Origin of the sequence: Nocardia pseudovaccinii NBRC 100343, from assembly GCF_001613225.1 — a bacterium.
Lineage (GTDB): Bacteria > Actinomycetota > Actinomycetes > Mycobacteriales > Mycobacteriaceae > Nocardia > Nocardia pseudovaccinii.
Genome location: NZ_BDBY01000358.1, coordinates 1 through 52,135, shown reverse-complemented (window position 1 = coordinate 52,135; position 52,135 = coordinate 1). Strand labels below are relative to the sequence as shown.

Sequence of the window (52,135 nt, the reverse complement as noted above, 5' to 3'; positions counted from 1 at the left end):
GAAGGCACTGTAAGAACCTCTGCATGAAAGCCCGCTTCCGCGAATGGAAGCGGGCTTTCGTCATTGCAGGTGCCGTTCGCGCGCTTCGACCGCGTCTTTGGCATCCTTCAGGCTTGCGCCCGTCAGGTCGCGATAGAGCTTGATCGCGTGGATCTTCTTGCCCTGCCGAATGAGTTCGTCGATTTCGTCATAGGGTGCCGCCAGGTCCGGGCTGGGCAGGCCGAGGTGCTTGATGATCATGTCGAGTTTGCGCTCGAGGTTATCGATCCGGCGCTCGAGCCTATTGTTGTCGAACATCTCTCGAACTTACCGATTCCGACGCACGGAGTTGCCGCTGCCGCAATGGCGTTCGCCGCGCTTGCGCGGGAATCAGCTGCTATCCGGTAGTCCGTTGCGGGGCAACCGCACCCGCGTAGCCGCAGCAGAGCAGGACCGCGATGAGCGGAACGGCCATCGCGGTGGTGAGTGGGACCAGGGCGGTCAGCCAGCCGATGATGGAGGGGCCCGCGAGCAGGCCGAGGTAACCGAGGCTGAATACGCGCGACATATCGGTAGCCGCTGTAGTCGAGCCGAGATTTCCCGCGGCGGTGAAGATTTGCGGTATTCCGCCGGAGAGGCCGAGGCCGCACATCGCCCAGCCGAGCAGTGTCAGCGGCACCCAGCCCGAGGCCATGATCAGGACCAATCCGAATGCGGCGATCAAGGTGCCGTAGCGGACGACGGCGACGCGGCCGAAGGCGCCCGCCAAGCGGTCGGCGGTGAATCGGCCCGCGGTCATGGTGCAGGAGAATGCGCCGAACGCCAGTGCGGCGGTGGCATCGTCGACATCGAGGTGGTCGCGGACCTGCAGGGCGCTCCAGTCGGCGGCGACGCCCTCGGTGAGGAGCAGGGCGAAGGCGATTGCGGCCAGCGCCCAAACCTTTCGGGAGCGGTTCGGTGCGGTTGTCGACTGGGCTGTCGCGCCATCATGCGCTGTCGCTTCGGACTCACGATCGCGGTCCGTGCTTTCCGGAATGCGGTCGTGTGGGCCACTTTCCATGGGCGCGTCCGAATTCGCTTCTCGTGCCGCCCATCCGGTGTCGACCAGCAGGCGTGGCACGAGCGCGGCGGTAATCGCCAACCCCGCCACCGCCGCGAGCGACAAGCTCAGGCGCACATCCCATCCCGCGCCCTGAGCCGCCGCACCCAGCAGCGAGCCGAGGAATCCGCCACCGGAGAACAAGGCGTGGAACGCCGACATGATCGGTCGGCCATAAGCCCGCTCGACATGCACCGCTTGGGTATTCATCGAAACGTCGAGCGCACCATTGCCGAACCCGAAGCAGGCCAACGCGATCGCCAGGCTGACCGGTCCGGTCGCCAATCCAGGGCCGAGCACCGATACCGAAACGATTGCCGCGGCGGCCGCGACCACGGTCCGGCTGCCGAATCGGTCGGCGAGCGGGCCCGCTATGCGCATGCCGACAATGCCCGCACCGGCCAGCATGAGAATGAACATGCCCAGCGTGGAATGCGCGATACCGGTCCGGTCGGTAATGGCCGGGATGTGCACCACCCACATGGCCAGTAGGAAGCCGTTCAGCGCGAACACCACGAATACCGCGGCGCGTGCTACCCGTATCTGCGGATCGATCGTCGTGGTCGCCACCGATTCGACGGTACCGCGTCGAGCGCGATCTCGCGGCCGCACGGGGAGCCGGTCCGGGACATCGTCGTCCAAGGGCCCGGCTCCGCGGATCTCGCCATTGAGATCGGGTGTCCGTGCGGCGGTCTCATTTCCTACAACCACCTACTCGCTGGAGATGTTCCAGATTCCGGTGGCCGCAGTCTCGTCGGCGTAATCCCGGAAATCTTTCGGTTCCCGGCCGAGCGCACGCTGGACGCCGTCCGCGGTCTTGGAGTTCCGGCCGTCCAGGATCGTGCCGAACAGGTAGTCGAGCAGGCTGACGACGTCGGCGGGAACCTGGTACTCGGTCAGTGCCGCAACGAAATCCGTGCGGGAGATCGGAATGAAGGCGACTTCGCGTCCGGTTGCCGCGGCGATCTCCGCGACGGCTTCGGCGAACGTCAACGACCTGGGTCCGGTCAGTTCGTAGAGTTCGCCGCTGTGCCCGTCCTCGGTCAACGCGGCGACCGCGGCATCGGCGATATCGTCGGCATGCACGAACGGTTCCGGCACATCGCCATTCGGCAGTGCCACCTCACCCGCGAGCACGTACTCCAGGAATGCGCCTTCGCTGAAGTTCTGTGCGAAGAAACTGCAGCGCACGATGGTCCAGTCGAGCCCCGAACCCTGCACGATCTGCTCACACGCCACGGCCTCCGGTTCGCCGCGACCGGAGAGCAGCACGAGTTTGCGCACACCGTTGACCTTGGCCGCGTTGGTGAATGCGCGGATGGTCTCGGGCGCACCCGGCACCGCCAGATCCGGCTGGAAGGCGATGTACACCGCGTCCACGCCGAACAGTGCTGGTGTCCACGTGCTGCGGTCGGCCCAGTCGAAGGGGACCTCGGCCGCGCGGGAACCGATCCGGATCGGATGACCGGCCTGCCGGAGCCGGGTCGCGACACGGCTGCCGGTCTTGCCCGTACCGCCGGTGACGAGGATGAGGCGCTGGTGGGAGGTGCTGTTTGTCATGTTTCCAGTACATCGGCGCGGCGCGCGACGAAACATAGTTCAGCGACTCGTGATCATGCGTCAGCGTCTACTGTTTGTTATGTGGATGCGCTCGCCAGTCTGCTCGAAGGTCCACGCGCCCGAGGTGCGTTCGTCATGTGTTCATTGCTCGACCCGCCCTGGTCGCTGCGCATTCAGGATCGGGCGCCGCTGACGGTGGTGTCGATGATCCGCGGCACGGCCTGGATCATGACCGACGCGGCGGGCAGTAAGCCACGGCAAGTGAGCGCGGGCGATATCGCGATCTTCCGCGGACCCGATCCGTATACGGTCGCCGACGATCCGGCCACCGCACCGCAGATCTTCATCGATCCGGGCAATATCACCAAGACGGCCGACGGTGAAATCCTCTGCGAGACATTGAGTCTCGGTGTGCGCCAGTGGGGCACCGATGCGGACGGCGCCACCCTGATGGTCACGGGCACCTATGAGTCCGCGGGCGCGGCGAGTCAGCGGCTGTTGCGTGCCCTGCCGCCGGTAATCATCTTGCAGCGCGGCGATTTCGACACCCGGCTGCTCGACATCCTGGTCGACGAAGCCACCAAGGACGAGCCCGCACAGGGTGTCGTCCTGGACCGGCTGCTCGATATGGTGCTGATCGCGGCCCTGCGTGCCTGGTTCGCCCGCAATGACGCGCCTGCCTGGTACCACGCCTACAGCGATCCGCTGGTCGGCAAGGCGCTGCGGCTGTTGCAGCACAATCCGGCGCACGGCTGGACGGTCGCCAGTTTGGCGGAGGCGGTCGGGGTCTCGCGCGCCGCGCTGGCCCGCCGGTTCACCGATCTGGTGGGTGAACCGCCGATGGCTTTCCTCACCGAATGGCGGCTGGCCCTGGCGGCCGACCTGCTGCAGGAATCCGATGCCACCATCGAATCCATTGCCCGCCAGGTCGGCTACGGCAGCGCGTTCGCACTGAGCACGGCTTTCAAACGCCACTTCGGTGTGAGTCCGCGCGACCACCGGCAGGGCAGCACCCCGGCTGAGCTATCGTCGGCCGGGTGACCCAGCAGTATCCAGTCCTCTGGCCGATGCCGACCCGGTGGGCCGATAACGACCACTACGGCCACGTGAACAACGTGACGTACTACTCGTACTTCGACACCGCGGTCAATGCCTGGCTCATGCATGCCACCGGCACGGATATCCGCGAACTGCCCGCCCTCGGCGTGGTCGCCCAGACCTCCTGCCAGTACCACGGCTCGCTCAGCTTTCCGGACCAACTCCAGGTAGGCCTGCGCATCTCCCGCCTCGGCCGCTCCAGCATCACCTACGACCTGGCCATCTTCCGCGAATCCGAAGATGGTCTGGAACTAGCCGCGACCGGCGCCTTCGTCCACGTCTACGTAGACAACGAAACCCGCAAACCAGTAGAAATCCCCGAAGTAATCCGCACCGCCGCAACAGCCCTGGTCACCGACTGAACCTGCCGGGCGCTCTCTACCTGGCCGAGGCACCCGAGCCCCAGCTAACCGCCACTCCATTGGTGACTTCGTTCCAGATTCCCGGCACGGCAGCGTGAGCCCCGCGCTGTCGGACCTTCCGGTGCGGAAGGTCTTGCGAGTCTTGGAAACCGAGAACTCGCCGACAATGCCGCCGGATCAGGCTCGCAGCGAGCGATCGGCGGATGCGGCCAGGCGATCCAGCAGTGGAGCCGTGCGCGGTCCGACGAACTGCTGCATCACCAATGCCATATTGGTGCGTTCCACCCCGGGAATCTTCAAGATCTGCCCGGCGATCCGGTACAGATCGTCCGCATCCCGCGCCACCACCCGCACGGTGAGATCGGTCAGGCCGGTCATGCCGCACACCTCGGTCACCTCCGGCACCCGGGCGAGTTCGGCGACCACCGAATCCAATCGGTGCTGATCGACGACGACGGCGACGAAGGCTGCCAGCGGGTAGCCCAGCGCGTGCGGTTGCACTCGACGTTCGAAGCTGGCGAGCACACCGCTCGCCTCCCAGCGCGACAACCGCGCCTGCACGGTATTGCGGGACAACCCGAGCCGGGTTGCCAGCTCGACACCGGTCGCGCGTGGGTTGGCGACCAGCTCGAGCAACAGTCGCGCGTCGGTGGCGTCCAGGGTCACGTCGGCGGGTTCTCTACTGGTCATACAACGCAGTATGACATCAGTTCGTCGGAAAGATTTGGGCATTCTGCTTACTCGCGTGTTGATCACTTGCGCACTTCGCCTACTCGTGGATGCTATGTGATATAGGGCACATCAGCCCTGCGCTCATGGTCAGGAGGCGATCCCGAATGACGAACAAATCCGACTATCCGGTTCAGTTGGTACAACCCGACGGCCGTCGCGTATTCGACCGGGAACACGCGGCCCTGATCGCCGATATCGGGCCCGCACAGCTGCGCGCGATGTACACGGACCTGGTCGTGACCCGCCGGATCGACACCGAGGCAACCGCTCTGCAACGCCAGGGCCAGCTCGGACTGTGGGCGCCGATGATCGGACAGGAGGCCGCCCAGGTCGGCTCGGCATACGCGTTGCGCCCCGACGACTACGTCTTCTGCAGCTACCGCGAGCACGCCGTCGCCTACTGCCGCGGCGTTCATCCCACCGAACTCACCCGGATGTGGCGCGGGGTCGCACACTCCTGCTGGGATCCCGAAGCGGTCAATATGACCAACCCGAATATCATCGTCGGCTCGCAGGGCCTGCACGCGACCGGTTACGCCTATGCCGCCCACCTCGACGGTGCGGAGATCGCGACCATCGCCTACTTCGGCGACGGCGCGTCGAGCCAGGGCGATCTCGCCGAGGCGTTGGGCTTCGCCGCGAGCTGGGGCGCGCCGGTCGTCTTCTTTTGTCAGAACAACCACTGGGCGATCAGTTCCCCGGTCCGCATCCAGAGCGCGACCCCGATCGCGCGGCGCGCCTACGGGTATGGAATTCCCGGCCTCCAGGTCGACGGCAATGATGTGCTCGCCGTCCTCGCGGTCACCAGACAGGCCGCCGTCCGCGCCCGCACCGGTGGCGGACCGTCGTTCATCGAGGCGCTCACCTATCGGATGGGTCCGCACACCACCGCGGACGACCCGACGCGCTACCGCTCCGCCGCCGAGACCGAGGAGTGGGCGCGCCGCGATCCGATCGCGCGACTGCGCAAGCTGCTGGAACGAGAGTCGCTATGGGACAACGCATTCGAGCGCCATGTCGATGCGAGCGCCGACGAAGTCGCGCAACAGGTCCGCACCGCGACCATCGATATGCCGGATCCGGCGCCGACACAGCTGTTCGATCACGTCTATGCCACCCCGCATCCGCTGATCACCCAAGAGCGGAACGAGTACGCGGAGTATCTGTCCGGCGATCCCGGTGACAGTGCCGCGCGACCGGAAGGAGTCCCCACATGACCACGACCTTCGCCGCAGCGCTCAATGCCGGGCTCCGGCGGGCCATGGACGACGATCCGAAAGTCGTTCTGATGGGCGAGGATATCGGCCGCCTCGGCGGGGTGTTCCGGGTAACCGACACGCTGCAAAAGGATTTCGGAAACAATCGCGTCATCGATACGCCGCTGGCCGAATCCGGAATTGTCGGAACGGCTTTCGGTATGGCGCTGCGCGGCTACCGCCCGGTCTGCGAGATTCAATTCGACGGCTTCGTCTACCCGGCCTTCGATCAGATTGTTTCGCATGTCGCCAAGATCCACTACCGGACGCAGGGAAAGGTGATCGCGCCCATCACGATTCGCATTCCGTTCGGCGGTGGAATCGGTTCGGTGGAGCATCACTCCGAGTCGCCGGAGGCGTATTTCGCCCACACCGCGGGACTGCGCGTCGTGACGCCGAGCAATCCCGCCGACGCGTATTTCATGATCCGCCAGGCGATCGCGCTCGACGATCCGGTGATCTTCTTCGAACCCAAGCGGCGCTACTGGGATAAGGCCGAGGTCGATTTCGATGCCGAGGCCATGCCGCTGGACCGGGCCCGCGTCTGCGTCAGCGGTACCGATGCCACCGTCCTCGCCTACGGCGGCACCGTCGCCTCGGCCATTACCGCCGCGAAAATCGCTGCCGAGGAAGGGCATTCGCTCGAGGTGATCGATCTGCGCAGCTTGTCGCCGATCGATTTCGACACCATCGAGGCCTCGGTGGCCAAGACCGGCAGGTTGATCGTGACGCACGAAGCGCCGGTCTTCGGCGGGCTCGGCGCCGAGATCGCCGCGCGGATCACCGAACGCTGCTTCTACTACCTGGAGGCGCCGGTGCTGCGCGTCGGTGGCTTCGACATCCCCTACCCCCCGGCTAAGCTCGAAAAGCACCACCTGCCCGATCCGGACCGCATCCTCGCCGCGGTCGATCGCTCACTCGCCGCCTGACTACCGCTCACTGAGAGGTGCCCCAGTGGAAGATCGTGCCCCCGAGGATGATCAGGGAAATATCCTGGAATTCCGGCTACCCGATCTCGGCGAGGGACTGGCCGATGCGGAGTTGGTGTCGTGGTCGGTGGGCGTCGGCGATACCGTGCAGCTGAATCAGACGATCGCCGACGTGGAGACGGCCAAGGCGGTGGTCTCGCTGCCGTCGCCGTTCTCGGGCACGGTGATCGAATTGCTCGCTCGGCCCGGTGAGACGGTTGCGGTGGGGGCGCCGCTGATCCGGGTGCGCAATGATCTGGCGGGCGCGCAGGAGGGGGCGAACGGGCGGACGTCGGTGCTGGTCGGATACGGGCCCGAAGATGAGACGGTGTCCCGGCGGCGCAAAAGGGTTGCGGAACCGATACCGCCGCAGGAGAGTTCGGCCGCTGAGCCGGTCGAGTCGGGAATGGCCAGGGCTGCGGCGACCCCCGGTGCGCGCAAACTCGCCAAGGAACTCGGTATCGACCTCTGGTACGTCGCGGGTTCGGGCCCCGACGGTGCGGTCACGGTCGAGGATGTGCGCGGGGCGGTCCCGGTATCGCAGCCGCGCGCCGCGCCGACTCGCACCGACGGCCCGGCCGCGCCGCCGACGCCATCGGTCACCGATCCGAATGCGGGCATCATTCGCCCCGCGACCCGCGAGGAACGCACGCCGATCAGCGGCATCCGCAAACGCACCGCGGCCGCCATGGTGGCGAGCGCCCGCACCATCCCGCAGGCCAGCACCTTCGTCACCATCGACTTCACCGCATCGATGGAACTGCTCGACCACCTGCGCACCACCAAATCCTTCGAGGGCCTGACGCTGACGCCGCTGGCCCTGGTCACCAAATCCGTCCTCGCCGCCCTCGCGGAATATCCCGGCATCAACGCATTCTGGGACGAGGCGAATCAGCAGATCGTCACCAAGCACTATGTGAATCTCGGTATCGCGGTCGCCACCGAACGCGGCCTGCTGGTGCCCAATCTCAAGGAAGCCCAGGCATTGAGCCTGCGCGACCTGTGCCGGGAGATCGGCTGGCTCGCCGAGACGGCGCGTTCGGGCAGCGCCACCCCGACCGACCTGCGCGGCGGCACCTTCACCATCACCAATGTCGGCGTCTTCGGTGTCGACGCCGGTGTTCCGCTGGTCAATCCGGGTGAGGCCGCGATCCTGTGCCTCGGCTCGATTCGCAAGCGGCCCTGGGTATTCCGCGACGAACTCGCCATCCGGTGGGTCACCACCATCGGCATCAGTTTCGACCACCGGATGATCGACGGTGAGCTGGCAGCGCGCTTCCTCGCGACCGTCGCGGGATTGCTCGAGGATCCGCTCACGCTATTGGGCCGGATGTAGTCACGCCCCCGGGTCGCCGTAGTGCGCGGCGATGTCTTCGGAGCCGCTCCATCGGCTGTAGGTCGGCGACTGCGGCCACCCCTCGGGCGAGTCCTGCCACTGCTCCTGCCGCCCGTACGGCAGCACGTCGATCAACGCGAAGCTGTGACTCAGCTGCTCGGTGCCACGGCCGTTGGTGTGCCAGGTGCGATAGACCGTGTCGCCGTCGCGCAGGAATACGTTGACCGCGAATCCGCCGCCGGGCGGTGCGCCGACGTCGGTGCCGAATGGACTGTTCGCCGTGGAATACCAGCCCATTTTGTTCCCGACCCGCCGCTTGTACGCGAGTGCCTCCTCGATCGGCCCCTGGGTGACGATGACGAACCGGGCATCGTAGTTGTCCAGGAACTCCAACCGGGTGAACTGCGAGGTGAACCCGGTACAACCACCGCACTGCCACTTCTCGCCCGGAAACCACATGTGGTTGTAGACGATCAGCTGTGACTTACCATCGAAGATATCCGCCAGCCGGACCGATCCCTCCTCGCCCTCGAGGGTGTATTCGGGCATTTCGACCATCGGCAGGCGCCGCCGCTGGGCGGCGATCGCATCGAGTTCTCGGGTCGCTGCCTTCTCCCGGACGCGCAGCTCATCGAGTTGGCGCTGCCAGGTGTCGGCATCGACGACGGGCGGCAGAGCATTCATGAGAGTCCTCCCTGATCGTGTTGCGTTTGCGGATATAGACGCGGCCCGGTCGCCGAACTAATCGGTCGCCGGAAAAATCTTTGAACTCGCCGAGATGGACCAGTTACTACCCCTTGGCACCATTTTCGGAACATACTGGTATATCCGCTGGTCATCGCATGAGAACCGCAGTCGGGCGTCAACGGAAAGCGGAGGGCAAAGCATGACGATTCTGCTCCAGGTACTCGAGCAGAGCTTCACGCCGACCACGCCGTGGGAACGGCGCAAATTCACCTTTGTCAATGCCGACAAGATCGTCGGCATGCGACTGGACGGACAGTCCGGCGTCTGGCTCGACCTGTCCCGGCCCGGTGAATCACAGCGCCTGGCCCGAACCCTGGACCCGCGTGACGCCGTCACGTTCCTGCTCACGACCTTCGCGAAGATCGCCGAGTGCGAGGAGCGCGGTGGTTCGTGGCTGATCGGACACGACGGCGCGCACACCGAGTCCATTGTGGCCACCAGATTCCCACCCCGGTCCAGTGAAGTCGCCAATGACGATCTGCTGGCTCGCGCCTGGCTGTAGGTCTGACCGGCTCCGAGGCGCTCCAGCCGGGTGCTACGAATGTCGGTCCATACGGGTACATCTGGCACCGTGCGTGCCGACATCCGACGATGGCTGCCTGCCCTGATCGCGGCGGCGCTGTTCGCGCTGCCCGGATGCGCCGAGGTGAGCGGTGGACCGGTCGCGCCCGCATCTGGCAGCGGGGAGGGGGAACTCAGCCCGACCCGGGTTCAACTCGGGCAGTTGTTGGCATCGGTGCGAGTCGTTGCCGCCCGGGGACATCCCGGCGGTTATGAGCGCGGCTGCAAGGAAGGTCAGCGGTGCGCATTCGGACCGTCATGGACCGATGACTACGACGGCCCCGGCGGTCACGACGGCTGCGATACCCGCAACAACGTACTGAGCGCGCAGCTGACCGTGGTGAGCTTCCGGCCGGGCACCCACGACTGCGTGGTCACCGCGGGCATACTCGACGATCCGTACACCGGCAAGCGGATCGCTTTCAGCAAGGCCGATGCGGGCGATATCCAGATCGACCACGTCTATCCGCTGGCCGCAGCCTGGGATATGGGTGCGGCGTCCTGGCCGCTCGAGCGGCGGGTGCGTTTCGCCAACGATACCGAGGTGAATCTGCTGGCCACCGCGGCGAGTGTCAACCAGGCCAAGGGTGACAGCACACCGTCCGAATGGACGCCGCGCACGAACCGTTGTTTCTATGCGGACAAATACCTGACGGTCGCGGTCCGGTACGACCTACCGGTGACCGCTGCGGACAATGCCGTGCTGAACGACATTGCCCGCTCATGCCCTTAGCGAGCTATGCCCCGGTGGCGACCGGGCGTTTCGGGTCGTTCGACCATTGCGACCACGAGCCCGGATACAGCGCCGCTTCGATGCCTGCGGCGGCGAGTGCCGCGATCTGGTGGGCGGCGGTCACACCCGATCCGCAATAGACCGCGACCGGCCCGGACCCGAATGCGGCGAAGCGATGTTGCAAAACGTCCACGCTGCGGAACCGTCCGTCGGCGTCGAGGTTCTCCGCGGTCGGTGCGCTGATCGCGCCCGGAATGTGGCCCGCCTGCGGATCGACCGGTTCCACCTCGCCGCGGTAGCGTTCGCCCGCGCGTGCGTCGAGCAGTACACCGGACCATTTGGCGGCCGCATCGGCATTGATGACCGGCAGCTGCCCCGGATTCACCTCGACGTCACCGAGTTCGGGATCGTCCTCCTCGCCGGAGGCGATCGCGCCGCCCGAACCGGTCCACGCGGGCAGACCCCCGTCGAGAATCCGCACGTCCGCGATCCCGGCCCAGCGCAGCAGCCACCAGGCCCGCGCCGCCGCCATGCCACCCGTCGCGTCGTAGACGACCACCGGATCGCCGGTCCGTAGACCCCAGCTGCGTGCGCATTTTTCGAGCTGCGCGGGATCGGGCAGCGGATGCCGCCCGCGCGCGGGTGATGGCGGTGCGGCCAGTTCGGTCTCCAGATCGACGAAGACCGCGCCGGGAATATGTCCGTCCAGATAATGCTGCGGGCCGTCCGGATCACCGAGTGCCCACCGCACATCGAGTAGACGAACCCGCTTGTCCGCCAATACTTCCCGAAGCTCATCCGCCGAGATCAGCACCGCGCTCAACAAGCTCTGTTCCGCCTCTCTGTTCTGCCTCCCCGAATATTCAGGCCATACTAGTAAGAGCCGCTATGCCTGCGTACAGGTCTTGCGTCATCTGCCACATCAGTTTTGGGTGTACCCGACGAGTTACCCATATACACGCCAAATCAGTTGGTACGTCCACGTTCGAATTGAGTGCGGTTTCGGCGATTCACCCTAGCCGGATGCCACACAATTCAGTCCAGTTTCCGGGGACTGGCTGTGACAACTGGACTGATGACCGGGGAGAATTCCAGAAATGTCCAGGCTTTCCCCGGCGCTCGCCGACACCCCGGCACCGGTCCACCGTGAGGCGCGGCTCGCGCAGCCGGTCGGGGCCGGTGTCGTCACCGCGCTGGTCGGATTCACCAGCTCGTTCGCGGTGGTGCTGAGCGGGTTGACGGCGGTCGGGGCCACCCCGGCACAGGCGGCGTCGGGACTGCTCGTGCTCTGCCTCACGCTGGCCATCGGGATGATGCTGCTCAGTTATCGGTATCGGTTGCCGATCACACTGGCTTGGTCGACGCCGGGTGCGGCACTGCTCGCTGGCACCGGTTCGGTCGCCGGTGGCTGGGCCGCGGCGGTCGGGGCGTTCGCGATAACCGGTGTGCTGATCGTGATCACCGGACTGTGGCAGCGGCTCGGCAACCTGGTGGCCGCGATTCCGGTGGAGATCGCGCAGGCCATGCTCGCCGGTGTGCTGCTGCCGCTGTGTCTCGCGCCGGTGAAGGCCGTGCAGGCCAGTCCGGCGGTGGTGGTGCCGGTGATCGTGGTCTGGCTGGTGCTGCAGCGATTCGCCAAGCGCTGGGCGGTGATCGCGGCCTTCGCGACCGCGGCGATCGGGGCGGGGATCAGTATCGCGGTGCAGCACAAGCATCTCGATCTCGCGGCGATGCGCCCCTCGCTCGAACTGACAGTGCCGCACTGGAGTTGGCAGGCGATGATCGGTATCGCCATTCCGCTCTACATCGTCACCATGGCCTCGCAGAACATTCCGGGCACCGCCGTGATGAAGTCCTTCGATTACCAAGTCCCTTGGCGCGCTTCGATGTCGGTCACCGGTATCGGCACGGTTCTGGGCGCACCGGCGGGTGGGCACGCCATCAACCTGGCCGCGATCAGTGCCGCGCTCTCGGCCGCGCCCGCCGCTCATCCGGATCCGAAGCGCCGCTGGATCGCCGCCTGCACCGCGGGTGCCTCCTATCTGATTCTCGCCCTCGGCTCGGCGGCGCTGGTCACCCTGATCGCCACCGCGCCCAAGGGCACGCTGGAAACCGTTGCGGGCCTTGCCCTGCTGGCGACTCTCGCGGCCGCCCTTGCCGGTGCCCTGAAATCCGAACAGCACCGCGAGGCGGGCGTTGTCACCTTTCTGATCGCCGCGTCCGGTGTCGGGTTCCTCGGCATCGGCGCGGCCTTCTGGGCACTGGTCGTCGGTCTTGTCGTGCGCAAGGTCCTCGCCCACCGCAAAGACTCGTGAAAAGTTGTCGGTACCTGCCGTTACGCTCCGCCGCATGAAAGCAATCGGCACCTTCTCCGTCGCCTCCTTCACCCCAACCGATGTCGTGCCGGATCCGGCCATCGCCACCGCGCTGCCGGTCGGCATCGCGCAGATCGAGAAGGAGTTCGCGGGCGAGATCACCGGTCGGTCCGCGACTCTCTTCACCGCCGCCTTCGACCAGGCGACGGGTGCGGGGACGTATGTCGCCATGGAATCGTTCGAGGGCGCGCTGCACGATCGCGCGGGCAGCTTCAACTTCGCGCATTCGGCGACCACCCTCGGCACCGACCGCACGGCCGAGTTCTTCACCATCGTGCCCACCAGTGGCACCGGTGCGCTGGCCGGTATCACCGGCACCGGCGGTCTCACCGTCGATACCGACGGTGTGCACCAGATCTGGTTCGATTACGAACTCGACTGAGGCCCCTACGAGGATGGCCGCGGCGTCTGTCGGACCCGCCTGATTGGATGGGGTGATGCTGCACGGTCTGTGGTCGCCGGGATCGGGCTTGCTGCTCTGGCAGGAGGCCCCGGTCGCGCTACCCGAACCGTTGGGCGGGGTGCTGACGGCGTCGAAGTTCCGGCATCGGGCACAGGTGCTCGTCAGCGGGTCGCAGGGGGCGACCGAGCAGGTCAGGGCGCATGCGATGGTGCCTGCGGCGGCCGCGGTCGCGCTGCGACAGCGGCTGCCGGTCGATGCGGTTTCGGGGGATCTGCGGTTTCTCGCGCACGTTGCGCACGGTGTCGAGCGGTGGGTGCGGGCCGGGCGGGTGGTGCCCGAGCTGCGCCGCGACGACGGGCAGTGGTGGGTGCGCTGGCGGTTGGTCGGCGGCGAGCGTCAGCGGGCCTGGCTGGCGGAGTTGGCGGTGGCGATGCCGCCCGCACTGCGCGTCGCGGGGAAGCCGGGGATGCTGCTCGAGGATATGGTCACCGAACTCGCCGATCCGATCGTCCGGGAGTTGATGGATCCGCCGCCGTCGGCGCATCCACTGGTGGCCGCGCTCATCGGTGATGTCGCCCTGGATGGCGGCAGCCATCAGCTGGCCGAGGTGCTGGAACGCTGGCGGGCGAGTCTGACCGGGGACGAGCCCGAGTTGGTGCTGCGCCTGCTGGAGCCCGAGGGCGATATCGCGCTCGGCGAGGCCGATACCGATGCCGATGACGTGGTGGCGCTGTGGCGACTGCAGGTCTGTCTGCGTGCCGACGGTGAAGCGCCGAATCCGGTTCCGCTGCTGGGTGATCCGGTGCTGGTCCGCACCGCGATCGAGAAGCTGGGGGAGGCGACGCGGGCCTATCCGCGCCTGCGCGACCTGCCGAACGATCCGCAGTCGATGGACCTGCTGCTGCCGACCGAGGTGGTCGCGGACCTGGTCGAACACGGTGCACATGCGCTGCAGGCGGCGGGTGTGCGGCTGCTGCTGCCGCGCGCTTGGAATATCAGCGCCCCGACCATGCGGCTGCGCGTGGAGAGCGGCGTACCTGCCGCCGAGAGCACGGTCGGCATGCGCGGACTCGTCTCCTATCGTTGGGAACTCGCCCTCGGCGATACCGTGCTGACCAAGGCCGAGATGGAACGGCTGGTCCGCTCGAAATCGGATCTGGTGCAGCTGCGCGGCGAATGGGTGCAGGCCGACCACAAGGTGCTGGCCGCTGCCGCCCGCTATGTCGCCGCCCATCTCGACGACACCGAAATCACCTTCGCCGATCTGGTCGGCGAACTCGTCACCGGCCATGTCGAAAAGGTTCCGATCACCGAGGTGAGCGCAACCGGTTGGGCCGCGGACCTTTTGGACCAGACCCGCGACCCGGTTCCGGTGAGTGCGCCGGTCGGCCTGAAGGCGCAGCTGCGGCCCTATCAGGAGCGTGGGTTGGCCTGGCTCGCCACCATGAGTCGCTACGGGGTGGGCGGAATCCTGGCCGACGACATGGGCCTGGGTAAGACCGTACAGGTCTTGGCGCTCTTGGTACATGAACGCGAGGTCGATCGCCAACTGGCACACCGGCAGACCGGTACTGCGCGGTCCGAGGACGCACAGGTCGTTTCGCTGCGCGATGTGAGACGGCGGGGTGCAGCGCGGCGCCGGGACGACCGCGATGCGCGCGTTAGCGGGCAGGAGGCGCCCGGTGGCGACGGTGCACCAGGGCCGACCCTGCTCGTATGCCCGATGTCGGTCGTCGGCAACTGGCAGCGCGAGGCGGAGCGATTCGCCCCCGATCTGCGGGTTTTAGTGCACCACGGTGTCGGCCGCGAGTCGGGCGCGGATCTGGACGAAGCCGTTGCGGACGCGGACCTGGTGATCACCACCTATTCGCTCCTGGCGAGGGACGCAGCCGAATTGGCGCGGCAGCAGTGGGATCGCTTGGTGCTCGACGAGGCGCAGCACATCAAGAACGCGGGGACCAGACAGGCGAAGGCGGCGCGGGCGGTACCTGCCCGACATCGGTTGGCGCTCACCGGAACTCCGGTGGAGAACCGCCTCGAGGAATTGCGCTCGATTCTGGACTTCACGATGCCGAAGGTGCTCGGTAGCGCACAGACTTTCCGTGCCCGGTTCGCCGTGCCGATCGAACGCGATCGGGACGAGAACGCCATCAGCCGCCTGCGCACCGTTACGCAGCCGTTCGTGCTGCGCCGGGTGAAAACCGATCCCGCCGTCATCAGCGATCTGCCGGAGAAGCTGGAGATGACGGTGCGCGCCAACCTGACCGTGGAGCAGGCGGCGCTGTACCAGGCGGTCGTCGACGACATGATGGCCAAACTGAAGGATGCGAAGGGTATGGCGCGCAAGGGCGCGGTGCTCGGCGCGCTGACCAGGCTCAAACAGGTCTGCAACCATCCCGCGCATTTCCTCGGCGACGGCTCCGGCGTGCTGCACCGCGGCAGTCACCGCTCCGGCAAGCTCGCTCTAGTGGAGGACGTCCTCGATGCGGTGCTGGCAGATGGCGAGAAGGCATTGCTGTTCACCCAGTTCCGCGAATTCGGCGAGCTCATCGCGCCCTATCTGATCGAGCGCTTCGGTACGAAGATTCCGTTCCTGCACGGTGGCGTGCCGAAGAAGCACCGCGACACCATGGTCGAGCGCTTCCAGGAACCGGATGGTCCACCGCTGATGCTGCTGTCGCTCAAGGCTGGTGGCACCGGCCTGAATCTCACGGCGGCCAACCATGTTGTGCACCTGGATCGTTGGTGGAATCCGGCCGTCGAGAACCAAGCGACCGACCGCGCCTTCCGGATCGGTCAGCAGCGCAATGTGCAGGTGCGCAAACTGATCTGCGTCGACACCATCGAGGAGAAGATCGACGAAATGATCAGCGGCAAACGCCAACTCGCCGATCTGGCCATCGGTGCGGGCGAGAACTGGATCACCGAATTGAGCACGGACGAACTGCACCGGCTCTTCGCCCTCGGCGCGGAGGCGGTCGGCGATTGAGTCCCTTCGAGGATTACAGCAAGTACGGCAAACGCCGCCCGGTGCGCGGTGGGGTCGAAGCACGCAGCCGCCGTGGCGGATTCGGACGAACCTGGTGGGGCAAGGCGCTGATCGAGGCGGTCGAGCATATGGCCGAACCCGGTCGACTCGCCCGCGGCCGCACCTACGCCCGAGCCGGGCAGGTCGTCAGCTATCGGATCGAACCCGGTGCGGTCACCGCGGAAGTCCAAGGGAGTCAGCCGCGCCCGTTCACCTCGGTATTCGCCATCCGGCCACTGCGCGACGAGGAACTCGAACTGCTCATCGAGACCATCCGGACCACACCGGGCGTACTGGCCGAAATCGCCTCCGGCGCTTTGCCGACGAGCCTCGGCGAACATCTGCTCCCGACCACTGCCGCCGATCTCGACTTCTCCTGCACCTGCCCGGATCCCGGCTGGCCGTGCAAACATGTGGCCGCGGTCTGCTATCTGCTCGCCGAACGTCTTGACGAGCGTCCTCGTGAAATCCTCACCCTGCGCGGCCTCGACCTGGATACCCTCATCGTCGGCATCGAACGTGACACGACCCCCGCAGTTTCCGACGACCCCTACGGTGACAGCATTCAACTGCCCGACCTCCCGAAGCTCGAATTCCGCCCCGCCATCGATGATCTGGACCCGACCTTGCTACGTCGCGCCCTGCGCATGATCGCCGAGGACGAACCGACGGCCGCGGCTGGGCTGCGCGACATCCGCGCGCTCTACGAAGCCCTGGATCGCTGACTTCGGTTCAGTGCTGTTCGATCGGCCCGGCTATCAGCACGGCCGCAAAACACAATGTGGCAATGCCGGACAGCACTATCACCGGCAGCGGAAAATACAGCGCGGCAATACAGCAGAGACCGCCCGCCGCCACCACGCAGCCGAGATTGAACAACGACCAGCGGGCGATCAACTGTGGCGCGGCTCGGACCGCGCTGATCACCAGCACCCCGAAAAGCAGCCCCAGCAGGCCCATTCCGACGCTGTAGCCGGTATTCAGATCGAAGACGCTGACCCGTCTGTCACCGTCGAACAAGGCTGTGGGGGTGCGTCTGGACAATTCGTCGACCACCTCTTCGCCCGCGGAGTCGGGGCCGTTGAAGATGTGCACGACGAGCAGATGAACCGCTCCGATGAGGCCGATGAGCGTGGCACCAGCCATATGCACGGGTGCGGCCCACCGGGCGGATGTCCCGGTGTGTGTGGTTGGCGCGGTCATCGCGACCTCCCGTGAATTATGGTGCGCTCCAGAACAGAACAAAATTTATGTTATAGGCTGGCGAACGTGGCGGGCAAGGCATCATGGTTGGCATCAGGGCTGGTGATCCTCGGTACGGCCGGGCCGACCGGACTCACGATCGACAAGCTGGTCGCGGCGACCGGACTCAGCACCGGGTCCTTCTACCACCACTTTCCGGGTATGCCCGGCTACAAATCCGCTTTGCTGGCCTACTTCGAGGAAATGCACACCACGCGGTACCTGCGCGAGATCGAGGCCGCCGACCTCGATCCGCGCGGTCGGCTCGACCTGCTCATCGATCTGGTGCTCGTGGATGACGAGCCCGCCGCCATCGAGGTTGCCGTGCGGGCCTGGGCGCTGGACGACCCGATCGCGGCCGCGGCCAAGGAGCGCGTCGACGGTACCCGGCTCGGTGTGTTGCGCACGCTGCTCGCGGACTGCGGATATGCCGAGGCAGATGCCGAGCAAACGGCGCAGATCCTCTATCTGCTCGTTCTAGGCGCGGGCAATATGTTGCCAGCCGTGCCACCCGCACAGTTGCGCGTCCTCTGCCGTCGGGTCCTGTCATGATCGACGATCTGGGCGCGGCCGTGCGCATCGACCGCCCGGTGCGCCGGGTGGTGTCGCTGGTTCCGTCGCTGACCGAGGCCGTCGCGGTGAGCCGCCCCGAAGTCCTTGTCGCGGCGACGGATTGGTGCACACACCCCGAAGACTTGGACGTCGAGCGGGTTCGCGGCACCAAGAATCCGAATGTGCGCCGAATCATCGAGCTCGCACCGGATCTGGTGCTGTCCAATCAGGAGGAGAATCGCCGCATCGATGTGCAGCGGCTGCGCGATGCGGGAATCCCGGTGTGGGTCACCAGAATCGAAACGCTGGACGAGGGTTTCGCCTCGCTGCGCCGACTTTTCACCGAAGCGCTGAACGGTCCGGTGCCGGATTGGCTTGTTGAGGCCGAAATATCCTGGGCAGCAACAGATCCCGGGCCGCCGCGCCGTACGGTCATTCCGATCTGGCGCAGCCCCTGGATGGTGGTCGGCCACAACACCTTCACCGGTGACCTGGCGGCGCGCCTCGGCCTCCGGCTCGTGCACGTCGACCGCACCGAGCGTTATCCGCACGTCTCCGAGGACGAGCTGACTCGTGATGTCGAACTCGTCCTGCTCCCTGACGAGCCGTACGTATTCACCAGATCCGATGGTCCCGAGGCATTCCCCGGCTTGCCTGTCGCTTTGGTCGAAGGCCGCAGCCTCACCTGGTACGGTCCATCCCTTGCCACCGCCCGCGACACCCTGACCCGCCAAATCGCCGAAGCCTTCGTCCCTTGATCGAGCGGTAGTGCCGCGTCCGATCCCCGGGCCGCGAAGTTTCGGCCCGGTTCAGGATTCGATTCGGTAGGTCCGTTGGGCGTTGGTTCGGAAGATCTGCTCGAGCTGATCGCGTCCGCCGCCGTGCTCGGTGATTGCGGTGGCGATGAGCTCGACGCTGTCGGCGATGCTTGTAATCGGCTTGTCCACCGGGAAATTGGAGCCCCACAGCAGGCGGTCCGCGCCGAAGACTTCGTAGGCATGTGCGACGAGCGGACGAATTCGATCCAGCAGCACCGGAATCGGTGTCGACGTGCCACGTGGTGGTACCGGGTGGCCGAGGATCGGCATCATCAAACCGCTGACTTTCGCGACCACATTGGGGTTTTCGGCGAGCGCGGTGAGATGGTCGCGCCAGCGGACGAATAGTTCCCGGCGCAGGCTCGGATTCGTTCCGGTGTGTTTGCCGACCGGGCCGAAAATCCCTGCGGGCGTGGCGAGATGGTCGAGCACGATCGGGACTTCCGGATAACGTTCGGCAAGCGCCGTCACATCGGGTAGCGCGTGCGAATAGACCCAGGCCTCGAAAGACAGCCCGCGCTCGGCAAGTGCCGCGAAACCGTTGAGGAATTCCTTGGTGGTGAGTGCGCTCTCGTGCTCGGTATAGGGCCGGACATCCGGATCCCGATGGTGGGCGACATGTGCGCGAATGCCGCGCACCAGCGGCGATGCGGCCATATGGGCATCGAGCAGCGCCGCGAAATCCGGTGCCGCCGGATCGGCATTCCCGATGATGGCGCCGAGCGCCGGGTGGTCGCCGCCGAATGGCAGCCCGGCCACCCACTTAGTCTCGTCCGCCCCGGCCAGCGCGCCCTTTCCGGTCCATCCGACCTCGATATGCACGATCGACTCGACCGGGACGCCGTCGGCATCCGCGCGGTAATTCGCGGGCAGATATGGATTCGCATAAGCGGTCGGATCCCCGACGAATTCCCGATCCCGGCGCGGCGCGACCCGCTTGGCCCAATCGATCGGAATGGGCAGCATCCGGAGCAACTTGGCCGTCCGGCTGAATTCGCGCGGCGTGCGGAACGGATCCCACTGATGAATATGGCTGTCGATAATCCGGATATTCGAGATATGCATGTCCGCCGTCCCAACCACGCTGAAGGCCCTGACATCGCGATTGTCACACGCGCGCGGGCGGGCGCGTTCGGGTTCAGCGGGAACCGTAGGCGGACAGGAATGTCCGCACCGCCGCATCGGCGATATCGGCCTGCTCGGCGTCGCTCACCTCGCGAGTGCCGAGCCGGGACCGGGCCTCCAACGGGGCGGTGAGCAGGGCGAGCAGCTGTTCGGCGGCCTGCGCAGGATCGTTGGTCCGCAGCCTGCCCGCAAGAGCGAGTCGCGCAAGTCGATCGGCCAGCGCCTCGGCAATGTGTCGCGAGGTGCGCTCCAGCACGGTGTCGGCCAGGTCCGGAAAGGCGGCGAGCTGCGCGTAGGTCAGCGCACGCAGCGAACGGGCGCGCTCGCCCGAGCATTCCGCGAGCAGCGCGCGCGCCGTCGCGGTGAGGGCGGCGGATAGATCGTCGCCCGGCTCGCGCAGGCGATCGATGATCGCGAGGGTTTCGGCGGCCACCGTGTCGGCGGCGGCCAGCACGGCGTGCCGGAAGAGGGTCTGCTTGTCATTGAGGTGGTTGTAGACCGTCGGTTTCGCGACGCCCGCCTCGTCCGCGATCTCCTGCACGCAGGCCTTGTCGTAGCCGCGCCGCGCGAAGACGGTGAAGGCGACGTCCAGGATCGCCTGCCGCTTATCGATGCGCCCGCGCGCCGCCGTCGTACCCGTCACCTCTGCATATTAGCGCCCGGCTGAACTTGCGGGTTCACTCTTGTGCATCTACTAGTCAGTTATCTAGATTGAACTCTATGGTTCAAAACGAGGAGGTATCCATGATCGTTCATCTGTTGCGCTTCGGCTTCCGCGAAGAGACCACCGAGGCGCAGAAGGCCGAGGTACTCGCGCTGATGAAGCGCACCGCATCGGTCGAATCGGTCTCCTTCGCGACCGTCGGCCAGAATCTCGGCGACGTGAGCGAAGGGCTGACCCATGCCTATTGCGTGGGCATCGAGGATCTGGACGCGATGGAGCGCTATATGCACGATCCGGTCCACCTCGCCGGTGATCCGCAGATCGTTCCGCACTTCCAGAAGATCGCCATCGGACCCGACGTATCGGATGAGCCGGATCCCGAACTGCGCGACAAGATCATGGCGCTGCACAACGCCAAGCTGGCGAAATACCCGGAGTGGGCGCGTCAGATGGATTCGATTCCGGAGGTGCGAATCTTCTGACGGCCCAACCTATTTCACACGTTGCGGCGGTACTGTCCGCCGACGGTGAAGAAGGTGTCGGTGATCTGTTGCAGAGTGCAGACCCGGGCGGCGTCCATCAGGACCTCGAAGATGTTGTCGTCGGTGCGGGCCACCGCGTCCAAGCGGGCGAGGGCGGCATGTGCGGCATCGCGGTGGTCGTTCTGGAACTGGCGCACGCGCTGCAGTTGTGACTGCTTCTCCGCCTCGGTGCCGCGAGCCAATTCGATGACCCGATGCGGTTCGCCGTGCGGGTTGCGGAAGGTATTGACGCCGATGATCGGCAGCGAGCCATCGTGTTTGCGGTGCTCGTAGCGCATGGATTCGTCTTGGATCTTGCCCCGCTGGTAGCCGGTCTCCATGGCCCCGAGGACCCCGCCGCGCTCGCTGATGCGATCGAATTCGGCGAGCACGGCCTCCTCGACGAGATCGGTGAGTTCATCGATGAGAAAACTGCCCTGGAGCGGGTTTTCGTTCATCGCGATGCCCCACTCGCGGTTGATGATGAGCTGAATGGCCAGGGCGCGGCGCACCGATTCCTCGGTGGGTGTGGTCACCGCCTCGTCGTAGGCATTGGTGTGCAGGCTGTTGCAGTTGTCGTAGATGGCGATGAGCGCCTGCAGGGTGGTGCGAATGTCGTTGAAACTCATCTCCTGTGCGTGCAGCGATCGGCCCGAGGTCTGCACGTGGTACTTCAACTTCTGCGAACGCTCGTTGGCGCCGTAACGATCTCGCATGGCAACGGCCCAGATGCGCCGCGCCACCCGGCCGATCACCGAATATTCCGGATCCATGCCGTTGGAGAAGAAGAACGACAGATTCGGTGCGAAGTCATCGATCTGCATGCCGCGTGCGAGATATGCCTCGACATAGGTGAATCCGTTGGCGAGGGTGAAGGCCAGCTGGCTGATCGGATTCGCACCGGCCTCGGCGATGTGATAGCCGGAAATCGAGACCGAGTAGAAGTTGCGAACACCCTTGCGCACGAACCATTCCTGGATATCGGCCATCATGCGCAGACTGAATTCGGTGGAGAAGATGCAGGTGTTCTGACCCTGATCCTCCTTGAGGATGTCGGCCTGAACGGTGCCGCGCACTGTCGTCAGGGCGCGTGCCGTGATATCGGCGGCCTCCTCGGCCGTGGGTTCGCGGCCTTCGGCGGTCGAGAACCGTTCCAGCGCTTGGTCGATGGCGGTATTGAGGAAGTAGGCCAGGATGGTCGGGGCCGGGCCATTGATGGTCATCGATACCGAGGTGGTCGGCGCGATCAGGTCGAAGCCGTCGTAGAGCGCCTTCATATCGTCGAGTGACGCGATCGAGACACCGGAGGTGCCGACCTTGCCGTAGATATCCGGGCGTTCGGCGGGATCGTGCCCGTAGAGCGTCACCGAATCGAAGGCGGTGGAAAGCCGTGTCGCCTCGGCATGTTCGCTGAGCACCTTGAAGCGCCGGTTGGTGCGGAACGGATCGCCCTCACCGGCGAACATCCGCGCCGGATCCTCGTTATCGCGTTTGAACGCGAAGACGCCCGCGGTGAACGGGAACCGTCCGGGTAAATTCTCCGAGCGCAGGAATCGCAGCAGCTCACCGTGATCAGTGAAGCGTGGCAGCGCGACGCGCGGAATGGAATTGCCGGACAGCGTCTCCCGGCGCAGGGGGGTGTGGATCTCCCGATCACGAACCCGAACCACCTGCTCCGCACCCCGATAGGAGTCGGCCAGTTCGGGCCAACCCGCCAGCAGTTCGGCATTGTCGGCATGCAGCGCGTCGCGGGCTTTTTCGGCGAGTTCGGCCACCGCGATGTCATCGGGCAGTTCGGCCGCCACCTGCTCGAGCCGCTGCAGGCGCTGTGCCGCAATGATTTGCGTGGCCGTATCGGCGTGGTAGTCGCGGACCGTATCGGCGATCTCGGCGAGGTAGCGCACCCGGGCGGGCGGGATGATCTGGGCGAACCTGGTGGAGGAGCGGGTTTCCACCTTCGGAAGTACGCCGGGCTCGAGGTGCAGACCGTGCTCGGCGAGCAATCCGGTGAGGTGCTGATAGAGCGCCGTTACTCCGTCATCGTTGAAAGTGGCTGCGCTGGTACCGAATACCGGCATCTCCTCGGGAGATTTGGCGAACTCCTCGCGATTGCGAATCAACTGGCGCGAGACATCACGCAGCGCGTCCTCCGCGCCGCGGCGCTCGAACTTATTGATCGCCACCACATCCGCGTAATCCAGCATGTCGATCTTCTCCAGCTGGGAGGCCGCGCCGAATTCCGGTGTCATCACATACATCGACACGTCGACGTGGTCGGTGACCGCGGCGTCGCCCTGGCCGATGCCGGGGGTTTCCAGGATGACCAGGTCGTAGCCCGCTGCCTTGCAGGCGGTCACGATGGCATCGATATTCTGCGGCAGCTCGTGGCCGCCGCGGGTGGCCAGTGAGCGGAAGAAGATGTGATCGCCGTCGAGGGCGTTCATCCGGATGCGGTCGCCGAGCAGCGCACCGCCGCCGCGTCGGCGGGTCGGGTCCACCGCGAGAATCGCGACGCGCAATTTGTCCTGCTGATCGGAACGCAGACGCCGCACCAATTCATCGGTGAGTGAAGACTTTCCGGAACCGCCCGTGCCGGTAATGCCGAGCACCGGCACTGTGCGTGCGGCGGCGGCCGAGGCCAGGGTCTGGCGATCGGACTCCGACAGCGTGTCCTGCTGCAGGCAGGTGATCGCGCGGGCGAGCGCGGCCCGTTCACCGGCGAGTACCGCGTCCAGCACCGGCGGCTCGGCGGCGAGATCGAAATCGCAGCTCCGGATCAGCTGATTGATCATGCCGGGCAGGCCGAGTCGCTGGCCGTCCTCGGGGGAGAAGATGGTCACCCCGGATTCGGCTAGGCGCGCGATCTCCTCGGCGACGATCACCCCGCCGCCACCGCCGAAAATCCGGACATGGCCGGCGCCGGCCTTCTTCAGTGCGTCGGCGAGATATTCGAAGTACTCGACATGTCCGCCCTGATACGAACTCACCGCGACGCCCTGCGCGTCCTCGGTGAGCACCGCGTCCACGACCTCACTGACCGCGCGATTGTGTCCGAGGTGGATGACCTCGGCGCCCTGCGCCTGCAGGATCCGTCGCATGATGTTGATCGCCGCATCGTGCCCGTCGAAGAGCGCGGCCGAGGTCACGAATCGGACGGGATGGGTGGGCGTGTGGAGCGCGGTGCTGTCGGCCACGGGGGTCCTCCGGGGGAGATCCTGTTTGGCGCCCGATACTAGGACGTCAAACTAATCTTACGGTGATGGCAGTCACAGCGCCAGGTGAACCGCGGCCGGATAGTTGGCCGAATGATTGCCGCGGGATTCCGCTCACCGTGACCGCAACCCGCGACATCCACCCCGGCTCGAGTTCCGATGGAGGCAGCTGCCGAACGGCGACCATTTCCGCTGGCAGGACCGCACTTCGAGCCAAGGACTATCCATGGGACCGAACCGCACACCGCACAAATGCGATTGGTGGTGAGTCGAAATGAACTTGCAGGCTGTCCGCCAGTGGTGCACCGCTGGTGTCGACCGGATCTCGCGGTGGTGCGAAATCAGTGCCGGGGCATGGACCGCGGTCGAAGCCCCGACGGTCACCACCGGGATGCGCGATGCGGTCGTGGCCGCAGCCGTCATCGAATTCGGTTCGCCGTTTCGGCCGAATGTGGCAGGCGGTGGCTATCGCATTTCACCTCACTCGCGCACCCTGGCACGGTATTGGAACTCGGCCTGAAGCGCTGAGTCGGCTTGCGGCAGTTAACGATTGCCGATGCACCGTCCATACTCGATACATGGGGATCCAGGATCGGTCGGGGGCGGCCTTACGGCGGCTGGTCGACGAAGGTGTATTGACCGAAGCTCAGCGCGATGCGGTTGCGAAGGCGCTGGTGGCGGAGCGGACTAAGCCGGAATCTCCCGGCAAGTTACTCGCCGAGATCGCCGCTTACATCGGCGCGGGGTTGGTGTTCGGCGCTCTCGCTCTCTTGCTCATATCGTCCTGGGGCGACCTACAGCGGACCGGGCGCGTCGTCATTTTCGGGCTGGTATCGGCTGGCCTCGCCCTCGGCGCGATCACGCTCGCCGGTGGCGTCTCCGCCTTGTTCGCGCGCTCCGCGGTCCCGGCTGGCTCTCGCGTGCGGCTTGCGACAGTGCTCTTCGCGCTCGCGTCCGGATCGGTCGCCGTGACGGTGGGTTCGGCCATCGATGGCGGCAATATCGATGACGCCTGGGTGTACGCCTGCCTTGCGGGCTTGGCGGTGGCCGTACTCGGCTACCTTGCGTTGCCGTCGGTCATCGGCCTTCTGGTTGCCGCCTGGTACAGCGTTGTCCTGGTCCCGGGCGTACTCGACGAGGTGTTCGGGGTCGAAGAAGTCTGGATCGGGCTCGGGTTGCTCGCCCTAGGCGCGATCTGGTTCGCGCTCACCAGGATCGGCGTGGTCGTCGAAACCTGGGCGGGCTATCTCATCGCGGTCCTCATCTCGGCGGCGGGCGTCGTGACCGTCTACGTCGACGCCGAGCGCGCGGGTTTCGTACTCGCCGTCATGGTGGCCGTCGTCTGCTTCGCGCTGCACGCCACACAGCGCTCGGCGGTGCTCATGATCGGCGGCGCTGCGATGATCGCGCTGGCCGTGGGCTTGGCGGTCGCCCATTGGTTCGACGGCGCGGTCGGCGCGATGGTCGCGATCCTGCTCATCGGCACAGTGGTCCTCGCTCTCGGTGCGTGGTTGCTCACCCGTCAGCCGAAGTCCTCCACCTGACCCGCAACATCTCTCCCACGGGATTTGCGCCCCGCCGAGCGCAGTCGAATGGTGGTGGTTGCCGGTGTTCCGAGCCACCATGCGACTACGCTCACCGCGCTGGTCGGGCGGCGTGTGCACCCTCAGTTCGCTGGGCGGTTGCCGTGGGATGAATCACAGTCTGTTCCCGCACCTATATTTACTTGGACATCCAACTATAGGATGACCGTAAATCGCGCGATGCGCGGCGTCCACTACGAGAACAGGACTGGCATGGTTCGCGAACTCACTCATTACATCGGCGGACAGCATGTCGCCGGGGCCTCGGGCAACTTCGCCGATGTCTTCGATCCGAATACCGGCCAAGTGCAGGCGCGGGTGCCGCTGGCGAGTAAGGCCGAGGTCGATGCCGTCATCGCGAATGCGGCCGAGGCGCAGCAGGTGTGGGCTGCGTTCAATCCGCAGAAGCGGGCCAGGGTGCTGATGAAGTTCCTGACACTCGTGCAGGACGAGATGGATTCCCTTGCGGCGCTGCTGTCTGCCGAACACGGCAAGACCATCCCCGACGCCAGGGGCGATATCCAGCGCGGTATCGAGGTCATCGAATTCGCGGCGGGTATTCCGCATCTGCTCAAGGGTGAGTACACCGAGAGCGCGGGCACCGGCATCGACGTCTACTCGATGCGGCAGCCGCTCGGTGTGGTCGCGGGGATTACCCCGTTCAACTTCCCGGCCATGATTCCGCTGTGGAAGGCCGGTCCGGCGCTGGCCTGCGGAAACGCCTTCGTGCTCAAGCCGTCCGAGCGCGACCCCTCGGTGCCGCTGCGGCTGGCCGAGCTGTTCCTCGAGGCGGGTCTGCCCGCGGGTGTGTTCAACGTGGTCAACGGCGATAAGGAAGCCGTCGACGCGATCCTGCACTCGCCGACCGTCAAGGCCGTCGGCTTCGTCGGCTCCACCCCGATCGCGCAGTACATCTACGAGACCGCGACCGCGAATGGCAAACGCGCACAGTGCTTCGGCGGCGCCAAGAACCACGCGATCGTGATGCCGGACGCCGACCTCGACGATGTCGCCGACCAGCTCATCGGCGCGGGCTACGGCTCGGCGGGCGAGCGCTGCATGGCCATCTCGGTTGCTGTCCCGGTCGGCCAGGAGACCGCGAATCGCCTGCGCGAGAAGCTGATCGAGCGGATCGCCAAGCTGAACGTCGGGCGCTCCGACGATGCCGGTGCCGATTTCGGCCCGCTGGTCACCAAGGATGCGCTCGGCCGAGTCGAGAACTACGTCCAGATCGGCGTCGATGAGGGGGCCGAGCTGGTGATCGACGGGCGGGGTCTCGCGGTCGACGGCGGCGAAGGCGGGTACTTCACCGGCGCAACGCTTTTCGACAATGTCACCCCGGAAATGCGGATCTACAAGGAAGAGATCTTCGGCCCGGTGCTCGCGATCGTGCGGGCCAAGGATTACGACGAGGCGCTGGCCCTGCCCAACGAGCACGAATACGGCAACGGCGTTGCGATCTTCACCCGCGACGGCGATACCGCACGGGATTTCGCCGCCCGCGTGCAGGTCGGCATGGTCGGCATCAATGTGCCGATTCCGGTGCCGATCGCGTACCACACCTTCGGCGGCTGGAAGCGCTCCGGATTCGGCGATCTGAACCAGCACGGTCCGGATTCGATTCGCTTCTACACCAAGACCAAGACCGTTACCCAGCGCTGGCCTTCCGGGCTGAAGGACAGCAACCACTTCGTCATTCCGACGATGGACTGAATGGCCCACGGACGGGAGGTCGACGATCGTGTTCGCACTGAATGACGACGAGCGCGCCATTACCGAAATGGCGCGCGACTTCGCCGACGAATACCTCGCCCCGAACGCCCTGGAATGGGATGAGCAGAAGCACTTTCCAGTGGATGTGCTGCGCAAGGCGGGTTCGCTCGGCATGGGTGGCATCTATATCGGCGAGGACGTCGGCGGCTCCGGACTGCGCAGGCTCGATGCCGTGCGCATCTTCGAACAACTGGCCACCGGCTGCCCCGCCATCGCGGCGTATATCTCCATCCACAACATGGTCGGGTGGATGATCGACAACTACGGCAATGCCGAGCAGCGCAACCATTGGCTGCCCCGGCTGACCTCGATGGAATGGCTCGGCAGCTACGCGCTCACCGAACCGGGCGTCGGATCGGATGCGGCGGCCTTGAGCACCAAGGCCGTTCGCGACGGTGACGACTACTTGCTCACCGGGGTAAAGCAATTCATCTCCGGCGCGGGCAGCACCGATGTGTACGTCATCATGGCGCGCACCGGCGACGCGGGTGCGCGCGGGATTTCGGCATTCATCGTTCCAGCCGATACGCCCGGAATTTCCTTCGGTGCCAACGAGAAGAAGATGGGTTGGAATGCCCAGCCCACTCGTCAGGTGATTCTGGACAATGCCAGGGTGCCCGCCGCCAATATGCTCGGCGTCGAGGGCAATGGCTTCCGCATCGCTATGAACGGACTCAACGGCGGGCGACTCAATATCGCCGCCTGCTCGTTGGGCGGCGGGCAGGCGGCGCTCGAGAAATCCGTGGCGTACCTGGCTCAGCGCAAGGCATTCAACAGCCGACTGCTGGACAACCCGGCATTGCAATTCCAGCTCGCGGATATGCGCACCTCGCTGGAGGCGGCGCGGACCCTGCTGTGGCGGGCCGCCGCCGCATTGGATGCCGATGCCGACGACAAGGTCGAACTGTGCGCCATGGCAAAGCGATTCACAACCGACGCCGGATTCGAAGTCGCGAATAAGGCGCTGCAGATGCACGGCGGCTACGGATACCTGGCCGAATACGGCGTGGAAAAGATCGTCCGCGATCTGCGGGTGCACCAGATTCTGGAGGGCACCAACGAAATCATGCGGGTGGTCGTCGCCCGCTCGGTGGTAGGAGCAGCATGACGGAATCCGAAGTTCTCATCGATAAGCGCGACGGACTCGGTCTGATCACGCTGAACCGGCCCAAGGCCATCAACGCACTGAATCATCCGATGGCCCTTGCCATTTCCGCCGCACTTCAGGTGTGGGCCGATGACGACGAGGTGCGCACCGTCGTCGTCACCGGTGCGGGGGAGCGCGGGCTCTGCGCGGGCGGCGATATCGTCGCCATCCACCGTGACGCGTCCGCATTGCATGGTGGCTCCCCCGCCGATGCGGATTCGGCCACCGGTGTGTTCTGGCGCGACGAGTACATCCTCAACGCCCTGATCGGCCGCTACCCGAAGCCGTATGTGGTGGTCATGGACGGCATCGTGATGGGCGGCGGTGTCGGTCTTTCCGGCCACGGCAGCCACCGGATCGTCACCGAGCGCTCCAAGATCGGCATGCCGGAGGTCGGCATCGGCTTCGTTCCGGATGTCGGTGGCACCTACCTGCTCGCCCGCGCGCCGGGTGAAATCGGCACGCACGTCGCACTGACGACGGCGCGGATGAGCGCCGGTGACGCCATTGCCGCGGGATTCGCCGATCACTACGTGGCCTCGGAACATATTCCGGCACTGCTGGAAACGCTGCGGACCGAGTCCGCGGAGATCGCGATCGCCAAATTCGCCACGGACGCACCGGAATCCGAGCTGGTCGCCCAGCAGGACTGGATCGATGCCTGCTACAGCGTTGATACCGTCGAGGAGATCGTCGATCGGTTGCGGACGCACGGCTCGCCGGAGGCCGCCAAGGCCGCGACCGAACTGCTCGCCAAATCGCCTGTGGCACTGAAGGTGACGTTGCGTTCGCTGCGTGCCGCCCGTGCCGCGAAGAGCCTCGAGGCGGTGCTGAACGAGGAGTACCGGGTGTCCATCGCTTCGCTGGCCTCGCACGATCTGGTCGAGGGCATCCGCGCGCAGGTGATCGACAAGGACCGCAACCCGCAGTGGTCGCCCGCGACGCTCGCCGATGTCACCGCCGAGCAGGTCGACGCGTACTTCGTCGAATTGGGCGATAAGGAACTGGGTTTGGAGGCAATCAAGTGACGAAGAAGATCGGTTTCCTCGGCCTCGGCCATATGGGCGGTCCGATGGCCGCGAACTTGGTCAAGGCCGGATATGAAGTGCTTGCCTTCGATCCTGTCCCCGCGGCGCAGGAACAGGCACGCAAAGACGGTGCCACCGTGGTGGATTCGGCCACTACGGCCGCCGTGGGCCGCGACGTCGTGATCACCATGCTGCCCAATGGCAAGCTGGTCCTCGACGTCTACGCCGATCTGCTCGCCGCCGCGGATCCGGGCACCCTGTTCATCGACTGCTCCACCATCGATGTCGCCGACGCCAAAGCGGCCGCCGCCCGCGCCGTCGATGCGGGTCATCGTGCACTCGACGCCCCGGTCTCCGGTGGTGTCGCCGGTGCCGCGGCGGGCACGCTGACCTTCATGGTCGGCGGCACCGAGGCCGACTTCGCCGATGCGCTCGATGTGCTCCAGGTCATGGGCGGCAAGGTCGTGCACTGCGGTGGCTCCGGTGTCGGCCAGGCCGCGAAGATCTGCAACAACATGCTGCTCGGCATTTCGATGATCGGCCTGTCCGAGGCCCTGGTGCTCGGCGAGAAGCTGGGCCTGAGTCACCAGTCGTTCTTCGATGTGGTCTCGACCGCATCCGGCCAGAGTTGGGCGCTGACCAGCTACTGTCCGGTTCCGGGGCCGGTCCCGACCAGCCCGGCGAACAACGATTATCAGCCCGGTTTCGCGACCGCGTTGATGACCAAGGACCTGGGTCTGGCCGCGAATGCCCTGCGGGATAACGACGTCGACGGCCAGCTCGGCCTGCTCGCCGCCGAGATCTACACCCGGTTCAACCAGTCGCAGGGCGGGAAAGACTTCTCCGCTATCGTCACCGATATCCGTGACCGTTCCGATGAAGAGGGTGTCTGAAAGATGGATGCATCGCGAAGCGATTCCGTGGGGGGTGGTGGTCGGGCGACGGGAGGGCGCGACTTCGAGACGATTCTGCTGGAGCGCAAGGGCCGGGTCGGCTGGATCACGCTGAACCGCCCGAAGGCGCTGAACGCGCTGAACGCGCAGGTCCTCGACGATGTCATCGCCGCGCTCGACGAACTCGAGCACGATGACGCGATCGGCGCCATCGTCATCACCGGTTCGGAGCGGGCCTTCGCGGCCGGTGCCGATATCAAGGAGATGCAGCCCAAGTCGTACATGGACATGTTCATGAACGACTACTTCGCCCGCTGGGACCGGCTGGCGCAGTTCCGCAAGCCAACCATCGCCGCCGTCGCCGGTTACGCCCTGGGCGGTGGCTGTGAGCTGGCCATGATCTGTGACATCCTGCTCGCCGCCGACAATGCGAAATTCGGTCAGCCCGAAATCAAGCTGGGCGTCATCCCGGGCATCGGCGGCTCACAGCGCCTGACCCGCGCCGTCGGCAAGGCCAAGGCCATGGATCTGGTGCTGACCGGCCGCAATATGGATGCCGAGGAGGCCGAGCGCGCTGGCCTCGTATCCCGCATCGTGCCCGCCGCCGAACTGCTCGACACCGCACTCGAGGTCGCCGAGACCATCGCCTCGATGTCACTGCCGGTCACCATGATCGCCAAGGAAGCCGTGGACCGCTCCTTCGAAACCACCCTCGCCGAGGGCCTGCGCTTCGAACGCCGAGTCTTCCACTCGCTCTTCGCAATCGACGATCAGAAGGAAGGCATGAGCGCCTTCGTCGAGAAGCGTCCGGCGAAGTTCACCAACAGCTAGCGCTGACGCATAGCACTGTGCCCGGCCGAGTGGATCTCGGCCGGGCACAGGTGTATTCGATCAGCGGCGGCCGCGTCGCCGGAACGACTGCGACAGATCGGCCGTGGCGAACGCGATCGGCGCGCTGCCGTCAACGCTGTACCGGTACAGCGCCGTCTGGTAGATGCCCGACAGCGCGGACACGATAACCCCGGTCGCCATGAGCCATGCGATGCCGAGCGCGATCACTGCCAGCCCGGCTACCGCACCCGTGCCGAGCATCAGGAATCCGACGAACATCACCAGAATGCCCGGCAGGGCGAACAGCAAGCCGAACAATCCGAGCCCGGCATTGCCTGCCAGATTCTCCCCCCAGGTCCGCTGCAAAGCCGCCGACGAATCCTGCACCGCCGCAACAATATTACGATCCTCGAGCACGATCTTCGGCAACACCAGGAACGTCACCACCTGCCATGCCGTCCCAGCGACAGCGGCCAAGATCATCCCGAGAAACGGCACCCGATCCTGTAGCCACCGCAACGCCTGCGACACCGTGGCCGAAATCGCCGCCCACACCAGAATCTGCGGCCATCGCGCCCCCGCCGCCCGCAGCCCCTCGGCCACATCGGGGTCCCCACCCTGCAACGCGACATTCGCCTGCGAGATCAATGCCGCATTGAAGAAAATCGTGACGAACGCGGAGACCAGATACATCAGCCCGAACAGCACGTAGGTCATCGTCGATGATTTGTGCCAGACATCATTGGCAATGATCGGCACAATGAATGTCGCGGCCACCAGGACGCTCGCGACCGCCGAGAACACCGGAAAAACCGCCAATTCTTTGCGCGACCTCGCACAGGTTGCACGCTATGTGTGACTGTCAGCGGCCTTCGATCAGCGGGGAGGAGGAGGGTATGGCGTGGCGCAGCCGAGGCGATTCTCCAGAGCGTTCGCAACCCGGTTCAGTTGAAGGACGGTGCCGGGACTTCCGCAACTTCCACGGGGGTCGGCGGGTTGACGCCGCCGGGTGGCTGAGCGGCACTGTGGTCTATGGCGAGCAGTCCGGCGATGGTCGCGCCCAATGCGATCGTAACCACAACGGCGGCAATGAGTTTGCGGCGACCAGTGGTGGTCGGCACCAGTGAGCCGGTCAGCGCACCACTGCGTAAGCGCGCCATGCGCACATCGCCGTTGGGGCGTTCCGCGGCAAGCAAAACCGCCCCGCGGGCCGAAACGTATTCGGGCTCTTCGTCGTAGATGACCGGGAGTTCGATCATTTCGGACAATTCTTCGCGGATATCGGGGTTGCGTGTGCAGCCGCCCAGCAAGATCAGAGCTTCCGGTTGGACGCCGGTTTCCTCGACCAGTTGGCGGACGAATGATGCGGAGTGGTGGATGCCCGCGGCGCACAGTTCGGCGAGGTCGCTGCGGGTGACCACGGCGCGTCCGCCGGAACTGTTGTCCATGGCGGTGATCACCCGAGCGCTGCTGAGTTCTTCGCGATGCCTGCGGCTGGTGAGTTTGTCGGTGAGTACACCGCCGCGGGCCAATTGCCAGCGCAGCAGTGCGTCGAAGCCGTCGCCGCCGAGTACGGTGCTGCGCTTGCTGGACAGGATGGTGTCGGTGCGGCAGTCGGCGTGGGTGATGGTCAGGCCGGAATTGCCGAGGTCGTAGAGAATGACCGAGCCTGTGGTGGGCAGGCAGCCGGTGAAGCGCAGGTAGCGCAGCTGGGCCAGCGGTTCGTCGACGATGGTGAGCCGGGTGCGGCCCGCGGTGGTGCGGATGGCGTCGGCGTGCAGCGGGCAGCGGCAGGTCACGGCGGTTCCGGTGATGAGCTCGTCGCGCCGGTCGGCGGCCGCGCGCATCTCGCGGATCGCCTCGAAGACCGGTTCCTCGACCCCACCACCCGCCCGACGCGGCACCTGGCATCGATCGATCGGGGGGAGATGCGGCTGATCGGAATGCGTCAGCATCGCGCGGGCACCACCAGCGCCCGCCGATACCCCCAAGACCAGCACCATGGATTCCATGGTGGACCCTTTCGCCTCCGCTGCCAAGAAGACGGGGCGGGAAATTCGCTAGTTGGATGCCAGACCGTTACCGCGCGGTCGTCCGCGCAGTGTAAAGACCGACCGGTTGGGCTGTTTGGTTACTGCTCGTGCGCCGACCATCGGGCCGGTTCGTCACCGGTGTCGAAGTCCCCTGCGGCATGGCGGAATTCCGCGAGCAACTGCAGCAGCGTGTGCAGCCGATCCGGTGGAAGGCCGGGAATCGCGAAGACTTTCGCGTTGAGTTCCTCGGTCGCGTCGGCGACCAATTCCCTTCCAGCAGAGGTGATTTCGATCAGGGTGGCACGTCGATCGCTGGGGTGCGGCACGCGCTCGACGAGCTGCGCGGCCTCGAGGCGATCGACGGTATTCGTCACGCTGGTCGGGTGCACCTGCAGTCGTGCACTGGCCTTCGCCATGGGTAGTGCACCCGTCTTGCTGAAAGCGAGCAGCATGAGGAGTTCATATCGAGAGAATGTCAGACCGGTCGGTTTCAGCGCCTCGTCCACTCGGGCCATCACGATTTGCTGGGCGCGAACCAGTGAGGTCACCGTCGCCATTCCGTCGGCGAAATCGCCCCAGCCGTGGCCGACCCATTGACGATGGGCCTCCTCGATCGGATCAATCGGAAGTGGGCGTGGCCGCGACATGGTCTTGATCATTCCACGTTCCGCCTCCGCTCCGGATCTTCTCCCGATCGGTGAGCGCCGCAGAAGTCGCATTCCGGAGAATCGAGCGTCATCGGTTCGGATCACACTGAGTGCAAACGTGGGCATTTCGATCCGGCGACGGCAATATTCATTGCGAGGCGGGCGTGGCTGAGTGGTTGAGGCAACGGTCTGCAAAGCCGTTTACGCGGGTTCAATTCCCGCCGCTCGCTCCAAAGGTGAGGGTGCGCCATGGGTGCCCGGCCCGGTGATACGCCACCGCCGGGCCGGGTGTCCGTGGTTCAGGCCGCTTCGAAGGCCACGGCGTTCCCGAGCACCTCCAGACGGACGCGCTCGCCCGTGGTCGGCGCCGCGACGCTGGCCCGGCGCACCCGCACCGGATCGACATCGCCGTCCAGCGCGATGGTAAGCATCACATCCGCCCCGCGGAACTCCACGTCGTGCACGGTCCCGCTACTCGATTCGCTATCCGAAACCACCTGTGCCACAAGCTGTTCCGGACGGATCATGATGGTTGTCGACCCGGTCGGCGCGGACTTCTGCACCGGAACCCGGCCGAGCGCGCATTTGGCCACATCGCCGTCGACCACCGCATCGAGCAGTACACAATCACCGAGGAATTTGGCGGTGAACAGATCGGTGGGCGCGGCGTAGACCTCTTCCGGCGCGCCGACCTGGGTGAATACTCCCTCGCGCATGACCGCGACCTGTTCGGCGAAGCAGAGTGCTTCCTCCTGGTCGTGGGTGACCAGGATGCTGGTCATGCCCGCCGCGCGCAGCGTCTCGGCAACGGCCTGCCTGGTGGTGGCTCGCAGCCCGGCATCGAGTGCGCTGAATGGCTCGTCGAGCAGCATCACATTGGGTTTGCGGGCGAGCGCACGCGCGAGCGCGACGCGCTGCTGCTGGCCGCCGGAGAGCTGATGGGGGCGACGGTCGGCGTAGGACGGATCGAGCGAGACCATCTCCAGCAGCTCGTTCACCCGATTCCGGCCGCGTCGAATTCCGCAGAATCCGTTGTGCAGACCGTAGGCGATGTTCTGGCCGACGGTCAGATGCGGGAACAGCGCACCGTCCTGCGCGACGTAACCGACATTGCGCCGCTGTGGCGGGACCGAAAACCGGTCGCGGGTCACGGTTTCCGTGCCGATCGCGACCGAACCCGTATCCGGCGCCTCGAATCCGGCGATCACCCGCAAGAGCGTGGTCTTTCCGCACCCCGATGACCCGACCACCGCGGTCGAACTGCCGTTCGGCACTTCGAGATCGATCCCGCCGAGTACCCGGTGGTGGCCGAATGTCTTCGAAACGTCCGCCACGACAAGCCGACTCATAACCCGGCCGCCTTCCTGGATTGGGTGAACAGCAGATACGTCACCGGCACGGCCGCGACGATCATGATGAGTGCATAGGGCGCGGCCGCGGCATAGTCCAATTCGCCCGACAGCGACCAGAATCGCATTGCCAGTGTGCGAGTTCCGCTGGGCGCCAACAGCAATGTCGCGGTCAATTCGGTCGCGACCGCAACGAATACCAGCGCACCGGCGGAGGCCGCGGCGGGTGCGGTCAGCCGCAGCGTGACGCGCAGGAAGGTGACCGGCCCCGATTGACCGAGCGAGCGCGACACTTCCTCCAGCCCGACCGGCACCTGCGCCAGCCCGGCCCGCACGCTGACCAGCGCCCGGGGCAGAAACATCAGCACATAGGCGGCCACGACCATGGTCACCGTCTGATAGAGCGGCGGCGCCCACCGAATGGTGACCGTCACCATGGCCAGCGCGATCACGATGCCCGGCAGCGAACTCGTAATGTAATTGGCGCCCTCCACCATTCGGGCGAATGCCGATGTCGAGCGCACCGCGATCCAGGCCACCGGGAACGCGCACAGCGTGGTGAGCAGCGCGGCCATCGCCGCAAGGGCGACGGTCTGTCCGAGCGCCGTGCCGATCTCGGTGTAATCCCAGACCTGCGCACCGCCGATGCGCAGCCAGCGCACGATGGTCCACAGCGGTACGCCGATCGAGCCGACGACCACTGCGGCCAGGGCAGCCAGAACCGGAATCGTGCTGGGCCCCAATGCAATCCGGGCAGCTGCCCGAGGCGCACCGCTGCCGATCCTGGCGTAACGCGCCTTACCGCGCGCCCCGGCCTCGGCCGCCAGCAACACCAGACAGCACAGCACCAGCACACCGGCCAGCATGCTGCCTGCCGGACCGGCGAAACTGGATTGATACTGCTCGAAGATCGCGGTCGTGAAGGTGTCGAACCGGATCATCACGAACGCGCCGTATTCGGCGAGCAGATGCAGCGAGATGAGCAGTCCGCCGCCGAGAATCGCCAATCGCAACTGCGGCAGGACGATTCGGGTGAAGACCGCGACCGGACCGGAACCCAGCGCACGCGCCGATTCCTCCACCGCCGGATCGAGGCGGCGCAGTGTGGCCGCCGCGGGCAGATATACCAGCGGGAAATACGACATGGTGGAGATCACGACGCCCGCCCACAGCCCGTGCATGGTCGGGAAAACACTGACCCAGCCGTAGCTGTTCACGAACGCGGGCACAGCGAGCGGTGCCGCGAATACCGGCCCCCACCACGCCGCGCCCGGCACATTCGTCCGCTCCACCACCCAGGCCAGCCCGACCCCCAGCACCACACAGATCGGGACGGTGACCAGCACCAGCCCGACCGTATTGCGCAGCAGATCAGCGACTCTCGGGCGGAAAACCAATTCGGCCGCCTCGTGCAGACCGGTGGAGAAGACGGTGGACACGATGTAGCCGAGCGGCACGAACGTCGCCGCCACCAAGAGCAATGCGACGGTCGTGACGAGTGGCCCGGGTCTTCCGACCCGGGGTGCGGCGACAGCGGTCCGGACGGCCATGACTAGAGCAGACCCGCCTCGGTCATCAGCGCCGTCACCTTCTTGGCATCGAGTTTGCTCGGATCGACGGCGGGCGCCTGCAGCGAGGCCAGCGGCGGCAGCGCCGGATTGGCCGCCACATCACTGGCGACCGGGTACTCCAACGAGGTGCCGTCGCGCAGGATCTCCTGGCCGGCCTTGGCGGTGATGAACTCCAGGAACTTCTGCGCCGACTCCTGCTTCTTGCTCGACTTCAGCACGCCGCCACCGGAAACCGATACGAAGGCGCCCGGATCCTGGTTCTTGAAGTAGTGCAGCCCGGTGTGGCTGCTGCTCTCCTTGGTGTTGGCCTGATCGCGGTACCAGTAGTAGTGGTAGATAACGCCGCCGTCGGGCTGTCCGGAGTCGACCGCCTTCATGGTGGCGACATTGTTCGGGAATGCCGTGGCGTTGTCCTTCATGCCCTTGAGCCATGCCTTGGTAGCGTCCTCGCCCTCGAGCGCGAGCAGGGCCGCCACGATGGCCTGGAAGTCGGCGCCGGAGACGCCAGCGCCCCAGCGGCCCTTCCACTGCGGCTGCGCCAGATCGAGCAGCGACGCGGGCAGCTGACCGGCCGCGATCTTGTCCTTGTTGTAGACGAAAACCGTTGATCGGGCGGCGATTCCGGTCCACTTCCCGGTGGACGGGCGGAACTGCGCGGGCACCTGGTCCAGGGTCTTCTTGTCGACATCGGCGAACAGTCCGGCGTTCTCCACCAGCGCCATGGCGGGAGAGTTCTCGGTGAGGAAGACATCGGCGGGGGACGCCGCACCCTCGGCGACCAACTGGTTGCCCAGTGCGGTGTCACCGCCCTGGCGCAGCGTGACCTTGATCCCGGTCTCCTTGGTGAACGCGTCCACCCATTCCTTGGTCAGCGATTCGTGCTGGGCGTTGTAGACGGTGATCTCGTTCTTGTCGTCCGAGGAATTCGAACAGGCCGTCACGCCGAGCGCCGCGACAGCGACGGCCAGCGCTGCGGAGACCGCTTTCCATCTGATCGACATGTTCGAGTCCTTCCGACGCGTGCAAGGTTTCACTTCATATGATGAGGCTTACCTAAGCAAGATACCGCGTCCGAACTGCGGCGATGGTATCGGTACGGCTGCGGCGGACGTGAGTTTGTCGACCGGTCAGGACAGACCCGAGAAGTCCCGCAGCACAACGTGATTGCGGTCGGCGAAGGTGCCGAGCGTGTAATCCGGCAGCAGGCCGAAGTATTCGCCGCGGGTGGTCGCACTCCAGCGGCGGGCGGCGGCGGTGCGTGTCTTGTAGAAGTTGATCATGTACCCGCCTTCGTACAGGCGCAGCAGGCTGTAGCCGCCCGGATACTCCTTCACCGCGGCGACCTCCAGGAATTCCACCGCGGCACCGGTGTCGGGGCGGGTGCGACGGTTTCGGTGGGTATGGCCACTGTGCTGCAGGAATACGCCGGGAGCGTGTTCGTAGAGCGTCTGGAGTTCGATGCTGTCCGGGCGGTTGAGGACGAAACCAGGTCCGGCGGTATTGGTCAGACCGGATTCGATGGTCACCGGGTGATGTCCGAAGACCAGCGTCGGGCGGTCCGGATCCTCGCGAAGCAGTTCGCCGAGCCGGTCGAATTGCGGGCGTTCGATGCTGCCGCCCGAACCGTCGAGTTCGCTGGTATCCAGTCCGAGCAGCCGCAGGCCGCCCAACTCGTGTTCGATCAGTTGCTGACGCGGATTGAATTGCTCTGCCCAGCAATCGTAATGATCCGCGGGTGCGGGAATGCAACCCTGATATTCGGGGCCTATGTGCGGACGGTCGTGATTGCCGCGCACGGCGAGGTAGTCGCGGCCCTGCGCGCCCCAGGAGTCCAGGTGCCCGCGAACCGAACGCGATTGCTCCGGCTTCGCCTCCGCGGTGAGATCGCCCGCGATGAGCAGGAGGTCGGCGGCGCGGTCGGGGCGGCGCAGATCATCGAGCATGGCCGCGAGCATCACCTCCGGGTAGGGCGGCAGGCCGGGCTCCTGCCGGAAACCCGGCGGCAGGTTGTCGACGACGAGGCCGCTGACCTGCTCGCCGTAGTGCACGTCATTGGCCAGTGCGACGGTGCGCAGCGAACGGCCGGGCGGCGGTGTCAGGGTGGTGAATTCCCCGGTGGATTCCGGACTTCCGGGGATGCGAGTGGTCAGCGATAGCGCGGGGACAGCGCGGACGCCGTTCGACCGTGCCTCGAATCGGTAGGGACGGCCTGGTTCGAGACCGCCGATCTCGGCATAGTGGAACGGTGTGGGCTCGTCCTCGGCATAGACGGTGGTCAGCGCTGAATCGGCCGGACCGAGGCGCACTTCGGCGTCCGTGTCGACCGGCAGCAGTCGGCCGCTCGGATCCGGGGCGACCGTCGCCCAAGTGAGAATCACCGATCGATCGGTGACCGTGACGACCTCCAAATCGGTCGCGAAGAGCGGATTCGGTTGGGCCCGAACCGAACCCGGGTCCGCGAGGCTTGCGAGCGCGGCCAGCCCGATGGCGCTGAGGAGGGTCCGGCGCGACGGTCCGCAGCAGCTCATCCGACGAGATTACGTCAGTTCTTACCCGACTCCGCCGAGCAGATCTTCCACTTCCCGTCTTCCTTGCGCAGGTGTTCGGTGGTGCCCGTATCGGTATCCGGCGTCTCGCCCGGGACGGTCAGCGTGAGTTTGCCGGTGATCCGGGCCGTCGCACGGTCGCCGGTGACGACGATGTCATCGATCTTGTCGATGCTGACCTCGATCTTGGCAGTATCGAATTCCTTCTTCTGCTCATCGGTCAGCGTGTCGAACTCGGCACGGTCGGCCGCGCATGCCTTGCCCGCCGCGGCGGCGAAACCGTTCGACTCGAGCGTGTCATAGAAGTCATGGATGGCCGCCTGGATCTTCTTCTCGTCCGAGGCCAGCGGCGTCTTGCCCTGCACAGTCAGCACCACGCCCGCGGCGACCGCACCCGCGATGACGAGCACCAGCACCAACAGGCCGATGATCAGCCCGGTCCGGCGCTTCTTCGGCGGCGGATACCCCGGTTGCTGATAACTGCCAGGCGGCGGATACCCCTGCTGGGGTCCATATCCCGGACCACCCGGCGGCGGATAACCACCCTGCTGCGGATACCCCGGCCCACCCTGCTGCGGATAGCCATACGGCTGCTGCGGCTGCCCCTGTGGCGCCCCGAACGGCGGTTGCCCACCCGGCGGATATGTCATCGTCCCGTCCTCCCGCTCACCCCGACTGTGTGTGAGATTACGGCAACACGGACCACCACGATTGGACACCGATCAGTATCGGTTTTCGTAGCTCTGATGACGTATCCGGCCGAGCCACCATCCGTCGATCACCGGGTACTACGAGAACCGAGTACCGCGAAAGGCCGGTCGGCTGCCGGGAATTCAGTGCTGACCGGCGAAGTCACGGATGAGTGCGCCGGTGCGGTCGGGCTCTTCGACCATGGGCGTGTGGCCACAGTCGAGGCTCTGGATCCGAATGCCCGGGACGCGGCGGTAGTCCTCGAAAGAGTCCGGCTGCCAACGCTTGTCCTGCGAGCCGTAGAGCACCATGGCCGGTACGCCGAGGTCGGTGAGCCGGTCCGGTTCGGTCCGTTCCCGCAGGTAGTCATCCGACGCGGTGGAGGTCGCGGTGAGACTGCGGTAGGTCATGCCGCGCAGGTCGGCGACGAACTGGTCGGGGATCCGCACGTCCCGGGTGAACGCGGAGCTCATGGCTTGCCGGAGGACGACGTCCGGGAGCAGCGGCCACAGCGGCTGCCCAATCGCCGGAACGAACAGCAGGTTGCCGACCGGACCGTTGTCGGTGACGGCGTCCAGGCGGGGTCCGGAGTCGATCAGCATGATCGCCGACACCAGGTCGTGACGCTGTTCGGCCAGTGAGGTGGCCACGTAGCCGCCGGAGGAATGCCCGACCACGATCGCCTGGCGCACGCCCAGCTGGTCGAGCACGGCCCCGACTCGGCTCGCCTGTTCGGACGTGCGGTAGCCGCTGTCGGGTTTATCGGACTTGCCGTGGCCGAGCAGGTCGATGCGCACGACGTACTGGTCCCGCAAGGCGGGCAGCACCGGATCCCAGTAGGCGGTCGAGGCGCCCAGCCCGTGCAGCAGCACCAGCGCGCGAGCGCCGGGTGTTCCGTCGGCGACGACGTGGATGTCTCCGCCCGGCAGGTGCACCATGTGCTCATGCGAGTCGTCGGTCCCGGCGTTCGCTGCGCCGGTCGTATTGCCGGTGAGCACGGCGACCAGGACGGTGGCGATCAGCAGCCCGATACACCGCGACCGATTCGGTCCTGCGGCGACAGTGGTTTCGTCCACGGTTCCTCCTTCGATTGGTTGGGACGCCATTACGTTCGGGCACGACGACGGGTCGCGTATTGGAGAAATGTCAGCGTCCGCGGCTGCTCATACAATCGACGTGTGCCTTGGGACATCGCGCGACCGGCGCGGCCACCCGCTCTGCGCGGCGTCGACATGGCCGGATTTCATGTTCACGGGGACGGTCCGGAGCAGGTGCGTGTCATTCCACATCCGGCGGTCACGGTGATCGTCGAGTTCGGCGAGTGCAGCTTCGAGGTCCGCGACTCGACTGGCCGCGGCCATTCGGGCAGCCTGACCCTCGGCCTCGCCGGTACCGCGCTTCCGGTCCGCGTCGACGCCGTCGAATGCGTCCAGATCCGCCTGGAACCGGTTGTCGCCCAGGCCATCCTCGGCTTCCCGCCCGGCGACCTGGGCGGAACCATCATCGGCCTGGACGACCTCTGGGGCCGCGAGGCAGCGTGGCTGCGTGAGCGCCTGCACGAGACACCGAACTGGGCCGACCGATTCGCCCTGGTCGACACCGCGCTGTCCACGCGGTCCCGGCACGACCACCGCGTCGACCCGGAGGTCGCTTGGGCATGGCGCCAAATCAAGCTCAGCCGCGGCCGATTCCGCGTCGAGCACCTCGCCGCCGAGCTGGGCTGGAGCCGCCAACGACTGTGGTCACGCTTCGGCGCTCAAATCGGCCTGACCCCCAAACGCGCCGCCAAACTGGTCCGCTTCGACCACGCCGTCCACCGCCTCGTCCAAGGACACTCTCCCGCCCGAGTAGCAGCCGACACCGGCTACGCCGACCAATCCCACCTGCACCGCGACATCCGCGAATTCACCGGCACACCCCCCACCTCCGCGGCCACCGAACCCTGGCTCACAATCGACGACCGAGCCTGGCCGTCGACCACAGCGACCTGATCCGGCACGACATTCGAGCACTACCGCCCAGACTCCCCGAGGTGTCGCTGGCGGTGATTGCGACATGGCTCGGGCACGCCGATGCCAGTGTCACAGCGAGGATCTACGCCCATTCGCAAGATGATGCCAGTGGGATGCGGCAAAGACTTCGGCCGAAGTCGTGTCATCCATGCGAGCTGATCGGGCGGCATGAAAAAGGCTCTGACCGGAATGTACTGGTCAGAGCCTTTTATCGGTGCCCTCGGCAGGATTCGAACCTGCGGCCTTCTGCTCCGGAGGCAGACGCTCTATCCCCTGAGCTACGAGGGCGGGATAGGTTTCGAACGGTGCCGGTGGGGGCGGCCGTTCGGGCGGGGCCAAGCGTATCGCATTGCGAGGCGTCCGCCAAAAAGTGTGTCGGGCCGGGGAGTTTCGGTTCCCGGCCCGACGCGATCGATCAGTTCTGCGGCAGGGGCTTCGCGTTGCGGGCGGTCAGCATGGTGGTGATGAGTTGTGCTTCGCCCTGCTGGGTGGTCGCCATCGCGGCCGCGAGTGTGCGCACCGCGGTGGTTTCGGCGTGCTGGGCGGCGTATTCGGTCATCGAGAGTCCGCCCTGATGGTGGCGCAGCATCAGCTGCAGGAACATCGTGTCCAGCGTGGGACCGGTGGCCTGGCGTAGCGCGGTCACCTCCGCGGTGGTCGCCATGCCCGGCATGGAAGGCGACGGGCCGGACATTGCGTGGCCGGTGGTAGCGCCGGAATGCGAATGACCCGGCTGTTCGGTCATCCAGCCCATATAGCCGTCCACATTCTGGTTCGGTTTACCCCACATCTGCAGCCAGCCCTGCATCCGGCCGATCTGTTCCTGCTGGGTGGTCAGAATGTCGTAGGCCAGCCTGCGCACATCGTTGTCGGTCGAAGCGATCAGCGCGATACCGGCCATTTCCACGGCCTGCGCGTGGTGTGCCGACATGTCCTGGCTGAATCCGATATCGACCGTGCCGGGATCGGGTTCGCTATTGCTGTCCAGCGGCAACCGGGCCAGCACGCCGATCGCGAAGCCGATCAGCAGGATGCCGATCGCGCCGAGCACCAGCAGCGGAGTGCGCTGCCGACGTGCCTGCGCGGCGAAACCCGTGGAATCGCTCGCCACGTCCGGCTCGATTTCGGTATCCACGGGCATCTACTGACCTTCCGTCGGCTGGGTCGGAATCCCGGTGGGCACTCCCGGGATATTCGGCACACCCGGAATGCTCGGCATACCGGGCAGACCGCCCGAGGCACCGCCGAGTTCGGTCTTGTCCTGCGACAGGCCCTTGCCGTCCATCGGCACCGCATCCGGTCCGGGCGGCGTCGGGTCGTACGGCGTCGGGTTGTTCGCGTCGAACGCGGGGTTCGAGCAACTCGCGCCCACCTCGGGGTAGGCGTATTGGTTCGCGCGCAAGGCGGTGATGAATTGATTGACCCGCTTGTCGTCGGCGCTGTCCAGCTTCAGCTGATGCCCCCAGGACTGCAGCGAGATCGCCGAGGAAAGTCCGGGGAACGGGGACATCAACGTGAACGGCTTACCTTCGACCTTCTGCTTCAGCGTGTCGATGCCCGCCGCGTCGACCTTGTCGGGGTTGTAGGCGATCCACACCGCACCGTGCTCGAGCGAATGCACGGCATTCTCGACCCGGACCGGCTTGCTGTAGACCACGCCCATGCAGTTCGCCCAGACCTGATCGTGCGGACCACCGAACGGCGGGGTCTGGTCGTACGCGACGCGCTGCGTACCCGCGACGTGCAGTCCCGCCGGGTAGTCCTTCTTGGTCACCCCGGCGATCTGATCCGATGGATCCTTCTTCTGCGCACTCGGCGTGAATTTCTCGAGTTCGGCCTTGTCCTGATACTTCGGCACCAGGCTGAACGCGAGCGCGCCGATCAATGCGACGATCACCCCGGCGGCTCCGATGACCAACCAGGGGATCTGGCGCTTCTTCAGCGGGCCCTTGCCCATCGGAACCTTGCCGCCGCCTTTTTGCCGCGACGGTGCGACCTTCCCTGCGGCCCGGACGGCCTTGGCCGATTTGGCGCTCGTGCTGCTCGGCATAGCTCGCTGTGCTCTTTCCACGTATTGATCCACGGTGCTGGGTGGTTGCGGAGGGCTCCGCCGAGGTGCCCACTCGAGGCGTACACCTGCCCAGACCATAGGATAGAGACTCGTGACTCCAGCTGACCTTGCAGATCTCCTTCGCGCGACCGCGGCGAAGGTGCTTGTCGAACGTGGACTGGACCCTGCGGTCCTGCCCGACGAGGTCAACGTGGAGCGCCCCCGTAATCCGGAACATGGCGACTATGCCACGAATGTGGCCATGCAGGTAGGTAAGAAGGCCGGAACGAATCCGCGCGAGTTGGCGACCTGGCTGGCCGAGGCGCTGGCCACCACGGACGCCATCGATACCGCCGAGGTCGCGGGTCCCGGCTTCCTCAACATCCGGCTCGCCGCCTCCGCGCAGGGCGCGATCCTGCAACAGGTATTGACCGCGGGCGCGGCCTATGGCACCTCGGACACCCTGAAGGGCACCCGGATCAATCTGGAATTCGTGTCGGCCAATCCGACCGGTCCGGTGCATCTCGGCGGCACCCGCTGGGCCTCCGTCGGTGATGCGCTCGGCCGCATTCTGGCCGCGCAGGGCGCCGACGTGACCCGCGAGTACTACTTCAACGACCACGGCGCGCAGATCGACCGCTTCGCGAAATCCCTGGTCGCCGCCGCTACCGGCGCGCCGACCCCGGAAAACGGCTACGCGGGTGAATACATCGGCGAGATCGCCGCCAAGATCGTGGCCGCGCACCCCGACGCGCCGACTCTGCCGGAAAACGAGCAGCTCGAACTTTTCCGTGCCGAGGGCGTCGAGTTGATGTTCGGCCATATCAAGGAATCGCTGCACGAATTCGGCACCGATTTCGACGTGTACTTCAACGAGAGTTCGCTATTCGAATCCGGTGCGGTCGAACAGGCAGTGGCCAAGCTCAAGAATTCCGGCGACCTCTACGAAAAGGACGGGGCCTGGTGGATCGCCAGCTCCGAATACGGTGACGATCAGGACCGCGTCGTTCTCAAGAGCGACGGCAATGCCGCCTATATCGCCGGTGATATCGCCTACTTCCAGAACAAACGCTCGCGCGGCTTCGATCTGTGCATCTACATGCTCGGTGCGGACCATCACGGCTATATCGGCCGTTTGAAGGCCGCCGCGGCCGCCTTCGGCGATGATCCGGCCACCGTCGAGGTGCTCATCGGACAGATGGTGAATCTCGTCAAAGACGGTGTGGCCGTGCGAATGTCCAAGCGCGCGGGCACCGTGGTGACACTCGATGATCTGGTCGAGGCCATCGGCGTCGACGCCTCCCGGTACTCGCTGGTGCGCAGCTCGGTGAACTCGAGCATCGATATCGACTTGAACCTGTGGACCAGCCAGAGCAACGAGAACCCGGTCTACTACGTGCAATACGCGCACGCCAGGACCGCGTCCATCGCACGCAATGCCGCCGAATTCGAATACGACACGGTGACACCGGATTTCGGTCTGCTCACCGCCGATGAAGAGGGTGAACTCATCCGCACCATCGGCGAATACCCGCGGGCCGTCGCCAGCGCCGCGAGTCTGCGCGAACCGCACCGCGTCGCACGGTATCTGGAGGAACTGGCCGGTGCCTACCACCGGTTCCAGACCAACAAGAACCTGCGCGTACTGCCCCTCGGCGACGAACCCGTCACGCCGACCAATGCCGCCAGGCTGGCCCTGGCCAATGCCACCCGTCAGGTGCTGAGCAACGGCCTAGAGCTGCTCGGCGTTAGTGCACCGGAGCGAATGTAGTGAGTGAGCGCAGCAAGCGAACCATAGACACAGCGTCTCGGACGGTCACGGCGGAGCCGAGCGTCAGCGAGGTGGAGTCGTGAGCGTCCACCCTGCCGGTCCCCGGCATGCAGATATTCCACACGCACCCAGCCTCGCGGAGCGTCCGAGCGATCCGAAACAGATGATCGATCTGCCCGCGAATGTGTGGCCGCGCAACGCTTCTCGCGATGCCGAGGGTGTCGTGCACCTGGCCGGTGTGCCGGTGCACGAGCTCGCCGAGCAGTTCGGCACGCCCTTGTTCGTGGTCGACGAGGACGACTTCCGTTCCCGCTGTCGCGATATGGTCGCCGCCTTCGGCCCGGACGCGCGAGTTCACTACGCGTCCAAGGCATTCCTGTGCGGTGAAATCGCCCGCTGGATTCGCGACGAGGGCCTTTCCCTCGATGTCTGCTCCGGCGGCGAACTGGCCATCGCGCTGCACGCGGGCTTCCCCGCGAACCGAATCGCATTGCACGGCAACAATAAATCGGTCGCCGAGCTGGCGGCCGCGGTCGAGGCGGGCGTCGGGCATGTGGTGGTCGACTCGCTGATCGAGATCGAGCGCCTCGAGGCCATCGCGGGCCGCGCCGGAGTCGTTCAGGATGTGCTCGTCCGCGTCACCGTCGGCGTGGAAGCCCATACCCACGAATACATTTCGACCGCACACGAGGATCAGAAGTTCGGCTTCTCGATCGCGGGCGGCGATGCCATGGAGGCGCTCGCACGCGTCTTCGAGGCCGATAATCTCCGGCTCGTCGGTCTGCACAGCCACATCGGTTCGCAGATCTTCGAAATCGATGGCTTCGAGATCGCCGCGCGCCGCATGCTCGGGCTGCTGCGCGAGGCCATCGACAAGTTCGGCATCGAGCGCACCGCGCAGATCGCCACACTGGATCTCGGTGGCGGACTTGGCATTTCGTACCTGCCCAATGACGATCCGCCGCCGCTCGACGAATTTGCCGCGAGCCTGCGCAAGTTGGTCGCCACCGAGGCGAGCCGCGCCGGACTGCCCGAGCCGAAGATCGCCGTCGAACCCGGCCGCGCTATCGCCGGACCGGGCACCGTCACCCTCTACGAGGTCGGCACCATCAAGGACGTCTCGCTCGATGCCGGTCTGCGCAGGCGCTACGTCAGCGTCGACGGCGGCATGAGCGACAACATCCGCCCCGCGCTGTATCAGGCCGACTACGACTGCCGCCTGGTTTCGCGCTCCTCCGACGCCGCGCCCGTGGTCGCCCGGGTCGTCGGAAAGCATTGCGAGAGTGGGGATATCGTCATCCGCGATACGTGGATGCCCGCCGATGTCGGCCCCGGCGATCTGGTCGCCGTCGCCGCGACCGGCGCGTACTGCTATTCGATGTCCAGCCGGTACAACCAGCTGACGCGTCCGGCGGTCGTCGCGGTGCGGGGTGGTGTGGCGCGACTCATTCTGCGCCGGGAAACGGTGGCGGATCTGCTCAGCCTGGAGGTGGAATCATGACGGACGCTGCGAAGTTCGGCGTATGGGGGACCGATCGTCCGATCGGAGTCGCGGTCCTCGGGATGGGCAATGTCGGTACCGAGGTGGTGCGCATTCTGCGCGACCACGCGGATGACCTGCGTGCGCGCGTCGGCGCGCCGGTGGTGCTGCGCGGTGTCGCCGTGCGCAAGCTGGACGCCGACCGCGGTATCCCGGCCGAATTGCTGACCACCGATGCCGACGCGCTGGTCGCCCGCGAGGATGTCGATCTGGTGGTCGAGGTCATCGGCGGCATCGATCCGGCCCGCCGCCTCATTCTGGCCGCGCTCAACGCGGGCAAATCCGTGGTGACCGCCAATAAGGCACTGCTGGCCGACTACACCGGCGAGCTCGCCGCCGCCGCCGAGCGCAACCGCGCCGACCTGTATTTCGAGGCCGCCGTCGCCGGTGCGATTCCGGTGGTGCGCCCGCTGATCCAGTCGCTGTCCGGTGACCGGGTGAACAAGGTCGTCGGCATCGTCAACGGCACCACCAACTTCATCCTCTCCGCGATGGACGAGACCGGCGCGGACTACGCGATCACCCTCGAAGAGGCGACCCGCCTCGGCTACGCGGAGGCCGATCCGACCGCCGACGTCGAGGGCTACGACGCCGCCGCCAAGGCCGCGATTCTGGCCTCGCTGGCATTCCACACCCGTGTGACCGCGGCCGATGTGTACCGCGAGGGCATTTCCAAGATCACCGCCGAGGATCTGGAGACCGCCTCCGCATTGGACTGCACGGTCAAACTGCTCGCCATCTGCGAGCGGGTCGGCGCGGGTCCGGGCGAACCGAGCCCGGAAGAGGGCGGCAAGGAGCGCGTCTCGGTGCGCGTTTACCCGGCGCTCATACCGCGCAAGCACCCCTTGGCCGCGGTCACCGGCGCATTCAACGCGGTGGTCGTCGAGGCCGAGAACGCCGGTCGGCTGATGTTCTACGGCCAGGGCGCGGGCGGTGCCCCGACGGCGTCGGCGGTACTCGGCGATCTGGTGATGGCGGCGCGCAATAAGTTCTTCGGTGGCCGGGCTCCGGGCGAGTCGGTTTATGCTGAGCTACCGATCGCGCCGATCGGCGATACGCCCACGCGTTACCACGTGAACCTGCAGGTCGCGGACCGACCCGGGGTGCTGGCCAAGGTGGCGGGCGAATTCGCCAACCACGAGGTGAGCATTTCCACGGTCCGTCAGGAAGGACACGGCGAGGGTGCGCGCCTGGTCGTGGTCACCCACCACGCTTCGGAGTCGGCGCTCGCGGACACCGTCGCCGCTCTGGCGGAAATGGAATCCGTCACATCCGTGACCAGCGTTCTGAGATTGGAAGGCACCAACGAATGAGTACGACTGGCGTTGCGCCGCAGGCGGGAGTGCACTCGCGGTGGCCCGGCCTGATCGCCGCCTACCGCGATCGCCTGGCGGGCGCCGCCGACTGGGACCCCGTCACCCTGTACGAGGGCGGCACCCCGCTGGTGCCCGCACCGCATCTCTCGCAGCTGACCGGTTGTGATGTGTATCTCAAGGTCGAGGGCCTGAATCCGACCGGGTCCTTCAAGGACCGCGGCATGACCATGGCCATCACCGACGCGAAGTACCGCGGGCAGAAGGCCGTGCTGTGCGCGTCCACCGGCAACACCTCGGCATCGGCCGCCGCCTACGCGACCCGGGCCGGGATGAGCTGTGCGGTGCTGATTCCGCAGGGCAAAATCGCGATGGGCAAGCTGGCCCAAGCCGTCATGCTCGGCGCGAAGATCATCCAGGTCGACGGTAATTTCGACGACTGTCTCGAGCTGGCGCGCAAGGTCACCGCGGAATTCCCGACCGTCGGCCTGGTGAATTCGGTGAATCCGGCCCGTATCGAGGGCCAGAAGACCGCCTCGTTCGAGATCTGCGATGTGCTCGGCAAGGCGCCCGACGTGCACGCCCTCCCGGTGGGCAATGCGGGCAATATCACCGCCTACTGGCGCGGGTACCGCGAGTACTACGCCGACGGCATCACCACCGGCCTGCCGCGTATGCTCGGTGTGCAGGCCGCGGGCGCTGCCCCGCTGGTCAACGGTGCCCCGGTCAAGGATCCCGAGACCATCGCGACCGCCATCCGGATCGGCGCGCCCGCGTCCTGGAACGGCGCGGTGGAGGCCAAGGAGCAGTCCGGCGGCGCCTTCCGCGCCGCCACCGACGAGGAGATCCTGGAGGCGTACCGATTGGTCGCCGCGACCGAGGGTGTTTTCGTCGAGCCCGCGTCGGCGGCCAGCATCGCCGGCCTGCTCGCCGCGCGCAAGGAGGGTTGGCTGGATTCCGGGCTGACCGTCGTGTGCACGGTGACCGGCAACGGCCTCAAGGATCCGGATAACGCGCTCGCGGGAATGCCTCAGGTGCAGGCGATTCCGGTCGACCCGATCGCGGTCGCCCACGAACTCGAGCTGGCCTGAGTTGAATTCGCGCGAAAGCCAACTGATGACGAGGACGCTGCCCGCCGGTCTGTCCGTGACCGCGCGGGTGCCCGCGTCCAGTGCCAATCTAGGCCCCGGATTCGATTCGCTCGGTATGGCTTTGGGCATCTACGACGAGATCGAGGTGCGCACTACCGATTCCGGCCTTACCATCCGAGTGGAGGGTGAGGGAGCTGACGATGTGCCATGGGGCCCTTCACATCTCGTGGTGCGCGCGATCGAGCGCGGACTGGAGGCGGCGGGCGTCTGGGCCGATGGTCTCGATGTGGTGTGCCGCAATGTAATTCCGCATTCGCGTGGTCTCGGTTCGTCGGCCTCGGCAGTCGTCGGCGGGCTTGCCGCGGGCTGCGGGCTCGCCGCGAAATTGGATCCGGCCTTGGCCGTCGGCAGTGACCAATTGGTCCAGCTCGCATCGGAATTCGAAGGTCATCCGGACAATGCCGCGGCCAGCGTGCTCGGCGGAATCGTGGTGTCCTGGACCGAAACCGCCGCGGACGCCGCAAGCGACGGTGCCGTGGCGCTCGATCACGGCCGCGTCTACCGCGCGGTGCGCCTCGATCCGCATCCCACGCTGCGTCCGGTGGTGCTGATTCCCGAGGAGCGCTCGTCGACCGCGCACACCCGCGGCTTGTTGCCCGAGGTCGTGCCGCATGGCGATGCCGCGTTCAATGTCAGCCGCGCCGCGCTCGCGGTCGTCGCCCTGACGCAACGTACCGACCTGCTCCTGCCCGCGACGGCCGATCGTCTGCATCAGACCCAGCGCGCGCCCGCACTGCCGCTGACCACCGAATGGATCGCCCGGCTGCGCGCGGCCGGGATCGCGGCCACGGTATCCGGCGCGGGACCGACCGTACTGGCCTTGGGTACCAGCGAATTCCCCGCCGAGCTCCGCCAACTGGCGGCCATCGACGGGCTCCGCGTGGTCGAGCCGGGACTCGCGGAAGGCGTCCAGGTCGACTGACGGCGCGTCTGCCTTGCCGATGTTCCAGGTTGCCAGCTATCCTGAGCACGTCCGTACATCGTGCGCATCAGACGCCGGTGCTTCATCAGGGCAATCGCTCCAGCAGGCTCCAGGCTCGAGCCTCCAGGCCATGGGGGTGCTGCGTAGCTGCGCAACTGGAATGATCTCTCCCACCTTTCGGGAACTGGTGGCGAAGCCGCCGGTCCGGCGGGGCAGGTGATACGGCAAAAAGCGCCGGTCCGAGCTTTGTGCTCGGCCCTCGCATCCGAGTCCGGCAGAACGCACGGACTGCGGGACGAAACCCTCGAAACAGCACACGGCAATCGAGGGAAGGAAAGGATTTCCGTGACAGATACGGACCTGCTCGCGACACCCGGGGTGGATTCCAACCCGGCAGGGGACCGCGAAAGTGACTCCGGACAGATTTCGAAGATGAGCGAACAAACCGACGTCGCACGATCGGGGCTGACTGGAATGCTGTTGCCGCAATTGCGCGCGCTCGCGGGGGAGCTCGGTATCCGAGGCACCTCTGGAATGCGCAAGGGCGATTTGATCGCCGCCATCAAGGAAAATCAGGCCGGAAAGTCGGCGAAGGCGGAAAAGTCCGCGCGAGGCGAGGTGAAGTCCGATGCGGACGCCGCCAAGGCGGCGCCGGTGAAGGCCGAGCAGGGCACCCTCGACGTGACACCCGCCGCTTCCGCCCCGGCGAAGGAGGCTCCCGCTCCGGCGAAGGAAGCCCAGGCCAAGGACGCTCCGGCGAAGCAGGCTGTCGCGAAGGAGGCCGTCGCTGAATCCGCAGCGCCGAAGGCCGCCGAGAAGTCTGCCGAGTCGAAGTCCGATCAGTCCCAGGCCGATGCCGCGTCGGCGGAGACCGCCGAGGACTCCGGTCGCGAGGGCGGTCAGCGCGGTCGCGG

49 protein-coding genes and 2 tRNA genes are annotated in these 52,135 nt (G+C 66.0%); 29 read left to right on the top strand and 22 right to left on the bottom strand.

Features of this window, described 5'->3' with window-relative positions; translation table 11 throughout:
* Positions 1-60 precede the first annotated feature (60 nt).
* The 3 genes from NP3_RS39070 to NP3_RS39060 all read right to left on the bottom strand — a co-directional run bounded on the left by NP3_RS39070 (position 61) and on the right by NP3_RS39060 (position 2,638).
* Positions 61-297: a ribosomal protein L7/L12 gene (locus tag NP3_RS39070; RefSeq protein ID WP_063046734.1), complete on the bottom strand. Its 237-nt coding sequence runs from the start codon at positions 295-297 to the stop codon at positions 61-63.
* A 79-nt stretch (positions 298-376) separates the two neighbouring features.
* Positions 377-1,648 (bottom strand): MFS transporter, encoded by a 1,272-nt coding sequence (locus tag NP3_RS39065; RefSeq protein WP_063046743.1) that lies wholly within the window; start codon positions 1,646-1,648, stop codon positions 377-379.
* 141 nt (positions 1,649-1,789) lie between these two features.
* A complete protein-coding gene (locus NP3_RS39060; RefSeq protein WP_063046733.1) occupies positions 1,790-2,638 on the bottom strand; it encodes an NAD(P)H-binding protein in 849 nt (282 codons plus the stop codon).
* An 81-nt stretch (positions 2,639-2,719) separates the two neighbouring features.
* Between NP3_RS39060 and NP3_RS39055 the strand changes: the two genes are divergently transcribed.
* Positions 2,720-3,679 (top strand): AraC family transcriptional regulator, encoded by a 960-nt coding sequence (locus NP3_RS39055; protein ID WP_063046732.1) that lies wholly within the window; start codon positions 2,720-2,722, stop codon positions 3,677-3,679.
* 26 nt (positions 3,680-3,705) lie between these two features.
* On the top strand, positions 3,706-4,098 hold the full coding sequence (locus NP3_RS39050) for an acyl-CoA thioesterase (RefSeq protein ID WP_063046742.1): 393 nt from the start codon (positions 3,706-3,708) through the stop codon (positions 4,096-4,098).
* A gap of 177 nt (positions 4,099-4,275) precedes the next feature.
* Here NP3_RS39050 and NP3_RS39045 read toward each other — a convergent pair whose 3' ends face one another.
* Positions 4,276-4,788, bottom strand: coding sequence for an Lrp/AsnC family transcriptional regulator (locus NP3_RS39045; protein ID WP_063046731.1), 513 nt, complete (start codon positions 4,786-4,788; stop codon positions 4,276-4,278).
* A 146-nt stretch (positions 4,789-4,934) separates the two neighbouring features.
* On the opposite strand from NP3_RS39045, the gene pdhA reads away from it, so the two are divergent.
* Genes pdhA through NP3_RS39030 form a run of 3 tightly spaced genes read left to right on the top strand, consistent with a single transcriptional unit; the run spans position 4,935 to position 8,390 of the window.
* Positions 4,935-6,047, top strand: coding sequence for a pyruvate dehydrogenase (acetyl-transferring) E1 component subunit alpha (pdhA, locus tag NP3_RS39040; protein WP_063046730.1), 1,113 nt, complete (start codon positions 4,935-4,937; stop codon positions 6,045-6,047).
* A complete protein-coding gene (locus tag NP3_RS39035) occupies positions 6,044-7,015 on the top strand; it encodes an alpha-ketoacid dehydrogenase subunit beta (protein ID WP_063046729.1) in 972 nt (323 codons plus the stop codon). Before pdhA ends, NP3_RS39035 begins: the two co-directional genes overlap by 4 nt.
* 25 nt (positions 7,016-7,040) lie before the next feature.
* A complete protein-coding gene (locus NP3_RS39030; protein WP_063046728.1) occupies positions 7,041-8,390 on the top strand; it encodes a dihydrolipoamide acetyltransferase family protein in 1,350 nt (449 codons plus the stop codon).
* Here the strand turns inward: NP3_RS39030 and NP3_RS39025 are convergent, their stop codons facing one another.
* Positions 8,391-9,074: a DUF899 domain-containing protein gene (locus NP3_RS39025; RefSeq protein ID WP_063046727.1), complete on the bottom strand. Its 684-nt coding sequence runs from the start codon at positions 9,072-9,074 to the stop codon at positions 8,391-8,393. It abuts the gene before it with no gap.
* A 202-nt stretch (positions 9,075-9,276) separates the two neighbouring features.
* Here NP3_RS39025 and NP3_RS39020 point away from each other — a divergent pair, with 202 nt between their 5' ends.
* A complete protein-coding gene (locus NP3_RS39020; RefSeq protein ID WP_040687025.1) occupies positions 9,277-9,639 on the top strand; it encodes a hypothetical protein in 363 nt (120 codons plus the stop codon).
* A 69-nt stretch (positions 9,640-9,708) separates the two neighbouring features.
* Positions 9,709-10,431 (top strand): HNH endonuclease family protein, encoded by a 723-nt coding sequence (locus NP3_RS39015; protein ID WP_373864815.1) that lies wholly within the window; start codon positions 9,709-9,711, stop codon positions 10,429-10,431.
* Between the two features lie 4 nt (positions 10,432-10,435).
* On the opposite strand, the gene NP3_RS39010 is transcribed toward NP3_RS39015, so the two are convergent.
* Entirely contained in the window at positions 10,436-11,254 is an 819-nt protein-coding gene (locus NP3_RS39010; protein ID WP_373864816.1) for a sulfurtransferase, read from the bottom strand.
* Positions 11,255-11,528: 274 nt separating this feature from the next.
* On the opposite strand from NP3_RS39010, the gene NP3_RS39005 reads away from it, so the two are divergent.
* The 4 genes from NP3_RS39005 to NP3_RS38990 are packed head-to-tail and all read left to right on the top strand — an operon-like array spanning position 11,529 to position 16,962.
* Positions 11,529-12,746 carry a benzoate/H(+) symporter BenE family transporter gene (locus NP3_RS39005; RefSeq protein WP_063046725.1) on the top strand — a complete coding sequence of 406 codons (1,218 nt, stop codon included), beginning with the start codon at positions 11,529-11,531 and terminating at the stop codon, positions 12,744-12,746.
* Positions 12,747-12,780: 34 nt separating this feature from the next.
* Positions 12,781-13,188 (top strand): DUF3224 domain-containing protein, encoded by a 408-nt coding sequence (locus tag NP3_RS39000; RefSeq protein WP_063046724.1) that lies wholly within the window; start codon positions 12,781-12,783, stop codon positions 13,186-13,188.
* A gap of 55 nt (positions 13,189-13,243) precedes the next feature.
* Positions 13,244-16,198, top strand: coding sequence for a DEAD/DEAH box helicase (locus NP3_RS48560; RefSeq protein ID WP_063046723.1), 2,955 nt, complete (start codon positions 13,244-13,246; stop codon positions 16,196-16,198).
* Positions 16,195-16,962 (top strand): SWIM zinc finger family protein, encoded by a 768-nt coding sequence (locus tag NP3_RS38990; protein WP_063046722.1) that lies wholly within the window; start codon positions 16,195-16,197, stop codon positions 16,960-16,962. Before NP3_RS48560 ends, NP3_RS38990 begins: the two co-directional genes overlap by 4 nt.
* Positions 16,963-16,969: 7 nt before the next feature.
* Here the strand turns inward: NP3_RS38990 and NP3_RS38985 are convergent, their stop codons facing one another.
* Entirely contained in the window at positions 16,970-17,440 is a 471-nt protein-coding gene (locus NP3_RS38985) for an LIC_13387 family protein (RefSeq protein WP_063046721.1), read from the bottom strand.
* 66 nt (positions 17,441-17,506) lie between these two features.
* On the opposite strand from NP3_RS38985, the gene NP3_RS38980 reads away from it, so the two are divergent.
* Positions 17,507-18,031 carry a TetR/AcrR family transcriptional regulator gene (locus NP3_RS38980; RefSeq protein WP_063046720.1) on the top strand — a complete coding sequence of 175 codons (525 nt, stop codon included), beginning with the start codon at positions 17,507-17,509 and terminating at the stop codon, positions 18,029-18,031.
* Positions 18,028-18,789 carry a helical backbone metal receptor gene (locus NP3_RS38975; RefSeq protein WP_063046719.1) on the top strand — a complete coding sequence of 254 codons (762 nt, stop codon included), beginning with the start codon at positions 18,028-18,030 and terminating at the stop codon, positions 18,787-18,789. Before NP3_RS38980 ends, NP3_RS38975 begins: the two co-directional genes overlap by 4 nt.
* Before the next feature lie 51 nt (positions 18,790-18,840).
* On the opposite strand, the gene NP3_RS38970 is transcribed toward NP3_RS38975, so the two are convergent.
* Positions 18,841-19,914 (bottom strand): amidohydrolase family protein, encoded by a 1,074-nt coding sequence (locus NP3_RS38970; RefSeq protein WP_063046718.1) that lies wholly within the window; start codon positions 19,912-19,914, stop codon positions 18,841-18,843.
* Positions 19,915-19,987: 73 nt separating this feature from the next.
* Positions 19,988-20,617 (bottom strand): TetR/AcrR family transcriptional regulator, encoded by a 630-nt coding sequence (locus NP3_RS38965; protein WP_063046717.1) that lies wholly within the window; start codon positions 20,615-20,617, stop codon positions 19,988-19,990.
* A gap of 101 nt (positions 20,618-20,718) precedes the next feature.
* Between NP3_RS38965 and NP3_RS38960 the strand changes: the two genes are divergently transcribed.
* Complete coding sequence (locus NP3_RS38960; RefSeq protein WP_063046716.1) at positions 20,719-21,120, top strand: Dabb family protein; 402 nt, start codon at positions 20,719-20,721, stop codon at positions 21,118-21,120.
* A gap of 14 nt (positions 21,121-21,134) precedes the next feature.
* On the opposite strand, the gene icmF is transcribed toward NP3_RS38960, so the two are convergent.
* Positions 21,135-24,353 (bottom strand): fused isobutyryl-CoA mutase/GTPase IcmF, encoded by a 3,219-nt coding sequence (gene icmF / locus NP3_RS38955; RefSeq protein ID WP_063046715.1) that lies wholly within the window; start codon positions 24,351-24,353, stop codon positions 21,135-21,137.
* Positions 24,354-24,645: 292 nt separating this feature from the next.
* Between icmF and NP3_RS38950 the strand changes: the two genes are divergently transcribed.
* From NP3_RS38950 to NP3_RS38920, 7 genes are all read left to right on the top strand, one after another.
* Positions 24,646-24,891: a hypothetical protein gene (locus tag NP3_RS38950; RefSeq protein ID WP_063046714.1), complete on the top strand. Its 246-nt coding sequence runs from the start codon at positions 24,646-24,648 to the stop codon at positions 24,889-24,891.
* Between the two features lie 58 nt (positions 24,892-24,949).
* On the top strand, positions 24,950-25,915 hold the full coding sequence (locus NP3_RS38945) for a hypothetical protein (RefSeq protein ID WP_063046713.1): 966 nt from the start codon (positions 24,950-24,952) through the stop codon (positions 25,913-25,915).
* Between the two features lie 252 nt (positions 25,916-26,167).
* Positions 26,168-27,667: a CoA-acylating methylmalonate-semialdehyde dehydrogenase gene (locus NP3_RS38940; RefSeq protein ID WP_063046740.1), complete on the top strand. Its 1,500-nt coding sequence runs from the start codon at positions 26,168-26,170 to the stop codon at positions 27,665-27,667.
* A 28-nt stretch (positions 27,668-27,695) separates the two neighbouring features.
* Positions 27,696-28,835 carry an acyl-CoA dehydrogenase family protein gene (locus tag NP3_RS38935; protein ID WP_063046712.1) on the top strand — a complete coding sequence of 380 codons (1,140 nt, stop codon included), beginning with the start codon at positions 27,696-27,698 and terminating at the stop codon, positions 28,833-28,835.
* The gene (locus NP3_RS38930) at positions 28,832-29,902 is read left to right on the top strand and encodes an enoyl-CoA hydratase/isomerase family protein (protein ID WP_063046711.1); all 1,071 of its coding nucleotides are present in this window, start codon (positions 28,832-28,834) and stop codon (positions 29,900-29,902) included. Before NP3_RS38935 ends, NP3_RS38930 begins: the two co-directional genes overlap by 4 nt.
* On the top strand, positions 29,899-30,795 hold the full coding sequence (mmsB, locus tag NP3_RS38925; RefSeq protein ID WP_084509551.1) for a 3-hydroxyisobutyrate dehydrogenase: 897 nt from the start codon (positions 29,899-29,901) through the stop codon (positions 30,793-30,795). Before NP3_RS38930 ends, mmsB begins: the two co-directional genes overlap by 4 nt.
* 3 nt (positions 30,796-30,798) lie before the next feature.
* The gene (locus tag NP3_RS38920) at positions 30,799-31,626 is read left to right on the top strand and encodes an enoyl-CoA hydratase (RefSeq protein ID WP_063046710.1); all 828 of its coding nucleotides are present in this window, start codon (positions 30,799-30,801) and stop codon (positions 31,624-31,626) included.
* A 60-nt stretch (positions 31,627-31,686) separates the two neighbouring features.
* Here the strand turns inward: NP3_RS38920 and NP3_RS38915 are convergent, their stop codons facing one another.
* The 3 genes from NP3_RS38915 to NP3_RS38905 form a co-directional block, all read right to left on the bottom strand.
* The gene (locus NP3_RS38915; protein ID WP_063046709.1) at positions 31,687-32,430 is read right to left on the bottom strand and encodes a DUF6159 family protein; all 744 of its coding nucleotides are present in this window, start codon (positions 32,428-32,430) and stop codon (positions 31,687-31,689) included.
* A 140-nt stretch (positions 32,431-32,570) separates the two neighbouring features.
* Entirely contained in the window at positions 32,571-33,629 is a 1,059-nt protein-coding gene (locus NP3_RS38910) for a DUF7159 family protein (RefSeq protein ID WP_063046738.1), read from the bottom strand.
* A 128-nt stretch (positions 33,630-33,757) separates the two neighbouring features.
* Entirely contained in the window at positions 33,758-34,306 is a 549-nt protein-coding gene (locus tag NP3_RS38905; protein WP_063046737.1) for a MarR family winged helix-turn-helix transcriptional regulator, read from the bottom strand.
* Positions 34,307-34,464: 158 nt separating this feature from the next.
* On the opposite strand from NP3_RS38905, the gene NP3_RS38900 reads away from it, so the two are divergent.
* Positions 34,465-34,539, top strand: a tRNA-Cys gene (locus NP3_RS38900).
* Positions 34,540-34,605: 66 nt separating this feature from the next.
* Here NP3_RS38900 and NP3_RS38895 read toward each other — a convergent pair.
* From NP3_RS38895 to NP3_RS38870, 6 genes are all read right to left on the bottom strand, one after another.
* Positions 34,606-35,655, bottom strand: coding sequence for an ABC transporter ATP-binding protein (locus NP3_RS38895; protein WP_063046708.1), 1,050 nt, complete (start codon positions 35,653-35,655; stop codon positions 34,606-34,608).
* Complete coding sequence (locus tag NP3_RS38890) at positions 35,652-37,205, bottom strand: ABC transporter permease (protein WP_063046707.1); 1,554 nt, start codon at positions 37,203-37,205, stop codon at positions 35,652-35,654. Before NP3_RS38890 ends, NP3_RS38895 begins: the two co-directional genes overlap by 4 nt.
* A 2-nt stretch (positions 37,206-37,207) precedes the next feature.
* Entirely contained in the window at positions 37,208-38,227 is a 1,020-nt protein-coding gene (locus NP3_RS38885; RefSeq protein WP_063046706.1) for an iron ABC transporter substrate-binding protein, read from the bottom strand.
* 126 nt (positions 38,228-38,353) lie between these two features.
* Positions 38,354-39,754, bottom strand: coding sequence for a metallophosphoesterase (locus NP3_RS38880; protein WP_063046705.1), 1,401 nt, complete (start codon positions 39,752-39,754; stop codon positions 38,354-38,356).
* Between the two features lie 14 nt (positions 39,755-39,768).
* The gene (locus NP3_RS38875; protein ID WP_063046704.1) at positions 39,769-40,422 is read right to left on the bottom strand and encodes an Rv0361 family membrane protein; all 654 of its coding nucleotides are present in this window, start codon (positions 40,420-40,422) and stop codon (positions 39,769-39,771) included.
* 183 nt (positions 40,423-40,605) lie between these two features.
* Positions 40,606-41,538 carry an alpha/beta fold hydrolase gene (locus NP3_RS38870; RefSeq protein ID WP_245721290.1) on the bottom strand — a complete coding sequence of 311 codons (933 nt, stop codon included), beginning with the start codon at positions 41,536-41,538 and terminating at the stop codon, positions 40,606-40,608.
* Between the two features lie 102 nt (positions 41,539-41,640).
* Between NP3_RS38870 and NP3_RS38865 the strand changes: the two genes are divergently transcribed.
* Positions 41,641-42,453, top strand: a complete 813-nt coding sequence (locus NP3_RS38865) for a helix-turn-helix domain-containing protein (protein WP_063046703.1) — start codon at positions 41,641-41,643, stop codon at positions 42,451-42,453.
* Positions 42,454-42,689: 236 nt separating this feature from the next.
* Here NP3_RS38865 and NP3_RS38860 read toward each other — a convergent pair.
* From NP3_RS38860 to NP3_RS38850, 3 genes are all read right to left on the bottom strand, one after another.
* A tRNA-Arg gene (locus NP3_RS38860) sits at positions 42,690-42,762 on the bottom strand.
* A gap of 127 nt (positions 42,763-42,889) precedes the next feature.
* Positions 42,890-43,615 (bottom strand): DUF305 domain-containing protein, encoded by a 726-nt coding sequence (locus NP3_RS38855; RefSeq protein ID WP_063046702.1) that lies wholly within the window; start codon positions 43,613-43,615, stop codon positions 42,890-42,892.
* Positions 43,616-44,524, bottom strand: a complete 909-nt coding sequence (locus tag NP3_RS38850; protein WP_063046701.1) for a thioredoxin-like domain-containing protein — start codon at positions 44,522-44,524, stop codon at positions 43,616-43,618.
* Between the two features lie 112 nt (positions 44,525-44,636).
* Here NP3_RS38850 and argS point away from each other — a divergent pair, with 112 nt between their 5' ends.
* The 6 genes from argS to NP3_RS38820 all read left to right on the top strand — a co-directional run.
* Complete coding sequence (gene argS / locus NP3_RS38845; RefSeq protein WP_063046700.1) at positions 44,637-46,295, top strand: arginine--tRNA ligase; 1,659 nt, start codon at positions 44,637-44,639, stop codon at positions 46,293-46,295.
* Positions 46,296-46,374: 79 nt separating this feature from the next.
* Positions 46,375-47,796 carry a diaminopimelate decarboxylase gene (gene lysA, locus NP3_RS38840; protein ID WP_063046699.1) on the top strand — a complete coding sequence of 474 codons (1,422 nt, stop codon included), beginning with the start codon at positions 46,375-46,377 and terminating at the stop codon, positions 47,794-47,796.
* Entirely contained in the window at positions 47,793-49,148 is a 1,356-nt protein-coding gene (locus NP3_RS38835) for a homoserine dehydrogenase (RefSeq protein WP_063046698.1), read from the top strand. The genes lysA and NP3_RS38835 overlap by 4 nt, the downstream gene beginning before the upstream one ends.
* Positions 49,145-50,239 carry a threonine synthase gene (gene thrC / locus NP3_RS38830; protein WP_063046697.1) on the top strand — a complete coding sequence of 365 codons (1,095 nt, stop codon included), beginning with the start codon at positions 49,145-49,147 and terminating at the stop codon, positions 50,237-50,239. The genes NP3_RS38835 and thrC overlap by 4 nt, the downstream gene beginning before the upstream one ends.
* Before the next feature lie 25 nt (positions 50,240-50,264).
* Entirely contained in the window at positions 50,265-51,221 is a 957-nt protein-coding gene (gene thrB / locus NP3_RS38825) for a homoserine kinase (RefSeq protein WP_063046735.1), read from the top strand.
* Positions 51,222-51,566: 345 nt separating this feature from the next.
* On the top strand, positions 51,567-52,135 hold a 569-nt coding region (locus NP3_RS38820; RefSeq protein WP_218025019.1), incomplete at its 3' end, for a Rho termination factor N-terminal domain-containing protein.

Bases quoted from the DNA above. Each gene is read 5' to 3' on its own strand.
- NP3_RS38885 (WP_063046706.1), bottom strand. From the start codon at position 38,227: ATGTCGATCAGATGGAAAGCGGTCTCCGCAGCGCTGGCCGTCGCTGTC.
- thrB (WP_063046735.1), top strand. From the start codon at position 50,265: ATGACGAGGACGCTGCCCGCCGGTCTGTCCGTGACCGCGCGGGTGCCC.
- NP3_RS38950 (WP_063046714.1), top strand. From the start codon at position 24,646: ATGAACTTGCAGGCTGTCCGCCAGTGGTGCACCGCTGGTGTCGACCGG.
- NP3_RS39050 (WP_063046742.1), top strand. From the start codon at position 3,706: ATGCCGACCCGGTGGGCCGATAACGACCACTACGGCCACGTGAACAAC.
- NP3_RS39035 (WP_063046729.1), top strand. From the start codon at position 6,044: ATGACCACGACCTTCGCCGCAGCGCTCAATGCCGGGCTCCGGCGGGCC.
- NP3_RS38920 (WP_063046710.1), top strand. From the start codon at position 30,799: ATGGATGCATCGCGAAGCGATTCCGTGGGGGGTGGTGGTCGGGCGACG.
- NP3_RS38835 (WP_063046698.1), top strand. From the start codon at position 47,793: ATGACGGACGCTGCGAAGTTCGGCGTATGGGGGACCGATCGTCCGATC.
- thrC (WP_063046697.1), top strand. From the start codon at position 49,145: ATGAGTACGACTGGCGTTGCGCCGCAGGCGGGAGTGCACTCGCGGTGG.
- NP3_RS39060 (WP_063046733.1), bottom strand. From the start codon at position 2,638: ATGACAAACAGCACCTCCCACCAGCGCCTCATCCTCGTCACCGGCGGT.
- NP3_RS38975 (WP_063046719.1), top strand. From the start codon at position 18,028: ATGATCGACGATCTGGGCGCGGCCGTGCGCATCGACCGCCCGGTGCGC.
- NP3_RS38930 (WP_063046711.1), top strand. From the start codon at position 28,832: ATGACGGAATCCGAAGTTCTCATCGATAAGCGCGACGGACTCGGTCTG.
- NP3_RS38890 (WP_063046707.1), bottom strand. From the start codon at position 37,205: ATGGCCGTCCGGACCGCTGTCGCCGCACCCCGGGTCGGAAGACCCGGG.
- NP3_RS38880 (WP_063046705.1), bottom strand. From the start codon at position 39,754: ATGAGCTGCTGCGGACCGTCGCGCCGGACCCTCCTCAGCGCCATCGGG.
- NP3_RS38985 (WP_063046721.1), bottom strand. From the start codon at position 17,440: ATGACCGCGCCAACCACACACACCGGGACATCCGCCCGGTGGGCCGCA.
- NP3_RS39025 (WP_063046727.1), bottom strand. From the start codon at position 9,074: ATGAATGCTCTGCCGCCCGTCGTCGATGCCGACACCTGGCAGCGCCAA.
- NP3_RS38855 (WP_063046702.1), bottom strand. From the start codon at position 43,615: ATGCCCGTGGATACCGAAATCGAGCCGGACGTGGCGAGCGATTCCACG.
- NP3_RS38895 (WP_063046708.1), bottom strand. From the start codon at position 35,655: ATGAGTCGGCTTGTCGTGGCGGACGTTTCGAAGACATTCGGCCACCAC.
- NP3_RS39000 (WP_063046724.1), top strand. From the start codon at position 12,781: ATGAAAGCAATCGGCACCTTCTCCGTCGCCTCCTTCACCCCAACCGAT.
- NP3_RS38875 (WP_063046704.1), bottom strand. From the start codon at position 40,422: ATGACATATCCGCCGGGTGGGCAACCGCCGTTCGGGGCGCCACAGGGG.
- NP3_RS38905 (WP_063046737.1), bottom strand. From the start codon at position 34,306: ATGTCGCGGCCACGCCCACTTCCGATTGATCCGATCGAGGAGGCCCAT.
- pdhA (WP_063046730.1), top strand. From the start codon at position 4,935: ATGACGAACAAATCCGACTATCCGGTTCAGTTGGTACAACCCGACGGC.
- NP3_RS39005 (WP_063046725.1), top strand. From the start codon at position 11,529: ATGTCCAGGCTTTCCCCGGCGCTCGCCGACACCCCGGCACCGGTCCAC.
- NP3_RS38970 (WP_063046718.1), bottom strand. From the start codon at position 19,914: ATGCATATCTCGAATATCCGGATTATCGACAGCCATATTCATCAGTGG.
- NP3_RS38850 (WP_063046701.1), bottom strand. From the start codon at position 44,524: ATGCCGAGCAGCACGAGCGCCAAATCGGCCAAGGCCGTCCGGGCCGCA.
- NP3_RS39045 (WP_063046731.1), bottom strand. From the start codon at position 4,788: ATGACCAGTAGAGAACCCGCCGACGTGACCCTGGACGCCACCGACGCG.
- NP3_RS38940 (WP_063046740.1), top strand. From the start codon at position 26,168: ATGGTTCGCGAACTCACTCATTACATCGGCGGACAGCATGTCGCCGGG.
- NP3_RS39020 (WP_040687025.1), top strand. From the start codon at position 9,277: ATGACGATTCTGCTCCAGGTACTCGAGCAGAGCTTCACGCCGACCACG.
- NP3_RS48560 (WP_063046723.1), top strand. From the start codon at position 13,244: ATGCTGCACGGTCTGTGGTCGCCGGGATCGGGCTTGCTGCTCTGGCAG.
- NP3_RS39070 (WP_063046734.1), bottom strand. From the start codon at position 297: ATGTTCGACAACAATAGGCTCGAGCGCCGGATCGATAACCTCGAGCGC.
- NP3_RS38960 (WP_063046716.1), top strand. From the start codon at position 20,719: ATGATCGTTCATCTGTTGCGCTTCGGCTTCCGCGAAGAGACCACCGAG.
- NP3_RS38910 (WP_063046738.1), bottom strand. From the start codon at position 33,629: ATGGTGCTGGTCTTGGGGGTATCGGCGGGCGCTGGTGGTGCCCGCGCG.
- NP3_RS38945 (WP_063046713.1), top strand. From the start codon at position 24,950: ATGGGGATCCAGGATCGGTCGGGGGCGGCCTTACGGCGGCTGGTCGAC.